Origin of the sequence: Photorhabdus viridis, assembly GCF_040256935.1 — a bacterium.
Lineage (GTDB): Bacteria > Pseudomonadota > Gammaproteobacteria > Enterobacterales > Enterobacteriaceae > Photorhabdus > Photorhabdus viridis.
Genome location: NZ_JBEJZY010000008.1, coordinates 1 through 57,671 on the forward strand (window position 1 = coordinate 1; position 57,671 = coordinate 57,671).

The 57,671-nt window shown below is 45.9% G+C and carries 46 protein-coding genes, 3 tRNA genes and 1 pseudogene (1 of these 50 running past the window's edge); 13 read left to right on the forward strand and 37 right to left on the reverse strand.

From position 1 onward, the window contains the following. The 4 genes and pseudogenes from ABR397_RS04555 to tnpA form a co-directional block, all read right to left on the reverse strand. Positions 1–1,410 (reverse strand): filamentous hemagglutinin N-terminal domain-containing protein (locus ABR397_RS04555; RefSeq protein WP_350304668.1); only part of this gene is annotated, 1,410 nt, incomplete at its 3' end. Between the two features lie 435 nt (positions 1,411–1,845). Continuing rightward, positions 1,846–2,163 carry a tail fiber assembly protein gene (locus ABR397_RS04560; protein ID WP_350304741.1) on the reverse strand — a complete coding sequence of 106 codons (318 nt, stop codon included), beginning with the start codon at positions 2,161–2,163 and terminating at the stop codon, positions 1,846–1,848. Next, positions 2,146–2,781 (reverse strand): annotated as a pseudogene (locus ABR397_RS04565) (RNA-guided endonuclease TnpB family protein); the annotation flags it as partial. The gene ABR397_RS04560 and the pseudogene ABR397_RS04565, both read right to left, overlap by 18 nt. An 86-nt stretch (positions 2,782–2,867) precedes the next feature. Next, complete coding sequence (gene tnpA, locus ABR397_RS04570) at positions 2,868–3,275, reverse strand: IS200/IS605 family transposase (protein ID WP_350304669.1); 408 nt, start codon at positions 3,273–3,275, stop codon at positions 2,868–2,870. A 53-nt stretch (positions 3,276–3,328) separates the two neighbouring features. Here tnpA and ABR397_RS04575 point away from each other — a divergent pair, with 53 nt between their 5' ends. From ABR397_RS04575 to xni, 3 genes are all read left to right on the forward strand, one after another. Further along, a complete protein-coding gene (locus ABR397_RS04575; protein ID WP_350304742.1) occupies positions 3,329–3,637 on the forward strand; it encodes a zinc ribbon domain-containing protein in 309 nt (102 codons plus the stop codon). A gap of 121 nt (positions 3,638–3,758) precedes the next feature. Next, positions 3,759–5,126 (forward strand): nucleotide 5'-monophosphate nucleosidase PpnN, encoded by a 1,368-nt coding sequence (gene ppnN / locus ABR397_RS04580; protein WP_350304670.1) that lies wholly within the window; start codon positions 3,759–3,761, stop codon positions 5,124–5,126. A gap of 64 nt (positions 5,127–5,190) precedes the next feature. Then, positions 5,191–5,949 (forward strand): flap endonuclease Xni, encoded by a 759-nt coding sequence (gene xni, locus ABR397_RS04585; RefSeq protein WP_350304671.1) that lies wholly within the window; start codon positions 5,191–5,193, stop codon positions 5,947–5,949. On the opposite strand, the gene ABR397_RS04590 is transcribed toward xni, so the two are convergent. The 8 genes from ABR397_RS04590 to ABR397_RS04625 form a co-directional block, all read right to left on the reverse strand. Continuing rightward, complete coding sequence (locus ABR397_RS04590; protein ID WP_350304672.1) at positions 5,946–7,322, reverse strand: TolC family outer membrane protein; 1,377 nt, start codon at positions 7,320–7,322, stop codon at positions 5,946–5,948. The two genes, xni and ABR397_RS04590, sit on opposite strands and share 4 nt — an antisense overlap. 2 nt (positions 7,323–7,324) lie before the next feature. After that, entirely contained in the window at positions 7,325–8,653 is a 1,329-nt protein-coding gene (locus ABR397_RS04595) for an HlyD family type I secretion periplasmic adaptor subunit (RefSeq protein WP_350304673.1), read from the reverse strand. A gap of 66 nt (positions 8,654–8,719) precedes the next feature. Further along, complete coding sequence (locus ABR397_RS04600) at positions 8,720–10,444, reverse strand: type I secretion system permease/ATPase (protein ID WP_350304674.1); 1,725 nt, start codon at positions 10,442–10,444, stop codon at positions 8,720–8,722. A 78-nt stretch (positions 10,445–10,522) separates the two neighbouring features. After that, the gene (locus ABR397_RS04605) at positions 10,523–10,918 is read right to left on the reverse strand and encodes a protease inhibitor Inh/omp19 family protein (RefSeq protein ID WP_350304675.1); all 396 of its coding nucleotides are present in this window, start codon (positions 10,916–10,918) and stop codon (positions 10,523–10,525) included. Positions 10,919–10,970: 52 nt separating this feature from the next. After that, positions 10,971–12,422: a serralysin gene (gene prtA / locus ABR397_RS04610; RefSeq protein WP_350304676.1), complete on the reverse strand. Its 1,452-nt coding sequence runs from the start codon at positions 12,420–12,422 to the stop codon at positions 10,971–10,973. Between the two features lie 1,101 nt (positions 12,423–13,523). Beyond that, entirely contained in the window at positions 13,524–14,624 is a 1,101-nt protein-coding gene (gene rlmM, locus ABR397_RS04615; protein WP_350304677.1) for a 23S rRNA (cytidine(2498)-2'-O)-methyltransferase RlmM, read from the reverse strand. Beyond that, positions 14,617–15,012: a DUF423 domain-containing protein gene (locus ABR397_RS04620; protein ID WP_350304678.1), complete on the reverse strand. Its 396-nt coding sequence runs from the start codon at positions 15,010–15,012 to the stop codon at positions 14,617–14,619. The genes rlmM and ABR397_RS04620 overlap by 8 nt, the downstream gene beginning before the upstream one ends. A gap of 63 nt (positions 15,013–15,075) precedes the next feature. Continuing rightward, positions 15,076–16,002 (reverse strand): transcriptional regulator GcvA, encoded by a 927-nt coding sequence (locus ABR397_RS04625; protein WP_350304679.1) that lies wholly within the window; start codon positions 16,000–16,002, stop codon positions 15,076–15,078. Between the two features lie 448 nt (positions 16,003–16,450). On the opposite strand from ABR397_RS04625, the gene csdA reads away from it, so the two are divergent. Together csdA and csdE are read left to right on the forward strand one after the other, a co-directional pair. After that, positions 16,451–17,659, forward strand: coding sequence for a cysteine desulfurase CsdA (csdA, locus tag ABR397_RS04630; RefSeq protein ID WP_350304680.1), 1,209 nt, complete (start codon positions 16,451–16,453; stop codon positions 17,657–17,659). A 2-nt stretch (positions 17,660–17,661) separates the two neighbouring features. Further along, positions 17,662–18,141 carry a cysteine desulfurase sulfur acceptor subunit CsdE gene (gene csdE, locus ABR397_RS04635; protein ID WP_350304681.1) on the forward strand — a complete coding sequence of 160 codons (480 nt, stop codon included), beginning with the start codon at positions 17,662–17,664 and terminating at the stop codon, positions 18,139–18,141. On the opposite strand, the gene tcdA is transcribed toward csdE, so the two are convergent. Both tcdA and mltA read right to left on the reverse strand, forming a co-directional pair. Beyond that, on the reverse strand, positions 18,113–18,925 hold the full coding sequence (gene tcdA, locus ABR397_RS04640; RefSeq protein WP_350304743.1) for a tRNA cyclic N6-threonylcarbamoyladenosine(37) synthase TcdA: 813 nt from the start codon (positions 18,923–18,925) through the stop codon (positions 18,113–18,115). The genes csdE and tcdA overlap by 29 nt on opposite strands. A gap of 48 nt (positions 18,926–18,973) precedes the next feature. Next, positions 18,974–20,071 (reverse strand): murein transglycosylase A, encoded by a 1,098-nt coding sequence (gene mltA / locus ABR397_RS04645; RefSeq protein ID WP_350304682.1) that lies wholly within the window; start codon positions 20,069–20,071, stop codon positions 18,974–18,976. Between the two features lie 221 nt (positions 20,072–20,292). Between mltA and ABR397_RS04650 the strand changes: the two genes are divergently transcribed. From ABR397_RS04650 to ABR397_RS04660, 3 genes are all read left to right on the forward strand, one after another. Further along, positions 20,293–20,369: transfer RNA gene (locus ABR397_RS04650), tRNA-Met, on the forward strand. Between the two features lie 91 nt (positions 20,370–20,460). Further along, a tRNA-Met gene (locus ABR397_RS04655) sits at positions 20,461–20,537 on the forward strand. A gap of 44 nt (positions 20,538–20,581) precedes the next feature. Beyond that, positions 20,582–20,658 (forward strand) — tRNA-Met (locus ABR397_RS04660). A 100-nt stretch (positions 20,659–20,758) separates the two neighbouring features. Here the strand turns inward: ABR397_RS04660 and amiC are convergent. Beyond that, entirely contained in the window at positions 20,759–22,006 is a 1,248-nt protein-coding gene (amiC, locus tag ABR397_RS04665) for an N-acetylmuramoyl-L-alanine amidase AmiC (RefSeq protein ID WP_350304683.1), read from the reverse strand. A gap of 245 nt (positions 22,007–22,251) precedes the next feature. Here amiC and argA point away from each other — a divergent pair, with 245 nt between their 5' ends. Next, positions 22,252–23,586, forward strand: a complete 1,335-nt coding sequence (gene argA / locus ABR397_RS04670) for an amino-acid N-acetyltransferase (protein WP_350304684.1) — start codon at positions 22,252–22,254, stop codon at positions 23,584–23,586. 148 nt (positions 23,587–23,734) lie between these two features. Here the strand turns inward: argA and ABR397_RS04675 are convergent, their stop codons facing one another. From ABR397_RS04675 to ABR397_RS04710, 8 genes are all read right to left on the reverse strand, one after another. Next, positions 23,735–24,790 (reverse strand): FecCD family ABC transporter permease, encoded by a 1,056-nt coding sequence (locus ABR397_RS04675; protein ID WP_350304685.1) that lies wholly within the window; start codon positions 24,788–24,790, stop codon positions 23,735–23,737. Further along, positions 24,787–25,797 carry a FecCD family ABC transporter permease gene (locus tag ABR397_RS04680; RefSeq protein ID WP_350304686.1) on the reverse strand — a complete coding sequence of 337 codons (1,011 nt, stop codon included), beginning with the start codon at positions 25,795–25,797 and terminating at the stop codon, positions 24,787–24,789. The genes ABR397_RS04675 and ABR397_RS04680 overlap by 4 nt, the downstream gene beginning before the upstream one ends. A gap of 2 nt (positions 25,798–25,799) precedes the next feature. Continuing rightward, entirely contained in the window at positions 25,800–26,597 is a 798-nt protein-coding gene (locus ABR397_RS04685) for an ABC transporter ATP-binding protein (protein ID WP_350304687.1), read from the reverse strand. A 110-nt stretch (positions 26,598–26,707) separates the two neighbouring features. Beyond that, the gene (locus ABR397_RS04690; protein WP_350304688.1) at positions 26,708–27,862 is read right to left on the reverse strand and encodes a histidine decarboxylase; all 1,155 of its coding nucleotides are present in this window, start codon (positions 27,860–27,862) and stop codon (positions 26,708–26,710) included. Positions 27,863–27,881: 19 nt separating this feature from the next. After that, positions 27,882–29,195, reverse strand: a complete 1,314-nt coding sequence (gene basC, locus ABR397_RS04695; protein WP_350304689.1) for a putative histamine N-monooxygenase — start codon at positions 29,193–29,195, stop codon at positions 27,882–27,884. A gap of 1 nt (position 29,196) precedes the next feature. Next, positions 29,197–33,678: an amino acid adenylation domain-containing protein gene (locus tag ABR397_RS04700; RefSeq protein WP_350304690.1), complete on the reverse strand. Its 4,482-nt coding sequence runs from the start codon at positions 33,676–33,678 to the stop codon at positions 29,197–29,199. Between the two features lie 90 nt (positions 33,679–33,768). Then, entirely contained in the window at positions 33,769–34,728 is a 960-nt protein-coding gene (locus tag ABR397_RS04705) for an ABC transporter substrate-binding protein (RefSeq protein WP_350304691.1), read from the reverse strand. Positions 34,729–34,834: 106 nt separating this feature from the next. Next, entirely contained in the window at positions 34,835–37,684 is a 2,850-nt protein-coding gene (locus ABR397_RS04710; RefSeq protein ID WP_350304692.1) for a condensation domain-containing protein, read from the reverse strand. A 263-nt stretch (positions 37,685–37,947) separates the two neighbouring features. Here ABR397_RS04710 and ABR397_RS04715 point away from each other — a divergent pair, with 263 nt between their 5' ends. After that, positions 37,948–40,041 (forward strand): TonB-dependent receptor, encoded by a 2,094-nt coding sequence (locus ABR397_RS04715; RefSeq protein ID WP_350304693.1) that lies wholly within the window; start codon positions 37,948–37,950, stop codon positions 40,039–40,041. A gap of 151 nt (positions 40,042–40,192) precedes the next feature. On the opposite strand, the gene ABR397_RS04720 is transcribed toward ABR397_RS04715, so the two are convergent. The 5 genes from ABR397_RS04720 to ABR397_RS04740 form a co-directional block, all read right to left on the reverse strand. Beyond that, on the reverse strand, positions 40,193–40,534 hold the full coding sequence (locus tag ABR397_RS04720; protein ID WP_350304694.1) for a cupin domain-containing protein: 342 nt from the start codon (positions 40,532–40,534) through the stop codon (positions 40,193–40,195). A gap of 124 nt (positions 40,535–40,658) precedes the next feature. After that, a complete protein-coding gene (dhbA, locus tag ABR397_RS04725; protein WP_350304695.1) occupies positions 40,659–41,405 on the reverse strand; it encodes a 2,3-dihydro-2,3-dihydroxybenzoate dehydrogenase in 747 nt (248 codons plus the stop codon). Then, positions 41,402–42,286, reverse strand: a complete 885-nt coding sequence (locus ABR397_RS04730; RefSeq protein ID WP_350304696.1) for an isochorismatase family protein — start codon at positions 42,284–42,286, stop codon at positions 41,402–41,404. The genes dhbA and ABR397_RS04730 overlap by 4 nt, the downstream gene beginning before the upstream one ends. Before the next feature lie 11 nt (positions 42,287–42,297). After that, complete coding sequence (locus tag ABR397_RS04735; protein ID WP_350304744.1) at positions 42,298–43,920, reverse strand: (2,3-dihydroxybenzoyl)adenylate synthase; 1,623 nt, start codon at positions 43,918–43,920, stop codon at positions 42,298–42,300. Continuing rightward, on the reverse strand, positions 43,914–44,768 hold the full coding sequence (locus ABR397_RS04740; protein WP_350304745.1) for an isochorismate synthase: 855 nt from the start codon (positions 44,766–44,768) through the stop codon (positions 43,914–43,916). Before ABR397_RS04740 ends, ABR397_RS04735 begins: the two co-directional genes overlap by 7 nt. Between ABR397_RS04740 and ABR397_RS04745 the strand changes: the two genes are divergently transcribed. Continuing rightward, positions 44,745–45,023, forward strand: coding sequence for a hypothetical protein (locus ABR397_RS04745; RefSeq protein ID WP_350304749.1), 279 nt, complete (start codon positions 44,745–44,747; stop codon positions 45,021–45,023). The genes ABR397_RS04740 and ABR397_RS04745 overlap by 24 nt on opposite strands. 56 nt (positions 45,024–45,079) lie before the next feature. Here ABR397_RS04745 and ABR397_RS04750 read toward each other — a convergent pair whose 3' ends face one another. Then, on the reverse strand, positions 45,080–45,376 hold the full coding sequence (locus tag ABR397_RS04750) for a hypothetical protein (RefSeq protein ID WP_350304697.1): 297 nt from the start codon (positions 45,374–45,376) through the stop codon (positions 45,080–45,082). A 626-nt stretch (positions 45,377–46,002) separates the two neighbouring features. Here ABR397_RS04750 and ABR397_RS04755 point away from each other — a divergent pair. Both ABR397_RS04755 and ABR397_RS04760 read left to right on the forward strand, forming a co-directional pair. Further along, positions 46,003–46,176: an IS1-like element transposase gene (locus ABR397_RS04755; RefSeq protein WP_455430655.1), complete on the forward strand. Its 174-nt coding sequence runs from the start codon at positions 46,003–46,005 to the stop codon at positions 46,174–46,176. Positions 46,177–46,266: 90 nt separating this feature from the next. Continuing rightward, complete coding sequence (locus ABR397_RS04760; protein ID WP_350304698.1) at positions 46,267–47,427, forward strand: Fic family protein; 1,161 nt, start codon at positions 46,267–46,269, stop codon at positions 47,425–47,427. 121 nt (positions 47,428–47,548) lie between these two features. On the opposite strand, the gene cml is transcribed toward ABR397_RS04760, so the two are convergent. The 8 genes from cml to ABR397_RS04800 all read right to left on the reverse strand — a co-directional run. After that, positions 47,549–48,721 carry a CmlA/FloR family chloramphenicol efflux MFS transporter gene (gene cml, locus ABR397_RS04765; protein WP_350304699.1) on the reverse strand — a complete coding sequence of 391 codons (1,173 nt, stop codon included), beginning with the start codon at positions 48,719–48,721 and terminating at the stop codon, positions 47,549–47,551. A 460-nt stretch (positions 48,722–49,181) separates the two neighbouring features. Next, the gene (locus ABR397_RS04770; RefSeq protein ID WP_350304700.1) at positions 49,182–50,927 is read right to left on the reverse strand and encodes an ABC transporter ATP-binding protein; all 1,746 of its coding nucleotides are present in this window, start codon (positions 50,925–50,927) and stop codon (positions 49,182–49,184) included. Next, entirely contained in the window at positions 50,920–52,692 is a 1,773-nt protein-coding gene (locus ABR397_RS04775; protein ID WP_350304701.1) for an ABC transporter ATP-binding protein, read from the reverse strand. Before ABR397_RS04775 ends, ABR397_RS04770 begins: the two co-directional genes overlap by 8 nt. Next, positions 52,689–53,960 carry an MFS transporter gene (locus tag ABR397_RS04780; protein ID WP_149615947.1) on the reverse strand — a complete coding sequence of 424 codons (1,272 nt, stop codon included), beginning with the start codon at positions 53,958–53,960 and terminating at the stop codon, positions 52,689–52,691. Before ABR397_RS04780 ends, ABR397_RS04775 begins: the two co-directional genes overlap by 4 nt. 34 nt (positions 53,961–53,994) lie before the next feature. Further along, a complete protein-coding gene (locus ABR397_RS04785; RefSeq protein ID WP_149615948.1) occupies positions 53,995–54,738 on the reverse strand; it encodes a thioesterase II family protein in 744 nt (247 codons plus the stop codon). Continuing rightward, positions 54,731–55,858 (reverse strand): Gfo/Idh/MocA family oxidoreductase, encoded by a 1,128-nt coding sequence (locus ABR397_RS04790; protein ID WP_054477275.1) that lies wholly within the window; start codon positions 55,856–55,858, stop codon positions 54,731–54,733. Before ABR397_RS04790 ends, ABR397_RS04785 begins: the two co-directional genes overlap by 8 nt. Further along, positions 55,855–56,928, reverse strand: a complete 1,074-nt coding sequence (locus ABR397_RS04795) for an NAD-dependent epimerase/dehydratase family protein (RefSeq protein WP_350304702.1) — start codon at positions 56,926–56,928, stop codon at positions 55,855–55,857. Before ABR397_RS04795 ends, ABR397_RS04790 begins: the two co-directional genes overlap by 4 nt. Further along, positions 56,929–57,671, reverse strand: partial view of an amino acid adenylation domain-containing protein gene (locus tag ABR397_RS04800; RefSeq protein WP_350304703.1) — the final stretch only. It continues 4,717 nt past the right edge of the window; 743 of the gene's 5,460 nt are visible here — the last part of the coding sequence; the start codon falls outside the window, past its right edge; the stop codon is at positions 56,929–56,931.

Genomic DNA, 57,671 nt, shown 5'->3' on the forward strand with positions numbered 1-57,671 from the left:
TTTTTTTCCCGTCAGGAAAATATCTTTTTCGGCTTCAATTTTGCTCAATTCCTGATTTGATAATATCTCACTGTTAATATAAATATTTCCACCCGATGTGAGGACACTGGGGTGCATACTTTTTAAATTATGTCCATGTTTATGTTGTGCTTCGAGGATGTTGAAATTTTTATCTGCCGGGTTGGGAGCGACTTCTCTTTTTTCAAAAAAATAGAGACTGCGGGCATTATTCAGCTCATGCGTCCTGACAACCAAATCCCCTTTCACGGTTTTTATCGTTGCCGATCTATTTTCGACTAATTGATTTTTATTTCCCTGCGCATCTTTCTGTATCCACAGATTATCGCTGGCTTGCAGTAAAGCTTTATCCCCGGTATTACGCACGGTGTCGCCAAATACCCGCATATCCCGGCCGGCAGTTACGCTACCTTTATTCTCCAGCGTGGTGTTTGCCAGGGTAATATCTCGCTCTGCTTGCACGGTAATATTTGGGGCAATATCAGTTTCTTTGCCGATAATATTGAAGTCGGTTTTAGCGTTAGCATTGCCTAATTCAATTTTGCCATTAACGTTTAAAGTAATATCACGCTGGTCGCTGGTTAACTCTTTCAAATTAACCCCAACGCCATCCTCAGTAGCCACCAGCCGGATTTTATTGGCATACATGCCGCCCAGCGCTTTGGTATCAATGGCTAATTGCGGTTTAGCGCCCTCTCCGGCAAGCGGGTTAACCGTGCCGTCTTTTAAGCTGATGCGGTTGGCGCCCTGCGTCAAAGAGAGCGTGTTGGCCTGAATCTTTCCGTTTAATTCCGTCGCCCGGCTGATGATATCGACATAATCCGTCGCTTTGCCCTCCAGCCCTTTGCCGCCAATGGTGATCTGGCCTTGTTTAACTTCCAACGCTTCCAGCGCACCCTGTTTGTCAAACTGGGGTTTACCGGTGGTCAGGGTTGCACTGGCAGTATTGATAAAACCACAGCCATCACAGGTAATACCGTTAGGGTTGGCAATCATCACATTGGCTTTATTGCCGACAATTTCCAGCTGACCTTGCAGCTCAGAGCGTCCGTTGCCGGTGACTTCATTGATAATCAGTTCCGCCGCTTTGCCATGCAAATTAGGGTTGGCGTTAAGTTGCCCGGCCAGTTGTGATTGCGCCGTTTGGGTAGCGTTATTGAGTATGGCGCCTTGAGTGGCAACGTTAAACGCTTGGTAGGTATTATGGGATATCCCGGCGTCATTCGGTGTGGCGATATTGACAACCGGGACACCGCCCTGATGTTGTACCTGTGTCTGGCTATTATCCGGCGTTATCCCGGCGGCCATAGCGGGATGAAGGGGATAAACGGCGGTCAGGTAAATTAAAAGATAACTCGTGGCCCTGACCACTCGGTTGTTGCGTTGATCCATCGGACTTTCTCTTTTCTTAAGTTAATCTGGTTTTGGTGATAAAACGGCAATATTTCCATAGGAAATATTGAGAATTTTATAGTGACATAAGCAAACTATTCTAATGTGTGATTATTTGTCTGTCTGAATGGATGGTGTGAAATGTGATCAATACTTAGATCTTTAATCCTGACAATGGGGAATGCGATATATTAAATGCTGGAAAGTGGTGATAAGGATGAAGGTAATCTTTTTTACATCAACAAAAGTACTTTCCGTTTCTTAATGATATTACATTCCCCAATCCAGCAGATGTAATGGGTTGACCAACAACCTGAAAGGAAGGGGCTTCCCGCGAAAAGCATGGTGATATTCCTGAATGATGTTGGTTAGACCACCATGTCTGGATTGGTATGAGATCAATAGCAATGACGTTTGCGGTTACACACCCTGTCATCACTTTGGTTGTTCCGGCCATACGATATCAGGGGCAATTGAGCAATCCACCCGACTGAGCAACACTCGGTATTTACGCCATTCAGTTAGTGTGGTTTGTTCTTTATCCGTAGCAATATCCAAATCAACGGCGTCCTGTAACGGTGCGATAGTATTTGCGGCCTGTGACATCAGATGCTGCTTCTTTCGTTCTGCCGAACGTTGCAGCTCTTTTTGAGATGGTGGCGGAATATCACCCCATGCGGGTAACCCATCAGAGCCGGCAATACGGCTCTTTCCTACCGGTGGACTATTCAACGCGAGCGGCATTTCCGACATCTTGCCACCACAACAATGACACCTTCTGGAACTGGCGTACCACTGATCGAGTTTCACCACATAAACGCCTTTTTGTTCCGCTTTGTATTCCAGCCTGCTGATGAAACTGTGCCAGCCTGTATCCCCAATAGCACGGGCAAGTCTGTGATTTTTCATCATGTTTGCCGTTTTCAGCGTCTCCACAATGATCGCCTGGTTTTCGTCAATCAGTGTACGGGAAAGCTTATGCTGAAAATCGGCTCTGGCGTTGGCTACGTGTTCATGGCACCTGGCTACCTGTAACCGCGCTTTCGCCCGGTTAGCGCTTCCTTTTTTCTTTCGGGATAAGGCTTTTTGTTTCCGCCGCAGATTGCGGTTGTTGCGGGTCAAAGAATCGCGGCAGAGTATTTACCCGTCGCACTACGTGTCATAGTGATACTTGATACCTTGCCGATGATTTCCCGATGGATAACGGCTTTAAGTCGCGTTTCGGATTTAACGATAATCCGCTGCGCTGGTACATGTGGCGGCTGATATGGAGCGCTTTGTTAAAGACGCAACGCACTGCACCGAACTGAGATTCAGAAATTCAGCCTGTTCAACAGTGGGATAGAGGCGGACTTTAATGGCTCTTTTCATGATAACCGCGCATTGATAGCATTCTATCATTCCAGGGATTTTCAGAGCGCATTTCAAATGAGTGCGCACAATGATGAATTAAAAAATTATCGAGGGCGGTTCTGCTGCTCAATATATTGCTTAACAACTTCAAGAGGAGCGCCGCTCACACTACCTGCAAAGTATGATGGCGACCATAGCGCATCGCTTTTCCATGCGGGTTTGTGTAATTCAGGGAAAAACATTTTCATTTTTCGGCTGCTAACCCCTTTCAGACTGTTAACCAGCTTGCTGATAGCGACTTTGGGCGGGAAATGAATCAACATGTGAATGTGATCTGATCCCCCGTTGAACTCCTTCAGTTCAACTTCAAACTGCCTGCATACGCCTCGCATGAGCGCTTCCAGCTTTATGAGATGCTCATTGCTGAATATCTGACCCCGATATTTTGTGACGAAAATAAGATGAGCGTGCATCATGAATACACAGTGCCGACCTGTTCGTATTTCATTCATAGACTAACTTTGATTTTATGATTAATTTCTGCATATAATAACACATTATGACAATGCAGACCAAAATACTCTCTGTCCGGGTTAAGGACAAGCATGTGAAGCTCCTGCGCCAGGTGGTGTATGAGGTGAAAGCGATTGCGCGGTCAGTGGTGTTTGATGTTGTAAACGAAAACGACTCCACCCAGACCTGTTCGTACTGCGGAGCTATCTCCGACGGCAGTCCAAAAGGTAGAGCAGGTTTGCGAATAAGAGAATGGACATGTGTTGAGTGCGGAGCAACACGCAACCGCGACAGAAATGCGGCAATGAACATTCTTACGGCGGGGCATCGCCGTCTGGTTGCAGGAATCGCCTTCTTTTAGGAAGGGGAGGATGTCAATTTTCTGAGTGCCGTTTGTTCAAAATAAGCTGAAATAGGCAATGTAATACATTCAGTTTAGTGATATTGATGTGTAATCCATACACGGTATAAAGGAGTCATTCTTGATCACACATATCAACCCACTCGGCTCAATGGATCTATTATCTCAACTTGAAGTAGATATGCTAAAGAGTACCGCCAAAAGTGATCTGTATCGCCTGTTCCGTAACTGCTCACTGGCTGTACTCAATTCAGGTAGCCAAACCGATAATAGTAAAGAGCTGCTCTCTAAATACACAGATTTTGATATTAACGTATTGCGCCGTGAGCGCGGGGTAAAACTGGAACTGGTGAACCCACCAGAAGATGCATTTGTTGATGGGAAAATTATCCATTCACTACAAGCTAATTTATTCGCAGTACTTCGGGATATCCTGTTTGTTCATGCTCAAATTACCAATTCAGAACAACAGCATCATCTCGATCTGGAAAATAGCGCACATATCACCAACAGAGTATTCTCTATTCTACGCAATGCCAGAACGCTGCATACCAATGAAGATCCCAACATGATCGTCTGTTGGGGAGGCCATTCAGTTAGTAAGCAAGAGTATCAGTATGGCCGTAAAGTCGGTAATCAGCTTGGGTTACGTGGGCTCAATATCTGTACCGGCTGTGGCCCTGGTGCAATGGAAGCACCGATGAAAGGCGCAGCTGTAGGTCATGCCCAACAGAATTATAAAAATAGCCGCTTTATCGGTATCACTGAACCCTCCATCATTGCGGCCGAACCCCCTAACCCACTCGTGAACGAACTGGTTATCATGCCAGACATAGAAAAACGTCTGGAAGCTTTTGTTCGCATTGCTCACGGCATCATTATTTTCCCAGGCGGCGTCGGCACAGCAGAAGAATTACTCTATCTGCTCGGCATTCTGATGAACCCGGAAAACCAGGGGCAAGTGCTGCCATTGATTCTTACCGGTCCGGAGGAGAGTGCAGACTATTTCCAGGTCATGGATGAATTTATTATTCACACATTAGGAAAAGAGGCACGACGCTACTATCACATTATTATTGATAATGCGCCGGAAGTTGCCCAGGTAATGAAAAAAGCGATGCCATTAGTGAGAGATAACCGACACAGTACCGGTGATGCATACAGCTTTAATTGGTCAATAAAGATCAATCATGATCTGCAACAACCATTCGAGCCAGCGCATGAAAACATGGTTAATCTCAATCTCTATCCCGATCAGTCGCCGGAAAAATTGGCAGCATCGCTACGCCGTGCTTTCTCTGGGATTGTTGCAGGTAACGTGAAGGAGATTGGTATTCAAACGATTGAAAAACATGGCCCATTCAAAATCCATGGTGATACTGAAATAATGCGCCGTATGGATAATCTGTTGAAAAACTTTGTGGAACAACATCGGATGAAATTACCAGGAGGCACAGCCTACGAACCCTGCTACGAAATTATCAGTTAAAATGCCCCAAGAAAATGATGTCTGCTCCACGGATGGAGCATAACTCTGCTGGATAGTGACCCATATGATACACCTTCTGATTGTTGATGCCCTTAACCTTATCCGCCGTATTCACGCGGTGCAGGGTAGCCCATGTATTCCCGCTTGTGAACATGCGTTAAGGCAGTTGATCCAACATACCAATCCCACACATGCTGTTGCCGTATTTGATGAAGAAGATCGTAGTCATAGCTGGCGCCACCAAATATTGCCTGACTACAAAGCAGGCCGTTCACCAATGCCCGACAATTTGAAACAAGAAATGCCGCAGATCAGAGCGTCATTTGAGCAACAAGGGGTTGCCTGTTGGCATGCTCAAGGGCATGAAGCCGATGATCTGGCAGCAACGCTGTCAGTAAAAATCGCTTCCCCTGGTCATAATGTGACCATTGTTTCTACCGATAAAGGTTATTGCCAGTTACTTTCACCGAATATCCGTATCCGGGACTATTTCCAGAAACGCTGGTTGGATATGCCATTTGTTCAACGAGAATTTGGCGTTTTACCGGCGCAGTTGCCTGATTACTGGGGCCTGGCGGGTATCAGCAGCAGTAAGATCCCTGGAGTTCTGGGAATCGGCCCTAAAACCGCAGCCACTTTACTGCAACAGTCCGGTACGCTGGATAACCTTTTCCAGAACCTCGATCAACAGCCCGATAAATGGCGCAACAAACTGGAGTCAAATAAAGAAATCGCTTTTATCAGCCGGAAAGTTGCGTCATTACGTACCGATCTGGCTTTAACTGGCAATCTGCAACAACTCCGGCTGACAACTGCAAACTAGCGAAAATAACCGGCTATCTTATCCAGATGTTCGCCTTTTAATTCTCCGGCCTCATTAAGCAGGCCGATCCAAGCTTTAATGTAGTTATATTTTGCCTGAGAAAGATCACGCCGGGCAGTATATAACTGTTGCTCAGCATTCAGGACATCCACATTAACCCGCTGTCCGAGAACAACACTTTTGCTGGTCGCATCTACCTGCAAACTGGCTGATTCAACAGCTATTTCATAAGCATTGATCCGTTTTTCGCTATTCAGGTACTGATTATAGTTACGTCGTAATGCATTAAGGATTTCTCCCGCCTGAGCATCAAGATCATATTTAGTTCTGCCGTATTGTGCCGCTGCCTGACGCACAGCGGCAGACGTCCCGCCACCATTATAGATATTCATGCTCATCCGCAAGCCAATGGTGTCGGTTCGATATTTTTGATCTACCGTATTATCGCTGCTGGATTCGTTTTCAGAATGGGAGGCGTAAAGTTCCAGCCTGGGTAAATAACCGGCCTGGTTACGTTGCACTTCATAATACGCCGCTTTCACTTCCTGACGGGAGGCGGCCAAAGCCGGATTGTTAGCTAATGCCAATTTTTCCCATTCCTCATAACGGCCAGGCGACAACTTCGATATCTGAAATTGTTTTTTATTCGATAATCTCTGTACCGGTAAATCGGCAGGCAGAGGAACACCGATAATCAGTTGCAAATTCCGAATTGCCGCATCCAAATCGTCGTTGGCCGCTATTTCATCTGCAACAGACTGACTGTAACGGGATTGTGTTTCCACCACATCAGTACGCGTCCCTTCACCAGAAGTAAACAATTTCTTATTCAGTTCCAGTTGTTTTTCATAAGCCATTTTCTGCCGTACGACTAAATCAATCTGATCCTGCGCATAAGCCACATCCACGTAAGCATTCACGACCCTGACAGCCAGCTGCTGAAAATCTGCCCGAAAACGTTCATTACTCATCAAGGTGTGAGCCTGACTGGCTTTATAACGCGCCAATATTTCAAAATCCATCAATGGCTGAGTTATCACAATCGCTGCGTTATAACTGCGATATTGGCGATCCCGGGTTTCAGTAATCCTATTTCCCCGACGATCATAACCAGCAGGATATTCCGTATGTTGCCAGTTCTTCGGTGAATTCTGATAAGACATCATCACCTTAGGTAACAATTCTGCTCTGCCAATTTTTTCATACTCAGCCCCCCCTTCCTTCTCTTTTATTGCAGCAAGAAAAGTAGGATCATTTTCTAATGCCAGCACATAAGCCTCTGTCAAACTTAGCGACCATGCAGGAAAAGAGAATAAACCGACGCTGAAAAGAATAAGCAAACCCACGGATAAAGAAGCATGATTCAATTTCATAATTACTCCTCTATCAACGATGTTGAAGCCCGATCCACCAATGGCTTAAATAGATAACTAAACAAAGAGCGGGAACCCGTTTTAACAAAGACCTCAACCGGCATCCCTGGCCTGATATCCAATCCTTTCAGTTTTTCCATCTCTTCAGGAGAAACAACAGCCCTCATCTGATAATAAGGTTGGTTAGTTGCAGGATCTACCAACCTGTCTGCGGAAACCATGACCACTTTCCCTTCAATTTTTGGCGTCCGGTTCTGGTTAAAAGCAGTGAACATCAGATCCACATCCATCCCTTTACCGATTTTATCCGCCAAATTCACCGCAACACGGGTTTCTACTTCAAGCGCCATCTGATCCGGCAGGATTTCCATCAGTTTTTCGCCGGGAGCAACAACACCACCTTGCGTAAAAACATTTAATCCGACAACCGTACCATCAACTGGCGCGACAATTGAGGTATGGGTAAGCTCAAACTGTGCGGTATCCAGCTTATTTCTGTATTCGCTAGCAGCAACCTGCACATCCGCCAATTGAGTGCGAACTTCCCGCTGATAGTCTGCTTTGCGCTGAATAATACGCTGCTGTGTTTCCTGTAACTGTTTTTCAAGCTGACCAGCACGTCCTACCATTTCCGCTATGCCGCTGTTGAGTTCAGCCTGCTCACGCAACAGCTCCAGATAACGGTTACGCGGGAAATATCCCTCATCCGATAAAGATTTAAGATTAGTTATCTGCTCCTTAAGCGCCGCCTGCTGCACACGCTTGCTGACAAGAGAAGATTTCAACCCTTTAATCTGAAAATCTGTGCCTTTAACAGACTGTTCAAGCCCTTCCAAGTCGCTTTGCAGCATTTCACGACGTGATGCAAACAGCTGTTTTTGCAGTACGATGATCTCTTTCACCCGGGGTTCAGATTGTAATTGCTGTAATATTTCAGGGAAAATCAGAGTTTCATCACCATGCTGTTCCGCCAATAAACGCGCTTCCGTTGCTAGTGTGGTATGCAGTTGATCCTGTAGCGCATCGACTTGGGCTTTTGCCTGCACCTGACTGAGCTGGACCAGTGTCTGACCCGCTTTGATTGTTTCGCCTTCAACAACCTTAATCTGGCTGATAATACCGCTTGCCGGGGCCTGAACGGTTTTACGATTGCCATCCACCACCACCACGCCTGAAGAGGCAACCCCCTTATCCAACGGCGCCAATACTGCCCAAATAAGAAACCCCAGGATCCCCACCCCAATCACTAACCATCCTAGTCGTAAAAAATACCTTTCTTCCAGAAGCAACAATCCTTTTCCATCTCTTACCGGCGTAATCTGATCAGACATATCCACTCCCGGACAGAAATCTCCGTCTCAGCTATTTAATATTATTATGATTGAATGCCTATTTACTTATGATGCCTGTGCTACTGCCTTGGCCGCAGAATGTTCCTGATTTTGTTGCGATAAAGCCGCTATCACCTGCTGAGATGAACCAAACATCTTCATTTTTCCCTGAACCAGCAACAATATTTTGTTTGTCTGTGACAACAATGACATGCGATGAGTAATCACAATCACTGTTTTTCCTTGCGCTTTCAGCTGGGCAATAGCCTCATTCAGTGCTCTTTCCCCTGCTTCATCCAAGCTGGAATTAGGTTCATCCAAGACCACCAATGACGGCTCATCATATAACGCGCGGGCAAGACCAATTCGCTGCTTCTGCCCACCAGATAACCCAACCCCTCCGGCGCCAATAACCGTGTCATAACCCTTATCAAGAGCCAATACCAGCTCATGAACCCCCGCTTTCTGTGCCGCCTTAACAACCTTTTCCGGCTCCACTTCATTAAAACGGGCAATGTTCTCAGCAATAGTGCCGCCAAACAGCTCAATATCTTGCGGCAAATAGCCTATTGAGGAACCCAATTCGTCTTTATTCCATTGATAAATATCGGCATTATCTAGGCGTACAACACCTTCCTGTGCCGGCCATATTCCGACAAGTAACCTGGCAAGGGTCGATTTCCCGGAAGCACTGGGGCCAATTAATCCCAGCACATCCCCCGCATCCAGCGTAAAGCTGACATCCTGTAAAACAACTTTGCTGTTTCTTCCCGGAGGCGCGGCAGAAACTTTATCCACAGCCAAATTGCCTTTTGGTGCGGGTAATGACATTCCCGGTTTCCGTTCTGGTTGTTGTTCCAACAGGTTTGTTAACCGTTGCCATGATAGACGGGCGCCACTCCAGCCTTTCCAAGCTTGAATAAGTTGTTCAATCGGTGAAAGCGCACGCCCCATCAGAATTGAAGCCGCAATCATCATTCCCGGCGTGATATGCCCGCCAATCGCCAACCAGCCCCCTAATCCGAGGATCAGCGACTGTAATGCCATACGCAAAGTTTTAGTGACTGAATTAATCACAGAAGCCCGTTCACTGGCAATGCGCTGGAAATTCAGAAAACGTTCATGCAACCCAAACCATCTCCGGCGAAGCACCGGCAACATGCCTAACGCTTCTATTACTTCTGCGTTACGTAAGTTAGTGCTGGCAAGGCTGGCTGAACGCAGAGAGAGTTGACTTGCTTCGGACAAAGGCTGACTGGATAACCATTGATTCAGCGCAGCAAGGGCAATTAATACCAGAGCACCTATCAATGCCAATAAACCAAGCCAAGGGTTAAAAAGAAAAATAACCAACAGATAGATTGGAAACCAGGGGGCATCAAAGAAAGCAAACAAGGCATTTCCGGTCAAAAACTGACGGATATTTGCCAAATCATTGAGCATCTGACCCGCATCTGTTGTGCCATTTTTCAGATTTGATTCATAAGATGCAGTATAAACACGATTATTCAGCTTCATATCAAGCTGACTACCGATACGAATGACAATCATGCTGCGGATATATTCCAGCATACCCATCATGGTAAACATGCCAAGAGTAATCAGAGTCAACATCAGCAAAGTGATTTCATTGCCAGATGGCAATACTCTGTCATAAACCTGCAACATATAAACAGATGGAACCAACATCAGCAGGTTAATAAAGGCAGTGAACAACCCGATAGTCCAGAACACCCGGCTACGGGCACGAATAACATCAGTAATTTCATCCTTCGGGAGATGTAATTTCACAGTATTTCCTTAATAACTGTTTGATATATTTTTTTATCTTTCTAAAAAAATCGCCATCTGACGCTAACGTTTCCCGCCCTATCCACTTTTCTTATTGGGCTTCATCATCAATTCCCGGCCACCAGCAAAGCGAGCAAACCAGCCATCCGACTCCTGAGCGAAGAAAGCCAAACCACTGCCCTGCTCATCGGTAATCGTGATGCCATCAGGAGTAGGCCGCCACCCGGCAGGTACCTCGCCAAACATATCCGTCAAGCAGGCGCTATCACCGTTAAGTGACCAAATTGACCCTTCAGGTAATGGTTGGTCAGTCAATGAGACATCACATTGCTGATGTTCATCCGACAGTCGCCACACGCCTTTTAATTCACTGGCGTATGGGAGATGAAGACTACTTGCCATACTTCCTCCGATAACACTGAATACAAGAGAAGCAAAGAGCACAAATTTCAGACACCAGGCTGAACAAGTCATTCCGCCTCCAAACTCATAACCGCATCCAGTCAGATGCGGTTGTGTTGTTGTGTTATGCAAGGATGAAATCAGACTCTAATATCGGCTCTCCGACAATTTTCACCCAAAAATCATCGTAGGAGAATTCATCACCTAAATTAATAGCGAAATCATTCACCTTGTTAACCGTATCATAGCGAAGCACTGCTTCCCCGACTGCGCCAGTGAACTCCCTGACAAACTTAACGCCGCCTTTCCCTGCTTCACCCAGATCGAACAACGACACATCAATCTTGTCCTCGCCGGAAACGAAGTCATGGATCCAATCACGCTCAAGAGGTGGTGATTCTTTAGCGCTCAGGTAAACAAATGTATCTTTGCCTTCCCCGCCCCAAAGCTGATCTGCACCCAGGCCACCGTAGATAATGTCATCACCGGCACCACCCTTCAGAATATTTTCTGCGTCATTCCCGATCAGAATGTCATTACCACTGCCGCCAATCGCATTTTCAATTGTTACGCCACGGGCAATAGAGACGTTTCCTTTCAGGCCGCCGACATCCGAGAAGGAAGTTTCATTCAGGTTGATACGCTGATCCTGAGTAAAACCAGAGAAATCAAATGTGTCATTACCACCGGCATCCCAAGCGGTGAACAACAATTTGCTGTTCTCATCTTTTGCAGTAAAGAAGTCACGATCAGTGTTGGAATTAAAACCATATACAGTGTCACCTGTACGGGTTGTATTATTAGCGCCATACACTTCCTGAATGGCAGAAATATCGTTAAGTAATGGTGCGGAAGAATAAATACCTTTAAAGTCTTGTCCGGTATTTTTTTCACTGAAATAACTCATGACCGTATAAGCGCGGCTATCTTCAAAATACGTGGCGCTCTTCTTATAAGTCGGTCTTTCCTTATCAGACGCATTGTAGTCAGCGGGATGCTCTAACCCCAATGTATGGCCGATTTCATGAGTAAAAGTCTGACGGCCATAACCGTTTACGCCAATATCATTTTCTGAGAAAGTGTGGCTTTTCAGGTTATACCAGGTTCCTGATTGTTTCGATTCAGGACTGGGAAGATAAGCAAACGCATAGCTCCCCCTCAAACTAACGTCAAAGAAACCAAAGGTAATGTGCGCCTTATCTGAATCAGTTGTTTCAGTGAAATTAATATTAGCGACATCAGTCCAAGATTGTATTGACAGTTTCGCAGCAGTTCTTTGTTCTTCATTAAATGCTGAAAACCCAGTAATATGCCAAGGCATATTCTCCGGTTCACTCTCCAGGAAACTATAATTTAATTGGAAAGTTTCAGACTTATCGTCGCCCTGATGCCCCCAGCGATAATCACCTCGAATTAATTCTTTTGCAGCATTTTTACTTGGCTCATGCTCAACAACAATATTAGGATCCTTACCTGGTACATAAGCCTGTAACTGTGTCTGAAGCTCATTTGCCTTTGCTGAGCCGATAAGTTCCGAGTATGAAATTTTCTTCTTTAAAGACATATATCTCTCCATAAATGCAGGACTTAGAATTTTTATTTAATTAAATACAAGTCAATAAAACCTGAGAACAATAGGCCCTCCTGGCCATACAAATAACAATGAAAATCCCTTTCACAACAACGTAACACTAAAGTTAATTATGTAAAAAGCAATTAACATATTTTTTTAATATAAACGTGATAAAAATAACATAAAACAAATAAGCGATTGTTTTATATCACATAACTATTTAAGACAAAAAAAACGCCGCTAATTTCTTATTGATATTTTATTATAACTAAATTATCTATTGTTTAATTGTCCATAAAGTAAAATTTAAAAATTTTATAGAATTCTTATGAATAATTATAATTAGCAATTATCACCGTCAACCAAATAAATAGACCAAATACCAGATAAAAAATTCAATCTGCTTGCAATATTAGGTGCTCTCGACAATCTGAAAGTAAATTGAGTTAGGTAATGCCCATATAAAACCAATACGTTATTATTAATAAAGGTGACAACAACCTTGAGAAATCAGTAAATAAATCATATATAATAAGATAATTAATAATTTATTTATTTTTAAGAGTTTCATCAAAATACAATTAAACTATATTTATGATTCACAAATAACAGATAGAGACATCAATATAGTTGATTGAAGAAAATTAAAAACAAAATATAGAAACCAACAATTAACATTTTGCAATATGCATTGAAAGAGTATTATATTTATCTGAATACCTATCGCAACGACTATTTAACAGAAAGGAAATATCTCAATACCCCCCGTAATTAACCAATATAAAATAGAAAACCAATTGATATATATTCATAAAATAAATCAAGATTATAACCGAATAAAAAACAAGAAAACATCCATTATAATTTACAGCCTTAATGCATTTAACTATTTCATATTAAACCAATATATCATTAAACGGTCACAATGATATATTGGATTTATTATTTACCTTAAGTAAAGCAAAAACCAACATTTACCAGATAAAAATAACGCAATATTAATTATTGCGTTAAATCGTGATGAAATTGCCTCAGAATATCTGAGGCAATTTGGGAAACTTTATTTTCGGAATTTATTCTGGAATGCAGATGAACATAAGTGAATCAATAATCGTCCCGGTTGGCTGCATAAGCAGACCAAATACGACGGACATGAACAGTTATCTCTTCTCTGTCATGATAAAGATGCTTTGCTTGAATTTGCGCATTTATACCATTTTCCTTTAATTGCAGATGCATTTTCTGCAAATTATACGCCACTTCTTCATAACGCTTTTTCATTGGTAATTTAAGATTAAAAATAGCTTCCCGGCACCAGCCATTAACCAACCAATCTGACATTAGCTGAGTTACTTTTGCTGGTTTTTCCACCATATCACACACCAACCAATAAATATTTTTTGTCGAAGGTACAAATTTAAAACCATCAACTTTATGATGTTTGACCTGCCCCGTATCCATTAAACTTTCCGACATCAGGCCATTATCCACAGCATGAACCATCATACTGCGTTTCACCAGTTGATAAGTCCAGCCCCCAGGACACGCGCCCAAATCAACCGCATACAAACCGCTCGCCAAACGCTCTTCCCATTCGTCATAAGGAATGAAAACATGAAAAGCTTCTTCCAGTTTCAATGTTGAGCGACTTGGCGCATCTGAAGGAAATTTCAGCCGGGGAATGCCCATATAAAATGGTGAATTATTATTACTGTAAGAATAACCAACATAACAACAACCCGGAGCAATAAAGAAAACGTGTATTACCGGGCGATTAGCGTTTTCTGTAATCAGCAAGATCTTTTCCTGACGCATCGCATTACGCAGCGGAACAGTGAATTTCCGGCAAAATTTCAGTAACTCTTTGCTCTCGTTGGTATCAGGCACTTCAACCCGCAACTCACCTGCACGCTCCATGACGCCCTGTAACATACCAATAATCGGGCTTATCCGATCTTCAGGAGATAAATCCCGCAATAGTTCACCCACGACCAACATTTGACGGGCAAAAATCAACTCGCGGAATGGTATCTCACGAATAAGCCGATCCGCGTCTTCATGTTGATAACACTCAAACAGGACATAACCACTGTTATCTTTTACCCGGGCAAAACCGTAAATCTCTTTTTGACCCGCTTTATCGGTGATTTCTGCTGCGCACTCTTTTTCAAAACCAGGGCGGCAATATAAAGCAATTTTATTCATGGCGAAGCGCCGATTTCCTTAGACGCAAAGCGCCAATTAACACGAAGAGCCAGCCGATAAGAAAGCTGAGCCCTCCAACTGGGGTAATATAAGTAAAAAATTTAGCTTGCAATAAGGCCATACAATAGAGACTGCCACTAAACAATAAAATGCCTACCGCGAAAAAGACACCACTCCAGTAAAACCAGAGAATAACCCTACGCATCAACATGGCAGACATCGCCATCATTGCCAAAGTGTGGATACCTTGATATTGCAGGCCGAGATAAATCCAACTTATCTGATATTTTGCCATCATCGGGGATAAAAAATGCGACACGACAGCACCAAACGCCACATAGAAAAAACCACTGAAGCCAGCAAAGATAAGCATTAAACGACTATTCACTGTTATCTTCCTTTTTCACATTATATCTGAGAGTTCTTACAGCCCGAATACCTTATTCTCTTCTTATTCTTTTTCATTGGTAATAAAGCCCAGTTTCTCTTGCTCACTGGCTGCCTGTGCCAGCACCCATTGCCGGAATGCTGCTATTTTCCCTAACTCAGCCTGATTGTCATGACAGACAAGATAAAATGCATTCTTACTCACTAATACATCATTAAATGGACACACTAAACGCCCGGCATCAATTTCAGTCCGAGCCATAACATTATTTGCCAATGCAATCCCCTGACCATGAACTGCGGCCTGAATCACCATTGCACTATGGCTGAATATCGGCCCTTGCTGAACATTTATCTGCTGCTGCATATCAAGCTGGCGTATATAAGCCTGCCAATTACGGCGGGAAGTATCGTGTAACAACATATGGCGCGCCAAATCTGCGGGAGTTTTCAACGGGTTTTCCCCGGTCAGTAACGAAGGAGCGCAAACGGGAAGCAAATATTCCGCATAAAGACGATCCGTTCGCAACCCCGGCCAGTTTCCACGGCCATAAAAGATAGCAACATCAACATCATCGGCGAGCTTATCTTCCTCTCTGTCTACCGCCTGTATCCTGACATCAATTCCAGGATAAGCTAAATTAAAGCTAGACAACCTTGGAACCAGCCACTGAATAGCAAAACTGGGTGAAAGACTGACAGTCAAAGCGCCTTTAGCACTTCGTGCCTGAAGTTTACGCGTTGCTTCATTTATTGATGTGAATATTTCTTTAATATCCAGATAGTAACTTTGCCCATCTTCAGTCAACAATAATGAGCGGTTGCGACGACGAAACAACTTCAACCCAAGGAAATCCTCCAGACTTTTCATCTGATGGCTAACTGCAGCCTGCGTCACAAATAACTCTTCAGCCGCCTTAGTAAAACTCAAATGACGCGCCGCAGCATCAAAAACCCGCAACGCGTTCAGTGGTGGTAAACGTTTGGACATGTGAGCCCTTATGCAATGTTGGTGATACCGGTAACTCTTTATATTCAGTTATTAGTTTTTGTAATCCGAATCATTATAAATTGTCCATTGAGGATACACCAGTAAATCCCTATAGTGGCGCCACTTCCTAAGCCGGAACGAAAAGTGAATTAGTTGTAACGCTATGAAACTTTTGGCTTTGTGGTTGTGATGTTGTGTTTGCAAGTTGTCTGGAAAACCAGACTATGTAGCTTAAGCTACTGTTTTTTTCACTTCCTGTACATTTAACCCTGTCTGTCCATAGTGATTTTTAATGCACCGCGATTGCGGTGCTTTTTTTTGTCATAATAGCGGGAACATGGCAATATTATTCAATATAACAACCTATCCATTTTCAGCCACAAGCAAGCGGATCATCATCACCAACAGAATAATCTGATCAATAACCATGAAACCTAATTAAAACACTATGAAAAAGTTCGAACCAGAACAGTTCCGCCGGCAATTCCCCGCCCTGCAACAACAAACTGTATTCCTGGATAGTGCAGCAACTGCCCTAAAACCACAAGCCATGATAAAGGTAACTCAGGATTATTATCAATACAGTAGTACTACCGTACATCGCAGCCAACACCACACAGCGCTGGAAATCACATCTCGCTATGAAAATACCCGGCAACAGGTTGCTGAGCTCATCAACGCGCCACAAGCCGAAAATATTATCTGGACAAAAGGCACAACAGAATCTATCAATCTGGTTGCCCAAAATTATTTCCGTCCCCATCTCCGGTCCGGTGATGAAATTATCGTTAGTGAGCAGGAACACCATTCCAACCTGATCCCCTGGTTAATGCTGGCAGAACAAACCGGCGCCAAAGTGATTAAATGGCCTTTAGGCAACGGCAAATTGCCGGATATCAATATGCTGCCTGAACTTCTGAACAAACGCAGCCGATTAATAGCAATCAGCCAGATGTCCAATGTGACCGGCGGAGCTGTTAATCTAACTGCAATAACAAAAATAGCGCACCAACATCGTTGTCTAGTCGTTGTTGATGGTGCTCAGGGAGTTGTTCACAATCCCGTTGATGTTCAGCAATTAGACATCGATTTCTACGCCTTTTCCGCTCATAAGCTCTACAGTTCAAATGGCGTTGGTGTACTTTACGGCAAAAGTGAATTACTTGATGCAATGTCTCCCTGGCAAGGCGGCGGAAAAATGCTTACCCACGCCTCATTCAACGGTTTCACGCCAGAGGCTGTACCATTCAGGTTTGAAGCGGGCACACCGAATGTTGCAGGTGTTATTGGTTTTTCTGCCACGCTGGAATGGCTGAAAGATATCAATATTGCCAAAGCTGAAGCCTATGCTGTCACACTCACCGACTACACCGAACAACAACTTTCCGCTTTGCCCGGATTTATCAGTTATCGCATTGCCGGTTCCAGCCTATTGGCTTTTAATTTTGCCGGCATTCATCACAGTGATCTGGCAGCTATTTTGGCAGAACAAAACATTGCCTTACGTTCCGGTCAGCACTGCGCTCAACCACTGATCGAAGCTTTAGGCATCAACGGCTGTTTGCGTGCCTCTTTTATGCCTTATAACAATCAGCAGGATGCCGATTCTTTAGTTCAGGCCGTAAAATTCGGTCTTTCTCTATTACAGGATGAATAAATATGGCTCAAGCCGCAGAAAACCTGACCGCACCACATCCATTCGGCAAGGAAATTAGCCAGCAACAGCTAGTTGAAACTTTTAACCAATGCCGCCAATGGGAAGATCGCTATCGCCAGTTAATCCTGCTAGCCAAAAAACTGCCTGCACTACCTGACAACTTGAAACAACAGGAGATTGAAATGTCTGGCTGTGAAAACCGGGTTTGGCTAGGACACCAATTACTGTCAGAGGGTTACCTGCATTTTTATGGCGATAGCGAAGGCCGCATTGTCAAAGGCCTGCTGGCAGTGATATTGACCGCGGTGGAAGGAAAAACACCGGAACAAATTTTAGCAACTAACCTGTTGGCGCTGCTCCACCAACTTGGGCTGGAGCAACAGTTAAGCGGCTCACGGTTGAACGGCATGAAATCGCTGATCCATACCGTGCAAAACGCCGCAAAAAATTATACTAAAGCATGCCCTGACGTTGCGCTTTAGCAACCATTTTTTTCAGTGCATGGGAAACCGCAACAAACCCGAAGGTCGCCGTAACCATTGTTGCGGCACCAAAACCCGATGCGCAATCCATACGTTTCGTCCCCTCAGCGGTACTTTTAGCAGCACAAACAGAGCCATCACTCTGTGGATAAACCAACTGCTCCGTTGAGAACACACAATCAATTCCCAACTTGCCTTTACCATTCTTCACAACCTGATAATCAGATTTCAGCCTTTCCCGCAGTTTAGCCGCTAAAGGGTCCTGAATCGTTTTCGCCAGATCAACAACCTGAATTTGTGTAGGGTCAAGTTGTCCACCAGCCCCACCGGTTGTTACCAACGGAATTTTATAGCGACGACAATAAGCCAACAGCGCCGCTTTTGGCCTGACACTATCGATCGCATCAATGACATAACTGAATCCAACCGCCATTATCTCTGCAACATTATCCGGCGTGAGAAAATCATCAATACAAGTAACCTTACACTCAGGATTAATCGCCAGAATACGTTCAGCAATCACTTCCGTTTTTGGTTGTCCAATATACTGTTTTAAAGCATGTAATTGGCGGTTGGTATTGGTGATACAAACATCATCCATATCAACCAGGGTGATCGCGCCTATCCCTGTACGAGCCAATGCCTCGGCGGCCCAAGAGCCCACCCCACCGATACCTACTACGCAAACATGGGAATGAGAAAACAAAGAAAGCGCTTTTTGACCATATAAACGGGCTGTACCCGCAAAGCGCTGCATATATGCATCAGAAAGAGAAGTTTGCATCACTGAATATCAATCCTGAAAACCTGTTATAAAATTTATGGAAAGGAATTACTGATTTACCGTTAGCATAGCAGGCTGCTCTTCTTTCAGCACCCAAACCCGGCCGTAGTGGTTATAGAAACCCGCCGCGATACCAGCCTCATCACCAATACCATGATAGATATCGAAATGATGTCCCTTAATTGCGCCGCCGACATCCAGCGCAATCATCAGGCGCATCTGGTACTGACCGGTAAATTTACCCTCGTTATCCAGCAAAGGTATCTCCGCCAACAATGTTGTTCCTGGTGGAACAAGCATTTTATCAGCGGCCACAGCGGCTTTTGCAATCAAAGGAACGCTACTCGCTCCCCGCACTGAGGCATAAACTTCAGGTTTAAAAAAGACAAATGATGGATTCTGTTCCAGCAGCTTACGAACCTCTGCCTCACTGTGCGATTCAGCCCATCTGCGAATCGCCAGCATAGATATATCTTTCTGCGCAATTTCTCCGCGTTCAACCAACAACCTGCCAATACTCCGATAAGCCTGTCCATTCTTACCCGAATAACCCAAAAAGGTCAGCGGCTCACCGTCACCAAAATCGACATAACCACTGCCCTGCACTTCCATAATAAAATTATCAATCAGAGAATTACTATAGCCAATGATCAGGCTGGGGCTGAGGGCGCCATTGTATATCGCGGCCCGGCTTGGTAAATGATATCTGCGTTTAGACGGCATACGGTACAAGGGATATCTAAACTCCCCCTGTTTAACGCGGCGTGCCTGTAACACCGGCGTATAATAACCCGTGAATTGGACATTACCGTAATTATCCACACCTTCCATCTGGTAAGCGCGCAAATTAAACAGATTTAATTTATTGGTTGCACCGCCAGCCAGCACCCAGTTCTGAACTGCGTCAAAAGTTGAGCTATTATGATTATACAGGCGGGGAGCAGACTGACTAATAAGCATCACCTGCTCTGAAAAATCTTTAGCATTAACCGGCCTGCCCTGCGCATTGGGCTGATTAACCAGCAATAAATCCTGAGTGATATGACCATCTTTATATTGTTGACCTTGAGCCGTTGGACGGGAATGACATCCAACTAACAGTGAAATCACGATCCCACATAGAAAATACTTACTCCAGAATGTCATTGCTGCCTTCTCTCTTACCGACATTGCCTAATGGCGAACAATACCAAACCAACAAAAATAATGAAACTTACCACAAAAAAAATAACTTAACGAAACAGCGATAAAAACGAATACAAAAACACCAACATGCAGCGTAACTAATCAAAAAAGTAACGAAACAAACAATTTTTAATAAAAAAACTTGCAACAGATCTGATCCTGAGTATAGTGCCCGCATCGGACGCGGGGTGGAGCAGCTTGGTAGCTCGTCGGGCTCATAACCCGAAGGTCGTCGGTTCAAATCCGGCCCCCGCAACCAACACAATGAAATAGTTCGATATTTGCGAATGAGGAACCTATTCCGGCAGGTATTAATGATGCAGGAAAACACAAAGTGGGTTCTTAACAGACGCGGGATGGAGCAGCTTGGTAGCTCGTCGGGCTCATAACCCGAAGGTCGTCGGTTCGAATCCGGCTCCCGCAACCAATTTTCGCAACTCAGAGTATTAAAGCGGACAGTATTAAAACGGACGCGGGGTGGAGCAGCTTGGTAGCTCGTCGGGCTCATAACCCGAAGGTCGTCGGTTCAAATCCGGCCCCCGCAACCAATTCTTGATGCATTTCAGCATACAAATTCCCAAAATATCTCCCAAGCAGCTTTCTCATTATCGTAACTTATCGCTTAGTTTCGTTCTAATGGCGGATATTTTACCGCCGTGCTAAATCACCACCATTGCTAAAATACGCTTTGATACCCGCGAAAATGGACTCCGCTACCTGCTGCTGGAAGCGCGCTGTTTTCAGTTTCCGTTCCTCTTCCAGGTTACTGATAAACGCAGTTTCTACCAGAATCGATGGGATATCCGGTGCTTTCAGTACCGCAAATCCAGCCTGATCCACCCGGTTCTTATGTAGTTTATTCACTTTACCCATGCGCTTGAGCACTTCACTGCCAAATTTAAGGCTGTCATTGATTGTCGCCGTCTGTAGTAAATCAAACATGGTATGATCCAGATACTTATCACCGCTTTTACTTACACCACCAATCTGGTCGGCTTCATTTTGCGTTTGGGCCAGAAAACGTGCGGTATTACTGGTTGCGCCTTTAGTAGAAAGCGCAAAAACCGAAGAGCCACGAGCAGCCCGGTTAGAAAAGGCATCAGCATGAATAGAAACAAATAAATCAGCCCGCATCTTACGTGCTTTTGCCACCCGGACTTTTAGCGGGATAAACACATCTTCATTACGAGTCATATACACTTTCATGCCCGGTTCACGCTGAATAATAGTTCGTAATCGACGGGCGATTTGCAGAACAACGTCTTTCTCACGGGTTTTATATTTGCCGATAGCGCCAGGATCTTCTCCACCATGTCCAGGATCGAGCATAATAACAATCGGCCTGTCTTTACCTGCTTTGCCTGACTTCGGTATTTCCGCCGGTAAATCCTCAGCCAAATTACCTTTATTGTACTCTTCAAGCAGAGCAAGTAATGGGTCATCATCCTTATTCGCTCCTGCTGCGGGATAAATATCCAAAACCAAACGGTGCTTAAATTCCGCCACTGGTTTCAAAGTAAACATATGTGGGCTGACCGATTGTTTAACTTCAAACACCAGACGGACCGTTTTAGGATCAAACTGCCCCGCCCTGACCAGTTTAAGATAAGGATCGCGGGATTGAATCTGCTCCCCCATACCTTTTAAGGTATGATTTAATTGCACACCTTCAAGATCAACAACAATTCTATTTGGATTTGTCAGCACGAACTGACGATATTTGAGTGGAATATTGGACTCAAGCGTCACACGGGTATAACTGGATGCAGGCCAAATACGTACTGCAATAATTTTTGATGATGCTGCATAACCCACCTGGGTGACACTAAGCAACCACATTGCTGCGGCTCCCTGCAACAAGCGACGCCGTGACAGATTAAGATCTGAATGACTCATCTACTATTTATTCCATTCATAAAATACAAATATTCAGGATGACTTCCATCCAAAGAAACAGCCAAGTGGAAAACGCTAACCAACCAACATTATGCTGTCATCAGTAATAAGCATTTTATATTTGGCAAATTATTCACGTCCACATGTATATCGCAATGTTTTTGTTTTAATTGCCTCTTGCCATTTCCTTTCAAAAGGAATAAAAATACATAAATTACGAATAAAAATTCAATCGAGAGTCTTTTATGAAAGAACGCAGCACCGAATTAGTTGAGGGATTTCGCCACTCGGTTCCATACATCAATGCACACCGTGGCAAAACGTTTGTTATCATGCTTGGCGGAGAGGCTATTGCTCACGAGAACTTCCCGAATATCATCAACGACATCGGATTACTGCATAGTTTGGGCATCCGACTGATAGTCGTTTATGGCGCCAGACCTCAAATTGAAGAAAACCTTGCAACCCATCATTATGAACCGATTTACCACAAACACACCCGCGTTACCGATAATAGGACATTGGAACTCGTCAAACAATCTGCTGGCTTATTGCAACTGGATATTACCGCACGTCTTTCTATGAGCCTAAATAATACTCCATTGCAAGGCGCAAATATTAATGTCGTCAGCGGTAACTTTGTTATTGCTCAACCTCTTGGTGTTGATGACGGCGTGGATTATTGCCACAGTGGAAAAATTCGCCGTATTGATGAGGCAGCCATAAATCGTCAGTTAGACAATGGTGCAATAGTACTAATTGGCCCTGTTGCAGTTTCCGTTACCGGCGAGAGTTTTAATCTGGCATTTGAAGAAGTTGCTACTCAGTTAGCAATCAAACTACAGGCCGAAAAATTCGTAGGTTTCTGTTCTACTCAAGGCGTACAAGGCAAAGATGGAAAAATTCTATCTGAAATTTTTCTTAATCAGGCGCCGGATCTCATTAAAGAACTGGAAGCTGAAGGTGATTACTATTCAGGTACAGCCTGTTTTTTACGGAGTGCCGTAAAAGCTTGCCGTCGTGGCGTTCATCGCAGCCACTTATTAAGTTATCAGGCAGATGGTTCTCTGGTTCAAGAACTATTTTCCCGTGATGGTATTGGTACTCAAATAGTCATGGAGAGCGCGGAACAAATACGCAGGGCGAATATCAATGACATCGGTGGCATTCTCGAACTTATTCGTCCGCTGGAACAGCAAGGCATTTTGGTTCGCCGTTCAAGAGAACAACTTGAGAGAGAAATTGATAAATTCATCATTATCGAACGCGACAACCTGACTATCGCTTGTGCCGCGCTTTACCCCTATCCTGACGAGAAAATTGGGGAGATGGCTTGTTTAGCGGTTCATCCTAAATACCGGAACGCTTTAAAAGGTGAAGTACTCATGAATCGCATTTCGGATCACGCTAAACAGCTCGGGCTGGAAAAGCTTTTTGTCCTGACTACCCGCAGCATTCACTGGTTCCAAGAACGGGGTTTTGAGCCGGCGGAAATCTCAATGCTGCCAATTCAGAAACAAGAGCTATACAACTACCAACGCCGCTCTAAAATTCTGATGTTAAATTTGGAACCGCAGTAATGAGCTGATTAATGTTAAAAAATAACTCAATCCCATTGAGAAAATATCTTTTGCGGCGATCGATCAAATCGCCTAAACCGGGCTCGATTTTATCTGACTAAAATCAACGGGTTGAATACACGACCAATTGATATCACGCCCCAGACATTCAGCGTTTACGTAATGCGCTCAGCCGCATTGTCAGGATAAACAAGGGCACGCCAATGAGTGTGAAGCTTAACCCGATAGGGAGAAAGACTCCTGAGGGTGCTGCTTTCGTCATGATATCTGCGGTGACGACCAGATTGCCGCCCACCAAAGCGGAAAGAAACAGTCGGGCGCGGCCTGTGGCCGATGAAATAAAGCTAGCCAGATGCGGCGCCAATATCCCCAAAAAACTCAATGGCCCTACTGCGGTGACAGATGCTGCGCTTAACAAGACAGAAAACATCATCAGCAACGGACGGGAATATTTGATAGGCTCCCCAAGGGACATAGCAAGTTCATTTCCAAGCTCATAGCGGTTTAAAGCGGGGCCAGTGATCAGAATTCCGATAATACTCAATAAGAATAATGGCATGAATGATGCGATAATTGACCAACTGGCCTGAAACAATGATCCTTGCATCCATCCAGCAAGATTCAAGGATAACTCTGTCGGAAGATAGAGAATAAGAAAAGAGCTGACAGAACTAAGAACGGACGAAACGGCAATCCCCATCAGTAAAATTGCCAAGCCACTTGCGCGATTATTGCCGACGAGCAAAATCAAAAACAACGCAACAATCAGTCCACCAGCCAGTGCAGCAAGGACGATCAGCATTTTAGGCGCGGAAGGAACAAACGCCAGCAAGACTATGATCATCGTCATAGATCCCTGACTTATGCCAAGAAGGCCGGGGTCGGCCAGCGGATTGCGAGCAATCGGCTGCAAAATAGCACCGGCAAGGGCTGCACACCAACCCACCATCAGCCCCAATAAAATATGAGGTATCCGTACAACCCAGAGTGCATAAAACTGGTGGCGCTCAAGGGAATATCCGAAAAGCATATGCGTGAATTCACGTATACCAACGTCCGTAACCCCGACGTTTAAAGAAATAGCCACGAGTATGATCGTGATGGTAAATAGGTATAAACCGACTTTTATATCACGGGTACGCATCTGCAATCCGTTGGCGAAACGTAATACCCTTTGTCCGTCTGTTGCCTGACCGAAGTTCACAACAATCTCTCCGATGTTGCTGAAAGATAGCGCTTTCTGATGACCCAGATAAAAAACAGCCCTCCCAAAAAATCCAGTAGAATGCCAGTATGTATGACATAAGGCTGGAAGAGTGTCTGCGCACAGAGATTGGCAATCAGGCAAATACTTGCCCCCGTCAGAGCACAGGCTGGCAGCGACAGCATAAAATTCTGACCAACCAGAGGTTTGACAATATGGGGTACAACCAGCCCCACGAAACCAATCAGACCGCATATGGCAACGGCCGAACTGGATGCAACTATGGCTGCAATCAGTGCAATGCGTGAGACAAGCGTTGCATTCACGCCAATCGAAAGCGCCTTTTCGTAACCGAGCAGAATAAGTGTCAGTGGACGTGCCAGTAATAAAAGTATCATCAAGGCCAGTATACCGAACCACCAGAAATGGTGAAGTCTTGTGATATAGACATGATTGATAGCCCCTGCTAGCCAGCTCAAATATTCGGTTCGTAATGCAGGATAAGCAAGAAGAACAGCATTGCTTATCCCAAGATAAAGCATCGCTATTAATGTGCCTGACAGTATCAATAGCAAGTCGCGAGAAACGCCGTTAACGCCAGCCAGGCGAGAGACTGCAAGAGATGACAGAAAGCCGAATAACCCGCCGACAAGGGCTGCTATGCCTTGTAATGTCAGATCGAACTCAAAGCTGATTGCGCCTACTATGACAAACAGTGCCGCACCGGCATTGATTCCCAATGTTGATGAGGAGGCCAGTGGATTGCGGATAAGCCCCTGGAAGACGAGACCACTGCATGCCATCACCGCACCGACATAAACAGAAATCAAGGCCCGTGGCAGTCGCTGGTATAAAATAACTGCCTGCTCATAGTCTTGCGGTTCGGGCTGTGTTAAGGCCGCATAAATTTGCGAAACTGACGCAATATTCACGCCAAAAGAGAGACTAGAAAAAAAGATCAGCAGCAATACAAAAGGTGCGAATATAAAGAACAGTCTGGATTTCATTGTCATACTCCGGACTGATTTTCAGGGTGGTTTATGCCCGGATAAGGCTGACAGATAAGGCTGCCGTTGTAACTGAAAATATCGGCCGGAATATCGAATACGCGCCGGATATTATCTACCGTTATTGTTTTATTGACAGCACCTGCTGCAATAACGCTGCCAGTATTCAGCATCACAACATCATCGGCAAAAATCGTTGTTAGATTTAAATCATGTAGCACTACAACGATGGTTTTTCCGTGCTGGAATGAGAGATCGCGAACCAGTTTAAGCACCGTGTATTGATATTTGATATCCAAGTGGTTCACTGGTTCGTCCATAAGAATGATATCAGTATCCTGTGCAAGCACCATCGCCACCCATGCGCGCTGGCGTTGCCCTCCTGAAAGGGAGTTGACTTGAGAGCCTGCCTTATCGGCCAAGCCGACGATTTCCAGTACATCATGAAACAATTTGCGATCCCGCGAGGATGGCCCGCCGAAAAGCGAACTGCGCCCACAAGCTGTCAGCTCGATCAACTCTCCCAATGTCATGTAATCCGGGCAGTGGCATTCCTGCGGCAGATAAGAGACTCTTCGAGCCAGCGCTTTACGACTTATCCCTGTAATCAGCTTACCTTCCAACAGAATTTCTCCGCTTTTCAAGGGAATGAAACCCATGATGGACTTCAGAAGTGTCGACTTACCGCAGCCATTAGACCCGACGAGTGCAGTGATGCGCCCTTGAGCAAAGTCTACTGACAAATCATGCAATACGGTTTTCTTGCCGTAAGTTGCGGTGATATTTTTTGCTGTAAGCACCAGAGACTCCTTCAGTTTATCTTATATAAAATAAATTACAGTGTAATCATTATGATTTGGCTAGCATACCAAGATCACAGGGTAAGCCCCAATGTAGTTATTTTTACCTCTCACATGACAGCATCCTGCACTTGAACTATCTGGCACGATTCCGCAATAACATCGTTGATTAATGCATCGATTTTACTACTGTCGTGATGATGCGCCGTGGTGATTAGATGTGCAACATCCCCCGACGTTGCCAAACAATGCTTCTTCCAGACGGCTGCTGACGGGCATGGAAATACCACCGTAATGGAGTTGTCATGACGCCAGGCGTCTATCCCGGCAGCACGAAAACGCTTGACGGCATATTGTGCCATCTCCAGGCAGTGTTTGGTGCGGCGCTGCCAATCGGCAAACGAGTGACTGCGAATGGCCGCCCACATCATTAGTGGTGTCTGACCATTACGTGAACCTGAGATGGTCTTGTCCTGAGCCGAAATGTAATCAACATCGACTGTAATTCGCTCAACGTTTTTCCGTTTTGCAACAACAATCCCGCAAGGAATGGGGGAACCTATCATTTTGTGCCCGGAGACACAGATGGAGTCGATACCATCTGCAAAGGTAAAAGGCTGCGGGTTATCTACGAACGGCAAGATCATCCCACTTAAGGCAGCATCGGCGTGTAGATAGTAATTCTCGCGAGCGATACCGACTTGCTGCATACGTTGTTGAATGATCTTTATGTTATCCACCGCACCGCGCAATGTCGTGCCGATATTGGCAAAGATGATTGGATGTGGTTCCTTATGAGCGATGATCTTCTGCATCAGGTCATTATCATCTATCTCACCCGTGGGTAAGGATTCTACTAAACAAGATTTGATACGCAGTAACTTGACGATTTTTGCCACCGAATAATGCGTATCTTTTGAATAATAAAGTGTCCCCTCCGGGAATAGTTCTCGCCCAAGATAGCAGCCGAACATATTACCTTCCGTTCCTCCGTTGGTAACATAACCCCAACTGTCTTCGAAAGGGATTTTGAACAGTTCAGCAAAATATTTCATGACCTCTTTTTCGAACTCAAAAGAGTTTAAGAGATAGTTGCACTCCGCTCCCCAGTCACCACAATTGTTGATAGAGAACCGCATGAATCTCTGTAAATAAGAATAATCAAAGTCTGAGGACTCAGGATAGCCGATATTGAAATACTGGTTTTTAACACAGTAATGCCAAAACGCATCTAGCCTGTTCTTATCGGCAAAGGACAATGTCATCTTTATCTCCTGTATCGTATCACTCTGGCAGACCAAAGCTCTGGAATGACGAGTTTTGAGGCAAGCGATAATACTCTCGTCCAAGAAGCTGGTTGGCAATAATCCCATTGCGATACGCCCCAAGCCCCAGATCGGGAGAGCCAATACCGTGCTGAAAAATCTCAGCATTCTGGACGAAAATCAGGCCTTTTCCTTTGTCAAGGCGCTGAGCACTGAAGTCCTCTTTTACAATAAAATCGCCGTAATCGTCGGTTGCAAGCACGGTATTTTTGAGTCCTTCTAACCATTCGGGGCTGGTATGCTCATAACCTGTAGCAGCGACAATAGCATCGGTTTCAATGACGCCGACTTTATCGAGATGCCGATGACGAAAAACGACCCGCAACGCCTCAGAGTCTCCGGTGTTTTCTACCTGCTCGACTTCGCAGTTTGAAACAAGCAAAAGTCCTGGATCACGGCCGCCGATGGAGCCTTCATATAAAATGTCGAAGATATCTGCGATAGTTGAGGTGCTGATACCTTTATAAAGTCCCCCTTGACCCGCCACGATCTTGCGGCGTTTCTCTCTTGTTATACGGTGAAAATGGTTCATGTAGGCCGGCGTGAAACATTCCTGACCGAGTTTCGACGACTCCATAGGATGAAAACCGGCAGATCGCGTGATCCACTGGATTGAAGCACCAGCCTCTATCATTTCAGGCGTCAACGCATTGTGGAGCGCCAGCACGCATTCAGCAGCACTTTGCCCTGAACCAATTACCGTGACACGCCTGCACGTTGAGAGTTGTGCACGTCTGTTTATGAATTCCGCCGAATGAAAAATAGGCGCTTTGGTCTGGATTTTAGCCCACTCAGGCAGAAACGGAGCGGTGCCTATACCGATAGCCAGGTGACGACTGCAATACTGGTGCGTCGGTCCCGTATGAGACTTACTTTCAATAATGAAATGATCGGAAACCGGATCATAAGCCACATCAATAACATTTTCACCGAACTGGCAGGAGGGAAGCCGCTGCGTCACCCAGCGGCAATAATGGTCATATTCCTGGCGTGGGATCTGAAAGTTTTCATAATAGTAGAATTTGTAAAGACGATCATGTTCATGAAGATAATTAAGAAAACTCAGAGGGTGTGTAGGCTCTGCCATTGTTACTAGATCCGCGAGGAATGGAACCTGCAGCGTTGTACCGGGTAACAGGAGCCCCTCATGCCAGCAAAACTCAAGCTTACGTTCGAGGAAAAGGCTGGTCAGATCAGAATGTGACGAAAGCAGTGCCGCCAATCCCAGATTGAAGGGGCCAATACCAATACCGATCAGGTCAATATTATTCATATTAATAATCCGAGCTGTTTTCTAACATTTTTCCATTAAGATGCTGTTCGACTTCTGCCACGTTACGACAACGCAGCAATTGCGAGAGCGAAAGCACGATCGCAAATTTCTCATAGATCAGTGCTGAAATTGTTTTCAGATGCTGAGGACGCAGCCCCATGCTGATGAAGTCGCTGTCTCCATCGATGTGGCTAGCGTGTGATTGACCGAGCACGTCCAGATAGATTTCCAGCACCTTCTTTTTCATCGCTGTTTCTCGCACAGGGAAAGAGTCGCGCCGAATAGGTGGTTGCTCATGCACCGATTCCGTCAGCAGGCTGCATGCTTTAGAGCGATCAGGCTTGCCATTTGGTGAGAGCGGTAATTCGGCGACCGTCAGGATCCGTGTTGGGATATGCGATGGCGGCAGACATTGGCAGGCATATTTGCGCAATTCTGCTCCTGACAAAGCATCCTCTTGTAGCGGCACATAAAGTACGCCGATGGAAGTTTCACCGTGCATTTCCTCGCCATAGTCCACCACAAGAACATGCTTAACCGACGGGTGGCGAACCAGTTCATTCTCGATGTCCGGCAACGAAATACGTACACCACGCACCTTGACATAACCGTTGACACGGCTATCAAAGACAATAATGCCATCACGACGATAATGCCCGTGATCACCGGTCCGGAACGCGCGGATCTCTTCTCCGTTCGTATCCTTGATGGTCACAAAATTGGTTTGGGTGAGGCTTCCGTTTTCCAGATAACCCAATGCGACATTGACGCCTGCCGTATGAATAAGGCCAGTAACACCTACCGGACAATGATCGCCACGCCCGTTTAGCAGAAAATAGCTGTTAGCCGGTAAGGGCCTTCCATAAGGGATCAGGCTAACGTCGTCCAGCCCTATTTCATGCCATATACTCCATATAGTCGTCTCTGTTGGTCCCCCCAACGAAATCAACCGTACTGACGGCAGCAGTGTACGCAGGCTGCCAATAACAGCTGGTTTGATGTAATCGCCACCCTGAGCAATCAGTCGCAGGCTTTTCAATTCATTTCCCTGGTGACACGCGAGAAGCATTTCCAGAATAGCGGGCACAGAGCACCATAATGTCACCTTGTGCTTGGCAACTAACTGGTTCCAGCGTAGTGCATCTTTTTCTTCACCGATAGCGGGAAGAACAAGGGTCGCACCTACAGTCAGGCAGCCAAAAACGTCGAAGACTGACATATCATGATGCAAAGGCGTGACAGAAATAAAGACATCCCGGTGCGTTACGGACCATTTGTCAAGAGTGCTGGTGATGACATTCGATGTTGATTTATTGGATAAAACAACGCATTTCGGCCTTCCGGTTGTCCCAGATGTGTAGAGGTAATAAGCGGGTGCTTCGCTCGATGAGAGAGCGTCAAGCATAAGCGGGAGTTCCGCCAAGGGCTCGGCAGACAAGAGTTTTTCAGGTGTTTCTACTGGATGTTCAATCCCTTCTCTTTTTGTCGTTACCACAAGATCTGGATGACAATTTTCAAGGAGATAGCGCAGTCGCTCTGAGGGCGAATCTGCGTCTATCGGAACCCAGATCACCCCCGTCAACGCACAGGCTAGGGTCACAGCCGTGTGCTCGGGCCCACGGTGCATACAGAGGGCAACGACACTACCCTTGGAAAGCCCTTTCTCCATGAAAGCTCCCATTATTCGACGCACATTACGACCCAGTTCGGCGTAGCTGACATACCTGTCGCCACTGATAAGCGCCGTTTTGGTGTTTTTGTTGTCGAAGATATTGGCGGCTATCCGGCTAAGAAACCGCCCACAGTGAAAATCAGCTTCAATGCCGTTCAATCGATAGTGGTTCGTATCGATAATCTCCTGCGCCGAAATTGCGAATACGCCTGAAACTGCGATAGCCTGTATTGCCTTGTCTATAGCTCCTAAAATGTCTCGAACGAGAGCTGGTTCAATCGCCGCAGTGGCATAATCGATGTCAAAGATAAGCGCTTTGTCTGCATTGATCGAAAAACGAATATCCATCGCGACTTGTGGTGTCTGCGTCAGCCCACTATGCCACTGCATACAACTGTCCTGACCTGATACCGGCCACGAAAGTCCGTTGGTAATCACCACCGGTAAAACAGGGCCAGCACCATGCTTTTCAACCAGAAGCCGGGTAATGTCTATACCTGAAAATGCAAGATGTTCTAGCCCTTCCAGCACATCATTCTGTAGGGTGCTGGCTCGCTCAGAAAGGTTACCCTGCTCAGCATTCCAGTTGACCACAATAAAACTTGAATGATTACATAAAACACCGGATACCTGCGGCGCGACGGGAACACCGATGAATAAACTCTTCTCTTCGATCCAATGGGACATAACCTCAAGTACCAGCGTCATGATAGTAGAATTCTTGAAAAGCATTTGTTTGGCGCCAGCTTTCGACACTGCGATATAATCTTCCCGTGCTACAATCAGGCTTTGCCGTGCATAGAGGGAAGTACCTATTTGCGCTAGTGGTTTTGTCCACGGAAATCGTAGTGGACCGCTGACTGCCTCAAGCTTTGTTTTCCAATACGCTTCATCCATCTTGCGCCTTTCAGAGATATCTTCTCCATCCAAGGGGGAATCAGTATCCGCCACGATTGATACCTTGCCCTCGAAAAGCTCTACCATCAGGGCGGCTATCGACCGTCCATCAAGGATCAGTGCGTCGAAACGAACAAATGCGATCAGATTATCCTCTTCCGGTTTATTCTCCGGCAAACGGAACAGCGTGATATCCCACGGAGAGCGATCCAAGTCGAAAAGCGCATGTGCGAATTCTTCACGGTGGTTTTCCACATGACGGAGTGCCTCTTCCCGTGACAGGATGCTCAGGTCGATTTGCTGTAAATTGATATCCACTTCTGCGCTAACATATTGGACGAGTCGCTTTGCATCTATTCGAGTGCGCAAACTTTCATGACGTTGAACCATGTCCGCTAGGTGATTTTGCAGATGTGCCAACTCCATGCGTCCGCGGTACTCGCGAAATTCTTGCATCGCAACGCCACCAAGCGGTAATTCTGCCCGCCGCCCAAGTAGATATGCCAGTTGCAGGGAGGTTAATGGTTTTTCCATACGGTTCTTCCGGTCGATTTTTACAGTAGAGTCAGTAGTTCTGATTCTGGCTATCGGTGATGGGGCTGTTATTTCATCGGGTGAATGTATTGCCTCATCGAAGCGTTGCGGATCTGTAGCGATTTCACGGACGAAATTGACAAAACTGTCGAACATTGGGGTTATCCATTCTTCTGGCAGTATATCCAGACGAATGTCCCAGTTGATGAGAATACCACCGTCGGCGGAAGCAACTTGTGCGTCAAGCGCAACTTGCGGACCTTGTGAAATAACCCAGTTCATGGGACCAAATGCGCGCCTGACACGATCTGAGAGAAGCTCTTCCCCCGGTATATCCAGTGCCGCAGTGAAGACGACAGGAGTCAATTGCGTCGCGCCATGATGCCGGGAAAGATCGCGCATCAGATTCACACCAGGATAAGCCGAATGGGCAAGCAAATCGGTCAGTTGCCCGCCAAGTCGTTTACAAAGGTCAGCAGGGCTTTCAGCTTCATTGATATCCACGCCGACGATGAGCACATTAGAAAAATCGCCGACGATCCTCTCCACGCCATCCACAAGGGGGGAACGCCAGAACATCGGCACATTGAGCCGAAAGCATTTATCTCCGGTATGCCTTCCAAGAACAATAGAGAAAAGTCCCAGCATCAAGCTCGACATGGTTACCCTGTGTGTTCGGGCAAGCCTTTTCAACGCCTGACGTTCGTCTGGCTGGAGCCATGCCGCCAGCCGATGGCTGCGAACCTGATTGGGCAAAGTTTTGTTAATAGGCAACACGGGGGCCGGCGGAATGTGCGGAATACGTGAGCGCCACCAGATTCTGTCCCTTTCACGGGCAGCTTTTAGATAGGGTTCGGTGCGCACCTGGTCGCACCAGTTGAAATATGACTCGATTACCGGAACCGGCTGATCCGGGTTATCATAAAATATCGCCAGATCCTCCATTAATACCCTGAAACTCGAAGGATCGATAGCTATCATATCTGTATCGACATGCAGGCGAAATTTGCCGCCATCCCGCAGACTGAGCGAAAAACGGGACGCCTGACCGGAAGAAAGATCAAGTTTCTGATGGGTCCACTCCACGCGTTTAACAAGAAGTAACCTTGTCTCCTCTTGTGCTGGTAATCCCCTAAAATCCTCAATCTCCAGCAATAACGACTCACCGAATGGAGCAACAGACTGAAGCCCTTCAGCGCTGACACAGAGTCTTAGCATGGGGTGCAGAGAACAAACGCGTTCCAGAGCCTGTTTAAATCGTTCTACCTCAATGTTATAGCCGTCGAACTCAGCATAAAGATGCGCGGCAACGCCTCCCAAATCGGTCTGAACGTTACGCCCGACCCAGCAGGCTGCCTGCATTGACGTTAATTCTCTCATAGTTTATTCATGTAGTTGAAAAATTCTGATTAGTAAGAGCAAGTATAAAAATAAGTTGAATTCACATAGCCTCTGGCGGACTGGATCATTTTATTGCTTTGTCTTAGCCCATTCTCCCACGGCTCTGAGAGTATGTTCCGCACTAGCAAACGTGGGGGTAAAAACTTCGCCTGTGTTAAGAAAAACAATCCGTTTTTCGCGAGCGGGTTTCATATAATGAGTCCATCCAGGCACAATCCGATCAAGTGCAGAGCGAATAGCGTTCTCATCGAGCTCCTTGCTGCCCCAACTGTTGAGTACGACCAGAACGTCCGGATTGAGTTCGCCTAATTTGTCAGCGCTCAACTGTAAAAGCAGTTGAGATGAGGTGGCCGAAAGACCGCCTTGTGCCGAAAGATTCAAACGGGTGAAACCAAGATCTTCCAATGCTTGAGTGAAACCGGTTGCTTCGCCGACGACATTGATCTGATCTGTTACAAGGATCGGCAAATAGGTCTTATTAGCCAGATTTTCCGGCAAAAGGGCGCGTGTTGCTGCTACGCGTTGTAAATACATATCCCGCCGTTTTTGAAAATTCTGCTCACGTCCGGTAAGTTTGGCCAGATTTTCTTCAATATTGAAATTATGGAATTTTCCAGAAAGGAAATTTTGTAGATAAACAGGAGCGACCGTTGAAAGCTGTTTTACCTTGTCAACATCGAATTCTGTTCCAATAATGAGGTCGGGTTTAAGCGCGTAAAGTTTTTCCAGATCGATCTCTCGGCCAGAACTGATGCCTTGTGGTTTTGTGTACCCTTTACCGAGCACACTATCGACGAAATCTGCACCAAACTGATAGGTGCCATCTTCCGAACGGCCATAACTGCCGACCGGTTGAACGCCCAGTTCCATTAGGGGCAGACCGATAGCTGGCTCGCTCATCACCACAATACGTTGTGGTTCCTCAGGAATAACGACTTCCCGTCCCATAGTATCCGTGACCTGCCGCGTTGCGGCAAAGGCCGATGTTCCCATCAAGCACAGTAATATGACAGTAATAGCAGATTTCATAATATTTTCTCTTTCAGAGCGAAATAGGGTTATATGGCTCGGTCAGGCAACAAACCACCCTTGACCGAACCACATCCATAATGGTTGGTTCATCACCCCATAGACATCACACAGGAACTTGAGCAAGAGGGAGGCTTGAGACCTCAGGTGTTGTGAAGAATGCGAAAACTTTATCTATTGTTTCACAGATGCGCTGAACGTGTTCTTCAGGGTAACGATCCGCACGGTAAGTTATCACCAGTCGCATTATTCTTTCTCCATCAATGACATCTTCCATGATCTCGAATTGAAGACCGAACATGGATTCTTTTTTATCGGGATCGATTTGCCGGTAGCGTATATCGTTACCAGACGGGGTCTTAAGGGCGCCATTCAGCGCATTATTGGCATGAATCTGAATATAAACGTCGAATATCAGGCCATCCTCAGGTGTCATCCCTAACGATTGTTGAATAAGATCGAGCGGTATATCCGCATACGGCATGGAATTATTGATAGTGTCTCTGGTGTCTTCGATCAGTGCGCCGACGGGTTTCTCTGGATAGAACTGCAACCGATGAGCAACCATGGTGGTAAAATAACCTACTGTTTCATAGGTATCGGGATCGGTACGACCCGACGCAGAGGTACCTATCACGATATCCTTCAGATTGCCAAGCTTGTGCAGCGAAAGCGCAATTGCAGCGTAGACGACACTGAACAGGGAAGCATTATTTTGCCGAGCAAATGAATAAAGACGATGAGTGATTTCAGGTTTAGGTTTGTACTCGATCCAGCCGGCTTCTGACGAACTTTCATGCGCAGTGATAGTCTTCCGGTTGTCAGATAAGGCGAGTTCTAACCCGCGCGTTGCATCACGCAACATGTTAGTCCAGTAATCGAGATGCTTTTGATTAAAACCACCTGTCTGCTGTTGCAGAGCAAACTTATGGAATGACAATGCGGTTTTTTTCCAGACAGGAGACATACCTGCGGAACGCGCTAAATAAGCCTGGGCAAGTTCTTCCATCAGGACGTTCAACGACCATTCATCAATAACCATATGATGAACGAGGAATGACAATATTTGACGTCCGGTTTCTGGATTGCGGATCAGCCGTATTCTGATCGGCAATTCGCGGGAAAGATCGAATTTATAAGCAGCTTCGTCATCAAGATGTACACCTTTGCTTTCGTGACTGCGCCAGAACCACTTATCATTGGTCACGTCCGACATGGCGACAATCTGCTGACAGACCTCACCATTTTGAACATGGAATAGGGTGCGCAGGCTGGAATGACGCTCGATAAGATCAGAAAAAGCCTGCTCAAGGAGCGTTTCGTCAACCTCATCAAGAAAATCCAGCGCGAATGGCAGGTTGAAGATGGTGCCAAATTCATAAGCGTTATAGGCATTCCAAAGAGAGGTTTGTGCGAGTGCCAAGGGTGCCGTCAAACGATCGTTTTGCGTCTGCGCCGAAGGCTCCGCGTCCTTACTCTGATTTGTTATCACTGCACGTGATGCCAAGGCGGCAGCTGAAGGGTGGCTGAAGAAATCACCGAAGTGCACTTCCAGCCCGTGCGTGCCAAGTAGCTTACCGATAATGCGCGTTGCCAGCAGAGAATGACCGCCACAGTCAAAAAAATCATCATCCAGTGTCATATCTGTAACGGCCAAAGTTTCACGGAACTCTGACAATATGATCGCTGCTATTTCATCAGTACCAGCGGAGATCTCCTTGCCAGGGACGTTGTGAGCAGAATGCACCGCAGTGCCAGACACAAAGTTCGCGACTAAACCCGCAATAGCACCTTCACCGCCTTTAAGAAACGACACAAAACGATTTAGCAGAAACTCGCCGGTATGACCGGAAATCGCCTGGCCGATTGTTAATATAAGGCTAATTTCTTCTGTACCTTCACACTCTGTTGCCAGTTCAAAATCAGGACGCATTTCATAGGTTGGCAATAGGATGGGCTGGCTCAGTAAGCTCTGTTGTTCAACCAGACCGTTCGGACGAGATAGCAACCGAACATATACCCAAGACTCATCACTCCCTGTTACGGGAGTACCAGAGAGAAGATTATCTTCGTCTGGTTGCTCCTGAAGCCTATCCATGACGGATTTGATGTTCTGTGTTTCCGCCATGCCACACTCGATAATAATGCGGCGGAAACCGTCCGGCTGTAACAGACAAAGTGCAATCTTTTCTTGACCACCGAGCAGGCCAATGAACTGAGCGAATCTGACTGAAATCATAGCCGACACACAATGGGGCAGTCTGTCGCGAGAAAGGGACGTTTTCAGTTCATTAATTTTAAGTCCTGTTTTCCAACGCAGTGCGAACCGATCTTTATTCAGGTCGGCTGTTACATCAAAAGAGGAATGAATGATGCTGTTCTCACTATTGCAACAGCGTAGCCAGGATACGAGAGAAATCGCCTTTCCGTCGAAAGGTAGTAAGGAGACACGTTTTAGGGATGGGGGCTCTACACAGTGACCGGCATAAGCGCGGATCAGTATTTCGAGTATCTCGTTTTCATGACAAGTTTGTGCCAATATCTCGTGCAAAATAAGAGATAAAACAACTTCATTATTTTTTTGTATTATCAATACCTTAAATGGCGGATGTCGCTCAGGGACCCAAGCAGATGCTTGCACAGCCAGTATCTGCTTGATCATGTCTGTATGTGAGCTGGCATGGGAAAACTCAAGGCATGCCTGCCAGCCCACAACTCGGGTTTTATGCAACTCACCGTCATCATTTAACTCATAGCGTACGTTCAGAGCCGGTATTGCTTCAATAACAGACTGAATAGCATGAACCATCATTGAAATATTCACATTGTCATGAAGCCGCCAGGCTGAGAGCTGCTTGAGAATTCGGCCAGGGTTTTGTTGCTGTAGTAGCCAGATATGTTCTTCATAACGGGATACGGATATGTGCGATAACTTTCCTGAATCAATATTCAACATGGATTTTCTCGTTTTATCAAACTGAACGATCATTTTTTACAATGCATTAATACGAGCCAATATCTATTAAATGCCACATAGGAGGGCTAATGCTGCCCACAGGATGTGCGCTTCAATGGCTGCTGTATTTGAAACGAACTGACAAATATACAATTGACAAATGAAGAGGTTAACATAATATTGTTAGCCTGTGAATGATAATGATAATGATAATGAGAATGAGAATTATATCTATAAAAATAGTCACACCTATTGGTGTAAAGATGGGGAATCTGCTTTTTTCACGCAGAAAAGTGTTACTTAGCAGTGCGATTTTGTTTTCCTTATCGTCCTTGGGAGGCCAAGCTATCGCTTTGACTCAAACAGAGAAAAACAAAACGGGGAGCGATGACGCCGATGTCATCACGGTAACGGGTGAAAAAACAGAAAGAACTTTGCAGAGAACGTCAAGTTCAGTCACGGTTATCTCCAGGCAGGAGATACAGAGTAAGCCTGAGGCGACAACCATCGTTGATATTTTGCAGGGTACACCCAATGTGCTTTATACCAGCAATACAGGTGCGCCAAGTATCCGCGGTATTGAGACAAACGGGCCTCTCGTAGGAGGAAATACCTTTCTTTCTAAACCCATACCACGAGCGACCATCAGTATTGATGGGCGTTATATCAGCTCCGCAGAATTTAGTTTGGGGAGAGGGCCTGTTTGGGACGTGAATTCAGTGGAAGTATTCCGTGGCCCACAAACGACGACACAGGGGGCGAATAGTATCGCCGGTGCGGTTATTATCAAGACTAACGATCCCACCTTTACCCCCGAATTCGATGGGCAGATTCTATACGGAAGCCACCAAAAGAAACGTGCTTCCTTTACTGTCAATGGCCCATTGACAGAAGATCTCGCAGTACGCCTCGCCATGGATTACAGCGGCAGAAATACATTCATTAAATATACCAATCCCCGTTTCTTTGATTCTGATATGAACAAAGATTTCGAAAATCTGGATGTTCGCGTTAAGGCGCTTTGGCAACCGCTGGATAGTCCTTGGTTGGTCAAACTGACCTACTCCCATATGACAGCAAAAAGTCCGGATAGTGAGTCGGCGTCGTTGCCCTACAGCGATTTGAAAAACTCGACTCTAAACACCAACAGAGCTAAGACCAATAGTAATATCGGTATTTTAGATCTTCAATATACGTTTGAAAACGATATGGTGTTCTCCAACCAGCTCCAATATTCTGCATCGCAGTATCGTTACACTTTCACGAAGATGCTTCCAGGTATCGCGAATCGCGATTCGAACAATGTTTCCAACGAAATGCGTTTGAACTTCGGTGATGAATATTCAACCTGGAGTGGAGTGACAGGGCTCTATTACTCGCGTGACAAGGCCTGGAATGTGCTTGATAATCTGTTGGGCAAGGCAGACGCCGATCTGACTAACACCAGTGTCGGCCTTTTCTCAGAGACTACCAGGCGTTTTGCGGAAAAATGGGCTCTGACTGGCGGTTTGCGTTATCAATATGACCAAGTCAAGCATGAAGGGGTCACCAGCTATGTACCTGGTGTCTATCATGAATATAGCAAAGGATTCCATGCTATTCTGCCGAAAGTTTCTCTCGCCTATGACGTTACTGACGATATAACCGTCGGTACTCTGATAAGCAAAGGCTATGCGCCGGGTGGTACAGGTGTGAATTTCTCTGGGCATTCCTATTACACCTTCGCTCCAGAGAAGGCTTGGAATTACGAGTTGTTTGCGCGTGGTAAAGCGCTCAATAACCGATTGCTGGTAACCGGTAATATTTTTTATACAGATTATAGAGGGTTCCAGAGTTCTGTAGAGGATTACACGAAAGACAGACCTAACGGTTCTATCCTTGTCAACGCCGACAAGGCGGTAACCTATGGACTTGAGCTGGGGGCAGATTATCAGGCGCTGGACAATCTTCGCCTACGCGGTGGGCTTGGATTGCTTCATACCGAAATCAAAAAATTCGCCGATTATCGAGGCAACTTGTTTGAAGGAAAACAATTCGCTAAAGCGCCTGGCTACATGTTTAACGTCGGTGCTGACTGGAACATCACCGAAAAAGTTCGTCTGAATGGCAATCTTCGTTACGTGGATCATTACTTCTCAAATGACCAGAACAATCCCGAGTTGCGCGTCAGTTCCTATTTAGTTTCCAATCTCCGTTTATCATATAATCCGACCAACAATCTGGAACTCTTTGCTTACGGAAATAACATCTTTGACAAACGTGTGCCGACATACAAATACCATGATCGTACGGCTGGGTCTTCAGGATACATGCTGGAACCGCGTGAAGTGGGTATCGGTGTGAAAGTACTTTTCTAAAAAATCAGCATTGACCGCGCCGATTTGTAGGTGGTAGGAGCAGGGGGGAGCTAATCAGTCGCTCCCCCCTGTTTCCATCTCAAATCACGCGTGGCACTTATTATCTGAATTCATTATCTGAATTCACGACCTGACAATGTTTATTAATAATTTATTGGCCTGAATTCGCGACTATATATGGTTCTATTAATAGCAGCTTGGTTAATTCCTTGGACGAAGGCTTACTTTCTTCCCCTTTAGGTACCACAAAAAACTCACCTTGCTTTATTATTACGTGATCATTTTTAAAATCTATACGGAGTTCGCCTTCAATAACCATAAATACCTTGTCTTCATCTTCATGTGTGTGCCATAGAAAATCACCCTCAGCCAGCAATATGATTATCTTATATTCGCTTGTTTCAGCTATCACCTTCGGTGACCAGATTTTTTCTATTAAATCAAACTCTTGTTTTAAATTATTGACTTTTCTCAATGCTGCAATATGGCTCATGTTATACCCCTTTTCTTTAACTCGTTTTTGGTTTAAATTTTTAATAGTGACCCATTCCATGGAATTATAGTCTTTCCGTTTTTTATAGTGGCATACAGGTAAACAGATTTAAACATTCGGTTTATCAGGCACCGAGTGTAGCGCCCCCATCAATGACAATATCTTGCAACGTTATGTGGCTTGCTTGGTCGGAGGCCAAAAACAAAATGACGTTGGCTATTTCGTCGGGCTGTGCGATTTTCCCGAGTGGAATACCGAGTTTAAATTGTTCGGTAAGGCCGTTGATCAGACGCTGATGTGCCATATCATCATCGTTGAGCATTCCCTCCAGCATTGGAGTCAGTGTGGAACCGGGTGAAACAATGTTACATCGTACCCCAAAAGGCGCCAGTTCCAGCCCCACACTCAGGCACAGGCTACGCATCGCAGCCTTAGAAGCGCAGTAAACTGCCATATTAACGCGCGGCACGTGAGCTGCGTTGGAGGCTATTGAGACGATATTGCCGCTGCGCTGGCGCTGAAAGTGTGGAATGAGGATTTTAAACAAATTGAATGCTGCGCCTGCATTAACATTGATTGAGCTTTCCCAGTCTTCATGGCTTAACGTTTCTGCGGAGCCGAGGCGCAGAATTCCCGCACCGTTAACCAGCACATCCAACCCATTTGCCTTCAGCAATGGAGGGCAGGTTTCTTGCACCGCATGGGCATCGCTGACATCCAGAATGAGCGTCTCAAACGGCATTGAATCAGGAAACTTCAGATCGAATCCAAAAACCCTCGCTCCTGCCTCGTGAAAACGGAGGGCTGTTCGGGAGCCGATACCGTTCCCTGCTCCCGTTACCCAGACGGTTTTTCCCTTGAATCCGTTCATTTCTCTTCCAGATCGCCGTTCAGCAATGCGAGCCAGTTTCGCAACGTTGGTTGTTTCATCAGCGTGATAAAATCAATTTCGTACCCTTCCTGACGGCACTTTGAGACGAAGGACATTGTGCGTAGCGAGTCTAAGCCGTAATCAAGCAGGTTTTCGTCATCATCAATGTCGTGTGCATCTTCGTCCAGAGCGGGTTGCAGTATGGCAAGCAGACGTTCGCGATCCCATCTACGTTCTGCTGCGGGAGGCGCGAGCTCCGACAGTGCCATAGAGGTACTCAATACTTGTCCGGAACGGCCCGCAGTATAGCGGAGCGCCATCATATGTTCTTCCAGACTGAAATCCGCCAGCGCATCGCTTATAATAAAAGCCTGTATATCGCGCATAAAAGCATCAGTGGCAGTGGTTAAGCACCCGATATGGGCGTACACGCCGCAGATCATAAGCTGGTCGCGCTTACATTCTTGCAGATAGGTTTCCAAGTCAGAGCGCTGAAACGCGCTGTAGCGCCACTTCACCAATACAGTGTCCTTCAATTCGGGGGACAGTGCTGCCGCGATTTTTTGCTGTTCTGGATAGCGGTTCAGGCCGGGGCCCCACATATCATTCAGTAGCGCTCGATCGACGTCGTTCTGTTGGCTCGGCTGAGCTGTGTAATACACTGGAATACCGAGCTCATGGCAACATGCGCGCAGAGTAACTATGTTATCGATAACCTGCTGAATCATCTTGCTCTCTTCCCCCCAGAAGTTGAGGAAATATTCCTGCATATCGTGAATCAACAGAGCGGCACGCTGTGGCTCCAACCTCCAGTCGACTTTATTTGCAGGTAAGGCGGTTTCATCGGGCAGGATATAGTCCTGAAGTTTAGGAATGCTCATGGCGTATTTCCTCAATTTTCTAAGGTGGCGCTGGCAAGTGCACGTAACGCCTGTTTGTTGATTTTTCCTACCGGAGTGAGCGGCAGCTCAGGTAGACTTTCAAAACGATCGGGGATCTTGTAGTCAGCTATACCCTGTTCACGTAGCCAGCGACGCAGCACGGCTGGTTTCACGGATTCGCGTTCGCGCGTTACCACATAGGCGCAGGTTTTCTCGCCCATTAGACAGTCAGGAATAGCGACCAATGCGGCGTACACCACCGCCGGGTGGCGCAGCAACAGGTGTTCAACCTCTTCAGCGGCAATTTTTTCGCCGCCACGATTTATTTGATCCTTCTCACGTCCAACTACTTTCAAATATCCGTCGGGAAGCTGAATGACCACGTCGCCAGAACAATAAAACCCGTTACTGTCGAACACCGTCCGGTTATGTTCTGGGCTTCGGTAATAGCCTCGAAAGGTGTATGGACCTCGGGTCATCAGCAATCCAGGCTCTCCGTGCGGTACCGGGAAGCCTTCTCGGTTTGCGACCCATACCTCATCATCCTCACTGATGGGGCAGCCCTGAGTTGTGAAGGTATGCGCGTCATCATCGTCTAGTCGGGTGTAGTTCACCAGACCTTCTGCCATACCAAATACCTGTTGGAGCCGGCAGCCCAGCTCCTCTGGAATGCGTCTGGCCAGCGTTTCTCCCAAAGGGGCGCCGCCGACCTGCATCACTTTCAGACTGGAAAGTTCATTAATGTGGCCTCTGATATTGGCATATTCCAGCCAGATGCTGACCGCAGGTGGCACCAGAGCGGCAATATTGATCTGATGGCGGGCTATGACCGGAAAACATCCATCCGGACTTGGATCGGGGACGAGGATAACCTGACCACCTGCATAAAATACGCCCAGCGCGCCCGGTGAACTCATAGGATAGTTGTGTGCGGCTGGCAGTGCGCAGAGATATCGGGTTTTGCCGCTGATGTCGCAGATCGGATTGCTGGCGCGGATACTGTAATAGTAGTCGTTGTGAGTGCGAGGAATCAGCTTGGGAGTGCCAGTGCTGCCGCCGGAAAGCTGGAAAAATGCGACCTCATCCGCTGGCGTCGGCGTGGGCGTGAAGTCTCCCGGCTCTTCCGAGATCAGGCATGAAAGCGAACGGTTCGAATCTGAATCCTCATGGTGAAGCACCACGATATTCAGTTCCGGGCACTTGGCTACCAGAAGATCAATAAGAGCATCATCATGAAACTGGCGATGCTGGCGATCGGCAATGAGTATCTCTGGTGTAATCTGATGCGCATACGCAGTTAATTCGCTGCTCTGGTGGCTATAAAGCGCGTTAACTGGCGTGACGCCCAGGCGCAGTAAGGCAAAAAAGACGATATAAAACTCAGCCTCGTTGCCAAGCTGCACCAGCGCGGTTTGTCCCTGACGCGCGCCGCGTCGATGCAGGGAGGCGGCGAGTCGGTTTACTGCTTCATTAAGCTCTCGATAACTCCAGCACCGTTCCCCGCAGAATAGCGCCACGGCATCGTTCTCGCGGTGAATATCGAGAATCTCGCTCAGCGGGCGATCAATCCAGTACCCTTTCAGGCGATAACGTTCAGCCAGATCCTGAGGCCAGCGGTTGAACTCAATCATAATGTCTGCTCCTGTTGTGTTGCAAAACCAAGTGCACTCAGCATGGTGTTAAATTTGGTGCGGGTTTCCAGCCATTCGTTTTCCGGAACAGAGTCCGGAACAATGCCGGCGCCGGCGAATAACTCAATTTTATGAGGCCGAACTTTGCCGCAGCGGATCGCTACAACCCATTCCCCGTCTCCGCGGGCGTCACACCAGCCGACAATACCGCCAAACCAGCCGCGGTCGAACGGCTCCAGCTCGCCGATCAGGTTGCGGGATGAGGTATAAGGAGCGCCACATAATGCAGGCGTGGGATGAAGTAGGCAGGCAAGAGACAGCGCATTATCGCGATCATCGGATACTATACCCTGAATCTCAGTAGCGAGATGCCAGAGCGTAGGCGTGCTGAGCAGCGAGGGTTCTGGGATCGTCAGAGAGCAGCAAAGATCCGTCAATTGGCGACGGATAGCCTCCGTGACCACCAAATGCTCATGGCGATCCTTTCCGGAGGCCAACAGCTTTTCCCTAGCATTTCTGTCACTGGCATCATCGTCGCCTCGCCGCGCTGATCCGGCAAGAGGACAGGAGCGCAGGACATTGCCCTCTTTACGTAGCAGCAGTTCAGGGCTAGCGCCAATCAGAATGCCATCCGCCAGAGGTAAGTGAAAGTTGTAGCTCTCCGGATTCTGTCTGTTGAGCTGCATCCATAAGCTCAGAGCGCTAAGCGGGGGAATGCTTTCAATCTGTAGCAGGCGCGACAGCACCACTTTATTCAGTGCACCGATGCGCAGCGGATTCAGGGCGTTCTCCACCATGGTGCAAAAAGCATCGTGATCTGGAATACAATGAGCCTGGCCCTCCACCTGCACCGGAGAGTCGGAGAGGTTAAAGGTGTGGCGATCAAACCAGTAGCAGGTCTGTGGAATAAACAGCGAACAGGGTTGGCGCTTGTCAAACGGAATAGCTCCTACGACAATGGGATTTTCTACTCCGGCCTGCTGAGTCTGGCGAAGCAACTGTTGCACCTTCTGTTGGAACTCGCCTTCGACATGATGTCCGGATGCGGCGGGATGTGTCAAGGTGGCGAGGCATCCCCGGGCGAGCAGGCTTTTGTGGGGCGATAGAAAAATAAAGTCATCTTCTTGCAACGAAAGAAGGTCATTGGCGATACCAGACAAAATCAGGTTCCTCTTGTTGGTGTAGGGGCTAGCCTTTTCCCCCTTCCGGAGGGGAGAAAAATACTGACGGCAACGTGAGGACGAGCCGCCAGCTGTGCCAGATACCAGGTGTTATCAGCTATAGCTGACTGTGGAGAACATGCTGCGGCCATAGCAGTGGAAACACGCCTCTTTTCCCCATCGCTAGCTGCATACGCCGCGTCAGATAACGTGGGTGTTGAAAACAATGTCGCCTGAAACCCAAACCCTGTGCGTTTAGCGATGATTTTCATCACAAGTTTTTTTCTTATCTTAAACATAATCAAACACCGTCTGATTTGCCTTATAAAAATATTTAATAACAATTAATTTGTGCTGCTTACAGGCGGCGCCGGAAATCCAATTTACAAAACGTTCATCAGGAAGAGGTATGAACTCCTGAGAAGGAAAACGCCATTACGATATTGCAAATAAAAATGATTATCAATATGATTTGCATTATTGATTATTGCATTTTCTTGTAAAAATTTCTATATACCCTATGGATTTCAAGATGCATCGCGACGGCAAGGGAACGCATCCCTGGGAGCATAGCGAACTATGTGACCGGGATGAGTGAGTGCAGCCAACAAAGAGGCAACTTGAAAGATAACGGGTATAAAATGGCAATAGAGAAAAATCATGCGACTATTGCGTGGGTATAGAGAGGGATTTTTGGTCGTGACATCAATTTGTTGAATCCTGTATAGGATATCTATTTGGAGAACATTCAGATAGCAAAGATTGATGTGACCTGCTCATCTTGTTGTGCCGTTAAAGGAGTTCACCGCAATGGACGCCCTCATTCTGGTCATTAGCGTTACGTTGCCAAGCCTGCCGTCATGCTTGGCAACGGGAATTCACTTATACTGCATGTCGTCCCGGCACACATAAGCAAATAGTCGATATGGCAATAAATGGCATGGGATGTCAAGCAATAGCACATGTTATGGGCATTGGCCTGAATACTATCCTTCGTCACTTAACAAGTTCTGCACCAAATCATGAAATGAGGATTGATCATTACGTAAATCTATTCATGACGACACTACCTAAGACATTCCTGCAAAAGTTAAAATAACACTTTTCCTTATTTTATTTTCAGCCTAAAGTTAAAATAACGTGCAGTCTTATTTTAACTTTAAGCTATATAAATGAGGAGTAAAAAACCTTGCAACGCGGATCTACAGGTCACTATGTCCCAAGTATTGCCGGCGGTGTCGCCTGCCAGGCTTTTGTGCCTCATCCCCTACCACCGGTACCACCGCTTGATATTAATAGCAAGTTGCAACGACGGATCAATGAGGCCATATTAGCACTGGGCCGACTAGATGCGATGAGTACGTTATTACCAGACGCGCATCTGTTTCTTTACAGTTACATCCGTAAAGAAGCAGTTATGTCTTCCCAAATTGAAGGCACTCAATCATCCCTCAGCGATCTAATGTTGTTTGAAATGGAAGGGATGCCTGGCGTGCCAATGGATGATGTACAGGAGGTATCTTGTTACGTTAATGCTTTATCATTAGGAGTACAACGTATTCAAGAGTCCTATCCCATAACTTTTCGTTTAATAAAAGAACTACATACAGCTTTGATGACATCAGGGAGAGGTATAAGCCGTGGGCCTGGAGAGTTCCGTCAAAACCAAGTGTGGATCGGTGGTCATCGTGCTGATGAAGCTACTTTTATCCCGCCTCCTGCTAATGAATTGGCTGATTGTTGGGCCGCATTGGAGAAATTTATTAACGATGTTCCTGAGCCGACAGAACCATTGATAAAAGCAGCTTTAGCTCATGTTCAATTTGAAACTATCCATCCCTTTATGGATGGTAATGGTCGGTTAGGACGCTTATTAATTCCCTTAATTTTGGTGGAAGCAAAGGTTCTGAGTCAGCCTCTTCTGTATCTATCCGTCTTTTTCAAAAAACATAGACAAATCTACTATGAACGTTTGCAACAAGTCCGCATAACGGGTGATTGGGAAGCATGGTTACTCTTTTTTGTTGATGCTGTTGCGGCTACAGCGACACAAGCGGTCAATATCGCCCAACAACTTTATCAGTTACGCGGTGAGCACAAAAAACTGTTGCAACCATTAGGGCGTATGGAGAACTCAGCAAGCCAGATATTGAATGCATTATTTGAGCATCCTATCGTCAACATTAATAAATTGGTGCAACTTACAGGGCTGGCACCGGCAACAATTGGCAAGGTTATGGAACGCTTATCTCAGGCTGATCTCGTATTGGTCTCTGAACTTACCGGCCAAAAACGCAATCGCGTGTACGCTTATAACCGTTATATAGAAATTTTGAACCAAGATTTTTAAAAAATCCATATTAACATTCCTATGAATATCACCATGCTTTTCGCGGGAAGCCCCTTCCTTTCAGGTGGGGGGAGGATGTCAACGTCTTACATATTCAACGGGTGAAATCCCCCTATTAAAGCTATACGCGCGATGTCCTAGTCAAAAAAAGTACTGCCGTCGCCAGTATGATAGTAAAAGTCACCAGTGGCCAGGCGGTATCTCCCCCCATGCTAACGATAGCTGCGGTACCCAAAAGCGAAACAATGATACTTTCACCGCCCCAGTAGATAGCCACCGCTAGGCCAGCCCGATCGCTGAATGCGGCAAGCGCGCCGTTGGCGGTCACGGAGACAGTGAAGACGATCCCTACCGCCATTACACACATCGGCAAAACGAACGTTGCAAACGAAGGCTTACTTAACGTCCAGGTTAGCGTCAAAACTCCGGCGCCAAAAATTAGAAGCGTCATTCCACGCCGTACGCATCCATTCGTCCCCCAACGGCCAACGAACCGCCTTACGAAAAAGGTCGTGACGATCATGACCAGCGCCACGGTCGCGAATGCGAGGCTGAATTGCAGTTCGGAGTAACCAGCCTTTGTTATCAGCACCCGAGGCGCTGTAGAGAAAAAGACGAAAAACGTTCCCATTGCCGTACCGAAAGCCAGCGTATAAACCCAGAACGTGCCGCTTGTCAAAATCGGCATGGCCGACAGGCTTTTAGAGGCCGCTGGCACGCGTGTTTCATGCCAGCGGGATGCTGCGTGCAATAACGGCAGTACCGTTACCAGCGCTAGGAACCAGAAGATCGCCCGCCAGCCGAACCCATCAGCCAGAAAAGCGCCCAATATCGGCCCTAGAGCGGGTACGAAAGCCAGTATTGAACTGAACAGGCTGTAAATCACCGTGCTCTCCGGGCGCTCAGCATAAACGTCACGTACTGTGGCGAAAATCGCAACCAGAGTCGCAGACGCGCTGAGCGCTTGAATAAGCCGAAAGGTCACGAAGAGTGAAGGTGAGGAAAACAACGCTAACGCGACGGAAGCAAGGACGAAGATAGTTCCACCGCCGAGCAGTACGGGGCGGCGTCCGATGCGGTCGGAAAGCGGACCAAAAATCACCTGCCCTAGCCCCAATCCCAGCAAGTAAAGGCTCAAAGTAAGCTGAATGACCGAAGGGCTCGTGTTCAGCGCACTAGGCATGGAAGGGACCACGGGGAGATAAATATCCATCGCTAACGAAGCGATGAGATCAAAAGGTACCATCAGCAAGAGTGTCATCGATATAGTCCAAACCGAAAGTTTGCTAGACATAAAAATTTTCCTTTCAACTCTATTCAAATTTCAAAATATTTGTTTATGCATAACCGTAGGCGGTAAATTTATTAATTTGGCTAATTAGAGACATCACCATTAAGGAAAACAACCCCGAGAACAGAAATATAAAACAAGTATACAAAACCCATTCTCAGAAGTTTCATCAAAAGATGCCATATTTTCTGATATCAAAGACGTTCTTTATTATTTAAAACATCAGATATTAGACTGCCTTTATTTTATAGATTTTAGCTCATCCCGAGACTTCGGTAGCAACAAGAGAAATGTCAGAATTGCGGCATGAGGCAAGACCTGGCAAACTGACATAGCATGTTACTGTAATTTTTATTCCGTGGAATTACTGATTTATCTCTCAAAAATAACAGTACACAGAAAAGAGCAATATTCTGTGGGCCATTTATTATCTGCCCACAGGGAATATTAATCATTCACTATTTCAAGCTAACCGCCAATTTTTCGCGGATTGCTGTAATGTCCAAAGATCATGGTAAAGCCCTCGATTTGCTAATAATTGCTGATGTTGTCCTTGCTCAGCAATTTCACCATTATTCATCACCACAATTTTGTCCGCATATTCAATAGATGACAATTTATGCGCAATAACCAGCACAGTTTTATTAGTTATCAATGACTGCATCGCTAATTGGATATCTCTTTCATTTTCTGGATCAAGCGAAGCCGTTGCTTCATCCAAAATAACCAAAGGCGCATTTTTTAGTAATGCCCTTGCGATAGAAAGCCGTTGCAATTCTCCGCCAGAAAGGTGTATCCCATCAGCACCAATTTTCGTATTCAATCCATCAGGCAATTTATTCAGTAAACTATCCAATCTTGCCAGACAGCAGACACGCAATAATTCTTCATCATTGGCATCAGGGCAGGCAATTCGCAGGTTATTACCAATCGTATCATTGAGCATATAATTACTCTGGAATACCACACTGATATATTGCTGCCAATATTCCACCTCCATAGAGGCAATATCGACTTTTTGGTTGCCACTACCTACCCAAATACTTCCTGCAGAAAGTTGCCAAAAACGAGCTATTAATGCAGCCAACGTTGATTTTCCTGAACCAGATGCTCCAACCAAAGCGGTCACTTTATTCGCTTCAATAGTTAGATTTATTCCTCGAAAAATTTCTGGTTTATCGGGATACGCAAAATACACATTATCTAATTCAAGCGTCATATTATTGAGCTGCGGTCGAGTATTTCCCTGCGATAATTCAGGCAATTCAAATACTTTTTTAACCCGTTCTGTTGCCAGACTAAAATAATTCAACTCAGCCAGAAACATTGACATATTCAATAATGGCCGGAAAAAACGCACCGCTGCAATAAGAAATACCAGTACCTCCGCTAATGACAAGGTATGCCCCAACCACCCCCAAGTCAGTGCGATCAACAATACGATAAATCCGCATTCCACCAGCAAATTAAAACTGTATATCGGCCAGACGCCCGCTTTTTCAGCAGTCAGCGATTGCTGATAAGTCGTCGTAAGTACATTGTTCAAACGGCCAAAAGCCTGACCAAGCATCCGATAAGATTTCAGCACTTTCAGGCCATCAATATACTCCATCAAAGCATCATTAAGTTTGAACAGTAATTGCTGCATCCAACTTTGCCAGCGGCGCGCATATTGTCTCATCAGTAAATAAGCACACACCGCCAGAGGTAAAGTTGAAAGCATAGCCAACGCCATACGCCAATCTTTTAATAATAATCCGATAGAAAAGAAACAGAGTACGGAAGCCGTTGCAATTATTGGCGCATACAAATGCGTGAAGATATGTTCAATCATATCAATATCTTTTAGCAATGTATTATTTACACTATTCATATCCGTCCGTTGGAAAAACCCCATCGGCATACGGCGCAAATGTTCTCCCAGGTTTTTACGTAATGTACGCCCGGCATCGAAACCAATCAGTGCAATATTGAAATAAAGTGTACGAGCCAGTAATACCCGAACCAACATCAAAGCCGCACAACCACCTACCAGTTTAAACTGATACATCATATCGGGCATATCAGAGAGCATGTCGAGAACGATGTAGTAAAGAAATGCGTAAGGCGCTGATGCCAGAAAAGCATCTAGTATGGAGAGAGCCACCATACTGGAAAGCCCTTTCAGTGGTTTTCCAACCAGACGAGAAAGGTTAAACGCCTTAAACATGTGAAACCTCCTGGCTACGCATAGCCACATGCCAGCTTTTTGCCGCCTGATGAGCATCCCACATATTCTGATAAAGCTGGCAACCCTGCAAAAGTTGCTGATGCGTTCCTTCCGCCACTTTACCTCCATTATCCATCACAATGATTTTATTAACATTGACCAGTGTATTCAGCCGATGAGCAATCACCAGCACTGTGCGCCCTTTCATCAAATGGGACAGTGCCTGCTGGATTTTCACTTCATTTTTCGCATCCGCATAAGCGGTCGCTTCATCCAAAATTAAAACCGGAGAATCTTTTGCTATCGCTCTGGCAATAGAGAGCCGTTGAGCCTGCCCACCACTGAGCGAACCCTGCTGAACCACTGTTTGATATCCTTGCGGCAATTCACGAACAAATTCATCAACGCAAGCCGCTTTAGCCGCAGCAATAATCTGCGATTCGGTAATATCCTGGTTCCCCATCCTGATGTTATTCATAATGGTGTCTTCAAAGATAAATACATCCTGAAAAACAAAACTAACCAGCGACATTAATTGATCCAAAGGCATCGCGGTAATATCGCTTCCCCCAATCGAAATACAACCTTGCTGATACTCATATAACCGGGGAATAAGTTGAGCGGCGGTGGTTTTCCCTGCCCCAGAAGGGCCGACAATCGCAGTAATTTCCCCTTGCCGAGCGATAAAAGAGAGAGCATCTACCGTAGGAATAACCGCATTATTATGGCGGAATGTGACATGTTCAAAACAGATATTACTCCCCTTAATTGGCTGTGGAACAGCCCCTTCACGCTGCCGGGGCTGCTCAGAAAAATCACGGATATTTTCCACACCTTTTAGCATTTCGCTGAACATACCCGCAAATTGCAGTAAGTTGTAGAGTGGTTCCATCAAGCCAATTCCCAACAGCATGAAGATAAATAATGTCGCCAGCGCCACATCCCCTTGGGCATACAGCCAGATACCAACGGGCATAATACATAACAATCCCAAATCCAACGCCAGCTTAAACAATGCCGCTGGCGTTCGGGTATCGACAAGCCACCCTGTGACTAACCGATGATGTTGTTCCACGGCATTGGCATACCGCTGATGGGAATCTACGGTCATATTGAAAGCTTTGACCAGTGGCATACTTTTCACAAAATCCACTACGCTAGTATGCAAATCTGCGACAACCTGATGATAAGCTCTAATACGCGAATCAAACCCCTTGAAAATCCAGCACTGCATGGCAATGGCTAATGGCAAAGGGATCAACGCCAATAACGCCAACCTCCAGTCAAAGAAAAACAGCAATGTGGCCGCTGCCAGCGGTGAAACAATAGCGGCAGCGATATCCGGTAAATGGTGAGCCATGAATGTTTCAATTCTACCAATATCGTCTGAGATAATTTTCTTCATTGTTGCAGAGGTATGACGATTAGATGCTCCCAGCGGCAAATCACCCACTCGTGCAATCACTTTGCGGCGTAATTCAAACAGAAGCTGGAAAGCCGCTTTATGCGATAGTAAACCGGAAAATAGTTGCAATATGATCTTGCCAGCCAACGCCATGACTGCCAAGCCAACCAGCCACCATATCTGTGATGCAGCCGCATCCGGCTGATGCAGAAAAGTATCTATCAGACGATAGATCAACACATAAGGCACCAACGCCAACAAAGAGTAGATAACGGCTAAGGTCATGGAAGCGATCACTCTTTTCTTCTGAGTCCCGATCAGTTTCATCAACCAAGAAAAAGCGCTGTCATCTGATTTCATTGTTGTACCTCAACTCGCTGAAGCTGAACAGACGGGCGGTTAATCATAGACGAAGACAGACGGAAGCAAATGGTCACAATAATAATTGTGGTAACACTTCCTGCAACCGCCGCATAGAACGCATTGGTAAATCCCCAATAGTGCGCCAGCGTTCCGGCAATGACCATTGCCGCACTACTACCAAGCACTTCACAACATTGCAGCAAGGTAAAATTGGTTCCTGGCTGAATAACATCCTGTTTGCTATCTCCTTCGCTCCAGCGCATGAAACAAGAGAAGAAAGAAACACAGCTCAGATTGAAAAAGAAACCTTCCAACATAAAGAAGATAAAGACCATTGTGGGATCTGTTGATGATACCGTGAGTGAAATCGCCAGTCCTAACCAACATAACGCACTGGCAATCAGTCCACTTAATGCCAAAGCCGGGCTGGAAAACCAGCGATGAAGAAAACCCGCAGCCAGCGCTCCGGTAATATAACTGATAATTAATACACTGCCGGAAATCAGAGCAATAAATTCCAGATTAACACCCATATCGACGAGCAGAGGCGATATCAATCCGGCACCAAGCGTACTGGCAAATTTAAACAACAATGCCATCAGAATAACCGGCAAACTTCCCTGACGACGGAATATTTTCCAGACGGAAGCACTGCCCGGTTTAACGGGAAGCTGCTGATCGATATTGAATTTATCCTTATTAAGCATAAATGGGATATGGCAAACTATCTGAACCAGTAAAAAGAACAGCACCATGTTGTGCCAACCCACAGAGCTGAAAACATAAAGGCTGAGAATACCACCAACCAGCATCCCCAAACTAAACCCAGCAACTTGACCGACATTCACTTTGACATGACGACTGCCTGCAAAAGTGCGCACTGCCAGAGCATCAACCGCAACATCTTGGCTGGCATAAAGAAGATTGATGAATGTGAGTATGATTAGCAAACCGATGACATCAGTTTGTGGGCTAAAAAACCACAGAGAAGCGATAGCAAGCAATGAAAGTATTTTAAATAGTTGAATCCAGGCTAATCCGGCAGAAAGTTTGCCAAATCCCCACGGTTTATGGTTTTCAATGAAAGAAGCCCAGATAAATTTGAATGCCCAGGGTAACATGCATAAACCAATAAGGCCGATAAACTGCATATCAGCCCCTTGTTGCCGTAAGATCCCCGGCAAAGCAAAAATTGCCAACCCCAAAGGAGCACCTTGCGCGCAATAAAGGCCAAATAAACCAACAAGGTTATGATTATATTTCATGATATTTCCTAAATTTATTGATTGCGCAATGATACTATGAAGCAGCAATATTACTATTGATATAGTCAAATAAAACTGAAGATTGATCATTGAGGTAAAAATGCCCGCCATCAAACACTTTCAGTTCAAATTTCCCTTTAGTTATCCACTGCCACTGCGCCATCTCTTCCGAAGAAACCTCCGTATCGCGTTCGCCGGCACAAGCAAATACCGGGCAATCAAGTTGTTGCTGACAACGGCGTTGATATGTTTCGATAGCCTGAAAATCCGCACGGAAAATGGGCATTAACAACGCCTTCAATTCAGGCATTGTCTGATAATCAATCGCAGAACCGCCCAGAGAAGTAATTTTATTCAACAATTGCTGTTCATCTCGACGGTGATAATCATTACCACTATTTTTGTGTGGCGGCAGACGGGCAGAAACAAATAATGCACAGATTTTTCTACCCTGTTGTTGCATACGCAATGCCACCTCAAATGCCAGCGCAGCACCCATGCTATGCCCAAAAAAATAAGTCGGACGTAAAGGCAAAATATTCAATGCCTCGACCAAGCTGTCTGCCAACTGATGAATACAAGTTTGTAACGGCTCGCTAATTCGCGAGCCATGTCCTGGTAATTGAACGGCATAAACCGCAGTATCCTTTGAGATCCCGTCACGCCAGGGGATAAAATATTCTGCTCTGCCCCCGGCATAATGAAAACAGATTAGTTGGCTACCGGTTCCCGGCTTTATCAGTCGCATTGCTCTATCAAGCGATACCTTATCAAACATAGTGAACATCCCCCTGTTGTTTCAGAAATTCACTGATCTCCGGTTGAGGTGGAACAGGATCAGGCACATGCAAACTTTCTGGGTTGCCAACCTTACTCATTAAGGTTTTCCAAACAGAAGCCATTGTCAGTAAATATTGCGCCATGCGGGGATCAGGCCGTTCCATCTGTATGGCAAATTGCCGCAAAGCATGACGAATAGCCTCAGGCCAATGCTGATTAGTGATCTGTTCCAGACTTGGGCAACAGTCATACAATGAAACAGCCGTTGGCGGTTTAAAGTAATGGGTAGCCTGTTGTGGTAATAGAGGCTCCCTTACCCCACTGGTTGTACGTTGGCGTGGTATATGGAAGCGTGAATTCCACAATACCGGACCATGTGTATTCACCAGCAGCAAATTACCACTGGGCAGACCGACACAAATGCGTTGCATAATGTGGAAATGGTTATCCGGATCACCGGGATCAAGCTGATTCTGCAAATTCAGGATTAACGGTATCCCCATAATAACCCCTTGAATAGTGGTATAAGGCGGATAACTAGCGGCCTGCGTCAGTAATTGTTTATCCCAGTGATGGGCGTCGCCAAAAGCAAAAGGAGTGAATTTTCCTAATGCACGCCCCAAAATATCCAGCAAACCGCAAATTACTTGAACGCCACAGGTGGCTTCAATAAATAAAGGTTGCTGATGCTGCATAGCCTGTTGCAAATAATCAGTAAATTGCCGTACTGCCGGAACATTCGGATAGTGCGTATTGACCGAGTAACAGCAATTATTCTGACGAGCCAGTTTCAAACATTCCGCCACATCACGCTGATAAACTGGATGCTCCTGTAAAACATGAATGCCTCTGCTCAACAATTGTTTTGTCAGTTCACTGCCCGCACCACCGACAATGGCAGAACGTACCACAACACAGGCAATATCAATATCATCCGGCAACTGGGAAACGTGTTCATACAAAGGTACCTGATATTCAGCCGCCAGCCGCTGCGAGCGCTCACTGCCACGGGCAATAATGCCCGCCAGTTCAAAACCGGGAAAATGGGTTTTAAACGCTGACAAATAAACCTGACCGAACAACGTACCACAGACGATAACACGTAATGGACGACTCATAGTTCCCCCTCAACATAATCTGTACTTTGACGCTGTTTCATTTCTATCTGCCAGTATTCAAAGGCCCCCATGTGCTCAAGCCCTGATAATAACTGCTCTGCATCAGCTAAATCAGATAGCCATTTCAACCCTGATTGTGGTGTTTTTAGCATCATATCCGCCGCCAATGCAGCAACGACTCCGGTAAAACGGTAACTATCAGTAAAACGTCCTTTGGCAATAAGCGTCACAGATTGCCCCACCAGTACGCCTTCTGCTTCCAGCAAAATATGTTGCTGTTGACCATAATGATGCGTTAGTTCTTCACTCTGGCTGATTAGCTGTTTAATTCCCTGCTCACCATTAAATTGATCTGTCAGCAATAGCTGACGATCCGCCAGTAAATTAAATGCAGCGAAATCAACCAGATTGAGTTGACGGGCAACTCTTTCCAACTCAAAACTGAGATATGGTAGGGCATCAAATGCCCTGTTAGCGGTTTCAGGCTGAACATTTTTTTCTATGGCTGCCCGTTGTAGCGTTCCTCCAGATAAGATATGACCTGCTTTACCATTCTGCTCATTCAGGCTATCAATAAAATCAATGGCGGAAGTCACCGTAAAAGGTTCTATTCCTCCAAGATATAACCGCATTTTACTCACTGATTTCAGCCGGTTTGCCGCTAAAAAAGGTAAAATCGAGGCAAATCCCGGCACATATCCCGCGCCCAAGACACAAGCTGATTTCTGTAATAAAGGCGCTAATTTCTCATCTGCGGCTAATTTCTGCCAAACAATAGGCTCTCCCGCAACATCCAGATAATGCGTTGCCGAAGCCAATGCTGCTCTGGCGATTCTGTCCTGAATTTGCGAAGCAGGACCTGCGGCATTAATGATCAAAGAAAATGGCTGACAAAGTTCAATCAGTGCTTTTTCATCAAATAAATCTATCTGATGATAATCAGCTAATTCAGCACAGGGACGACGCCCTGCACCCGACACCTGATAACCCAATTGATTTAATGCGGTAACGACAGAACGGCCTACTGCGCCCGTGGCGCCTATTACCAGAATTTTTCTATCCCAATTCATTTAGCTTACCTGCGCTTTGTTCTGCTCAAGATGGTTTACCAATGGCATCACATTATCCGATTTAATACAGTCAAAATGGTCGCCATTCAGTGAAAGATAATTGACGTTTCCAAGACAATATTGTTGCCAGAATTCTTTCATGTCCTGCTGGAGCGCAGGCAGCAAATAGGTATCACTATTTTGGCAGGCAAACGTCAGATCACCGGCAAAATAGTCTGGCTGATAACGACAAACACCCCGAATGCTGTGACGGAAAACAGAACACATCCGGATCAACTCTTTCTCAGCAATCTCATTTTTACGAATAGCGCTGACCAATTGCTGTAAACGCTGATCTTCCGGGATATCTACTACGGCCATATAAGCATCGGCAAAGGCATCCATTCCGCGGGCACGGGCATATTCAGCGACGGAATGACGATCAATTACCTCTGGCTTTTCCGCCAGCAAAGCTTCATAAACAGTTTCCAGTTGTTCCTGAGGCAACGGCCACGGACATTCCACTGACAATCCCCAGATAATCGCCATATCTATCATCAATGGGTCATCAATCAGGTAAGGGATCTGATAACTGCTGGCAATCGTTACGGAGGCAACCGGGGTCTGATTTTCCATTGCCTGACGCGCCATTTCAAAAGCCAATAACCCACCCATGCAGTAACCAAATAAATGGCAACGACCAGGCAAAGATTGAATATCACGCAGATAATGCCGTGCCAATTGAGAAATTAACTGCTCAGACG

Excerpts from the sequence above, each read along its gene's own strand:
- ABR397_RS04560 (WP_350304741.1), bottom strand. The coding sequence starts at position 2,163 with ATGTCGGAAATGCCGCTCGCGTTGAATAGTCCACCGGTAGGAAAGAGC.
- tnpA (WP_350304669.1), bottom strand. The coding sequence starts at position 3,275 with ATGAATGAAATACGAACAGGTCGGCACTGTGTATTCATGATGCACGCT.
- ABR397_RS04575 (WP_350304742.1), top strand. The coding sequence starts at position 3,329 with ATGCAGACCAAAATACTCTCTGTCCGGGTTAAGGACAAGCATGTGAAG.
- xni (WP_350304671.1), top strand. The coding sequence starts at position 5,191 with ATGATACACCTTCTGATTGTTGATGCCCTTAACCTTATCCGCCGTATT.
- ABR397_RS04590 (WP_350304672.1), bottom strand. The coding sequence starts at position 7,322 with ATGAAATTGAATCATGCTTCTTTATCCGTGGGTTTGCTTATTCTTTTC.
- ABR397_RS04595 (WP_350304673.1), bottom strand. The coding sequence starts at position 8,653 with ATGTCTGATCAGATTACGCCGGTAAGAGATGGAAAAGGATTGTTGCTT.
- ABR397_RS04605 (WP_350304675.1), bottom strand. The coding sequence starts at position 10,918 with ATGACTTGTTCAGCCTGGTGTCTGAAATTTGTGCTCTTTGCTTCTCTT.
- prtA (WP_350304676.1), bottom strand. The coding sequence starts at position 12,422 with ATGGAGAGATATATGTCTTTAAAGAAGAAAATTTCATACTCGGAACTT.
- rlmM (WP_350304677.1), bottom strand. The coding sequence starts at position 14,624 with ATGAATAAAATTGCTTTATATTGCCGCCCTGGTTTTGAAAAAGAGTGC.
- ABR397_RS04625 (WP_350304679.1), bottom strand. The coding sequence starts at position 16,002 with ATGTCCAAACGTTTACCACCACTGAACGCGTTGCGGGTTTTTGATGCT.
- csdA (WP_350304680.1), top strand. The coding sequence starts at position 16,451 with ATGAAAAAGTTCGAACCAGAACAGTTCCGCCGGCAATTCCCCGCCCTG.
- csdE (WP_350304681.1), top strand. The coding sequence starts at position 17,662 with ATGGCTCAAGCCGCAGAAAACCTGACCGCACCACATCCATTCGGCAAG.
- tcdA (WP_350304743.1), bottom strand. The coding sequence starts at position 18,925 with ATGCAAACTTCTCTTTCTGATGCATATATGCAGCGCTTTGCGGGTACA.
- mltA (WP_350304682.1), bottom strand. The coding sequence starts at position 20,071 with ATGACATTCTGGAGTAAGTATTTTCTATGTGGGATCGTGATTTCACTG.
- amiC (WP_350304683.1), bottom strand. The coding sequence starts at position 22,006 with ATGAGTCATTCAGATCTTAATCTGTCACGGCGTCGCTTGTTGCAGGGA.
- argA (WP_350304684.1), top strand. The coding sequence starts at position 22,252 with ATGAAAGAACGCAGCACCGAATTAGTTGAGGGATTTCGCCACTCGGTT.
- ABR397_RS04680 (WP_350304686.1), bottom strand. The coding sequence starts at position 25,797 with ATGAAATCCAGACTGTTCTTTATATTCGCACCTTTTGTATTGCTGCTG.
- ABR397_RS04690 (WP_350304688.1), bottom strand. The coding sequence starts at position 27,862 with ATGACATTGTCCTTTGCCGATAAGAACAGGCTAGATGCGTTTTGGCAT.
- basC (WP_350304689.1), bottom strand. The coding sequence starts at position 29,195 with ATGAATAATATTGACCTGATCGGTATTGGTATTGGCCCCTTCAATCTG.
- ABR397_RS04700 (WP_350304690.1), bottom strand. The coding sequence starts at position 33,678 with ATGAGAGAATTAACGTCAATGCAGGCAGCCTGCTGGGTCGGGCGTAAC.
- ABR397_RS04705 (WP_350304691.1), bottom strand. The coding sequence starts at position 34,728 with ATGAAATCTGCTATTACTGTCATATTACTGTGCTTGATGGGAACATCG.
- ABR397_RS04710 (WP_350304692.1), bottom strand. The coding sequence starts at position 37,684 with ATGTTGAATATTGATTCAGGAAAGTTATCGCACATATCCGTATCCCGT.
- ABR397_RS04715 (WP_350304693.1), top strand. The coding sequence starts at position 37,948 with ATGGGGAATCTGCTTTTTTCACGCAGAAAAGTGTTACTTAGCAGTGCG.
- ABR397_RS04720 (WP_350304694.1), bottom strand. The coding sequence starts at position 40,534 with ATGAGCCATATTGCAGCATTGAGAAAAGTCAATAATTTAAAACAAGAG.
- dhbA (WP_350304695.1), bottom strand. The coding sequence starts at position 41,405 with ATGAACGGATTCAAGGGAAAAACCGTCTGGGTAACGGGAGCAGGGAAC.
- ABR397_RS04730 (WP_350304696.1), bottom strand. The coding sequence starts at position 42,286 with ATGAGCATTCCTAAACTTCAGGACTATATCCTGCCCGATGAAACCGCC.
- ABR397_RS04745 (WP_350304749.1), top strand. The coding sequence starts at position 44,745 with ATGAGCCTGGCCCTCCACCTGCACCGGAGAGTCGGAGAGGTTAAAGGT.
- ABR397_RS04750 (WP_350304697.1), bottom strand. The coding sequence starts at position 45,376 with ATGTTTAAGATAAGAAAAAAACTTGTGATGAAAATCATCGCTAAACGC.
- ABR397_RS04755 (WP_455430655.1), top strand. The coding sequence starts at position 46,003 with ATGGCAATAAATGGCATGGGATGTCAAGCAATAGCACATGTTATGGGC.
- cml (WP_350304699.1), bottom strand. The coding sequence starts at position 48,721 with ATGTCTAGCAAACTTTCGGTTTGGACTATATCGATGACACTCTTGCTG.
- ABR397_RS04770 (WP_350304700.1), bottom strand. The coding sequence starts at position 50,927 with ATGTTTAAGGCGTTTAACCTTTCTCGTCTGGTTGGAAAACCACTGAAA.
- ABR397_RS04775 (WP_350304701.1), bottom strand. The coding sequence starts at position 52,692 with ATGAAATCAGATGACAGCGCTTTTTCTTGGTTGATGAAACTGATCGGG.
- ABR397_RS04780 (WP_149615947.1), bottom strand. The coding sequence starts at position 53,960 with ATGAAATATAATCATAACCTTGTTGGTTTATTTGGCCTTTATTGCGCG.
- ABR397_RS04785 (WP_149615948.1), bottom strand. The coding sequence starts at position 54,738 with ATGTTTGATAAGGTATCGCTTGATAGAGCAATGCGACTGATAAAGCCG.
- ABR397_RS04790 (WP_054477275.1), bottom strand. The coding sequence starts at position 55,858 with ATGAGTCGTCCATTACGTGTTATCGTCTGTGGTACGTTGTTCGGTCAG.
- ABR397_RS04795 (WP_350304702.1), bottom strand. The coding sequence starts at position 56,928 with ATGAATTGGGATAGAAAAATTCTGGTAATAGGCGCCACGGGCGCAGTA.